Source organism: Micromonospora sp. CPCC 206061 (assembly GCF_036906915.1).
Lineage (GTDB): Bacteria > Actinomycetota > Actinomycetes > Mycobacteriales > Micromonosporaceae > Phytohabitans.
On the sequence record NZ_JBAKHX010000003.1, the window covers coordinates 57,672 to 114,199 of the forward strand.

The 56,528-nt window shown below is 70.9% G+C and carries 53 protein-coding genes (1 of these 53 only partly in view); 26 read left to right on the forward strand and 27 right to left on the reverse strand.

Features of this window, described 5'->3' with window-relative positions; genetic code table 11:
• Positions 1-120: 120 nt before the first annotated feature.
• Both V6V89_RS03555 and V6V89_RS03560 read left to right on the forward strand, forming a co-directional pair.
• Positions 121-2,976 carry a M36 family metallopeptidase gene (locus V6V89_RS03555; RefSeq protein ID WP_334617460.1) on the forward strand — a complete coding sequence of 952 codons (2,856 nt, stop codon included), beginning with the start codon at positions 121-123 and terminating at the stop codon, positions 2,974-2,976.
• A 229-nt stretch (positions 2,977-3,205) separates the two neighbouring features.
• The gene (locus tag V6V89_RS03560) at positions 3,206-3,445 is read left to right on the forward strand and encodes a hypothetical protein (RefSeq protein WP_334617461.1); all 240 of its coding nucleotides are present in this window, start codon (positions 3,206-3,208) and stop codon (positions 3,443-3,445) included.
• A 17-nt stretch (positions 3,446-3,462) separates the two neighbouring features.
• Here the strand turns inward: V6V89_RS03560 and V6V89_RS03565 are convergent, their stop codons facing one another.
• A complete protein-coding gene (locus V6V89_RS03565) occupies positions 3,463-4,227 on the reverse strand; it encodes a polyprenol monophosphomannose synthase (protein WP_334617603.1) in 765 nt (254 codons plus the stop codon).
• 98 nt (positions 4,228-4,325) lie between these two features.
• Here V6V89_RS03565 and V6V89_RS03570 point away from each other — a divergent pair, with 98 nt between their 5' ends.
• The gene (locus V6V89_RS03570) at positions 4,326-5,156 is read left to right on the forward strand and encodes a phosphoribosylaminoimidazolesuccinocarboxamide synthase (RefSeq protein WP_334617462.1); all 831 of its coding nucleotides are present in this window, start codon (positions 4,326-4,328) and stop codon (positions 5,154-5,156) included.
• A 25-nt stretch (positions 5,157-5,181) separates the two neighbouring features.
• Positions 5,182-6,120, forward strand: a complete 939-nt coding sequence (locus V6V89_RS03575; RefSeq protein WP_334617463.1) for a ribose-phosphate diphosphokinase — start codon at positions 5,182-5,184, stop codon at positions 6,118-6,120.
• Here the strand turns inward: V6V89_RS03575 and V6V89_RS03580 are convergent.
• Positions 6,097-6,510: an ATP-binding protein gene (locus V6V89_RS03580; RefSeq protein WP_334617464.1), complete on the reverse strand. Its 414-nt coding sequence runs from the start codon at positions 6,508-6,510 to the stop codon at positions 6,097-6,099. The genes V6V89_RS03575 and V6V89_RS03580 overlap by 24 nt on opposite strands.
• 74 nt (positions 6,511-6,584) lie before the next feature.
• On the opposite strand from V6V89_RS03580, the gene macS reads away from it, so the two are divergent.
• The gene (gene macS, locus V6V89_RS03585; protein WP_334617465.1) at positions 6,585-7,835 is read left to right on the forward strand and encodes a MacS family sensor histidine kinase; all 1,251 of its coding nucleotides are present in this window, start codon (positions 6,585-6,587) and stop codon (positions 7,833-7,835) included.
• A gap of 52 nt (positions 7,836-7,887) precedes the next feature.
• Entirely contained in the window at positions 7,888-8,538 is a 651-nt protein-coding gene (locus tag V6V89_RS03590) for a response regulator transcription factor (RefSeq protein WP_334617466.1), read from the forward strand.
• Here the strand turns inward: V6V89_RS03590 and V6V89_RS03595 are convergent, their stop codons facing one another.
• Positions 8,539-9,087 carry a DUF5709 domain-containing protein gene (locus V6V89_RS03595; protein WP_334617467.1) on the reverse strand — a complete coding sequence of 183 codons (549 nt, stop codon included), beginning with the start codon at positions 9,085-9,087 and terminating at the stop codon, positions 8,539-8,541. It abuts the gene before it with no gap.
• 118 nt (positions 9,088-9,205) lie between these two features.
• Here V6V89_RS03595 and V6V89_RS03600 point away from each other — a divergent pair, with 118 nt between their 5' ends.
• On the forward strand, positions 9,206-10,336 hold the full coding sequence (locus V6V89_RS03600) for a SigB/SigF/SigG family RNA polymerase sigma factor (protein ID WP_334617468.1): 1,131 nt from the start codon (positions 9,206-9,208) through the stop codon (positions 10,334-10,336).
• Here the strand turns inward: V6V89_RS03600 and V6V89_RS03605 are convergent.
• A complete protein-coding gene (locus tag V6V89_RS03605) occupies positions 10,325-11,101 on the reverse strand; it encodes an ATP-binding protein (RefSeq protein WP_334617469.1) in 777 nt (258 codons plus the stop codon). The genes V6V89_RS03600 and V6V89_RS03605 overlap by 12 nt on opposite strands.
• A 39-nt stretch (positions 11,102-11,140) precedes the next feature.
• Positions 11,141-12,133 (reverse strand): SDR family oxidoreductase, encoded by a 993-nt coding sequence (locus V6V89_RS03610; RefSeq protein ID WP_334617470.1) that lies wholly within the window; start codon positions 12,131-12,133, stop codon positions 11,141-11,143.
• Between the two features lie 245 nt (positions 12,134-12,378).
• Here V6V89_RS03610 and V6V89_RS03615 point away from each other — a divergent pair, with 245 nt between their 5' ends.
• Positions 12,379-13,554: a glycosyltransferase gene (locus V6V89_RS03615; protein ID WP_334617471.1), complete on the forward strand. Its 1,176-nt coding sequence runs from the start codon at positions 12,379-12,381 to the stop codon at positions 13,552-13,554.
• Between the two features lie 320 nt (positions 13,555-13,874).
• Here the strand turns inward: V6V89_RS03615 and V6V89_RS03620 are convergent, their stop codons facing one another.
• From V6V89_RS03620 to aroA, 4 genes are read right to left on the reverse strand one after another with little or no spacing between them, the layout of a single operon-like run.
• On the reverse strand, positions 13,875-14,738 hold the full coding sequence (locus tag V6V89_RS03620) for a hypothetical protein (protein ID WP_334617472.1): 864 nt from the start codon (positions 14,736-14,738) through the stop codon (positions 13,875-13,877).
• Between the two features lie 60 nt (positions 14,739-14,798).
• Entirely contained in the window at positions 14,799-15,611 is an 813-nt protein-coding gene (gene hisN / locus V6V89_RS03625) for a histidinol-phosphatase (protein ID WP_334617473.1), read from the reverse strand.
• Between the two features lie 22 nt (positions 15,612-15,633).
• Complete coding sequence (gene rsgA / locus V6V89_RS03630) at positions 15,634-16,605, reverse strand: ribosome small subunit-dependent GTPase A (protein WP_334617474.1); 972 nt, start codon at positions 16,603-16,605, stop codon at positions 15,634-15,636.
• A gap of 52 nt (positions 16,606-16,657) precedes the next feature.
• Positions 16,658-17,956 (reverse strand): 3-phosphoshikimate 1-carboxyvinyltransferase, encoded by a 1,299-nt coding sequence (gene aroA / locus V6V89_RS03635; protein ID WP_334617475.1) that lies wholly within the window; start codon positions 17,954-17,956, stop codon positions 16,658-16,660.
• Positions 17,957-18,046: 90 nt separating this feature from the next.
• On the opposite strand from aroA, the gene V6V89_RS03640 reads away from it, so the two are divergent.
• The 5 genes from V6V89_RS03640 (at position 18,047) to rsrA (ending at position 21,138) form a co-directional block, all read left to right on the forward strand.
• The gene (locus V6V89_RS03640) at positions 18,047-18,763 is read left to right on the forward strand and encodes an SOS response-associated peptidase (protein WP_334617476.1); all 717 of its coding nucleotides are present in this window, start codon (positions 18,047-18,049) and stop codon (positions 18,761-18,763) included.
• A 211-nt stretch (positions 18,764-18,974) separates the two neighbouring features.
• Complete coding sequence (locus V6V89_RS03645) at positions 18,975-19,373, forward strand: WhiB family transcriptional regulator (RefSeq protein ID WP_334617477.1); 399 nt, start codon at positions 18,975-18,977, stop codon at positions 19,371-19,373.
• Positions 19,374-19,400: 27 nt separating this feature from the next.
• Positions 19,401-20,024, forward strand: a complete 624-nt coding sequence (locus tag V6V89_RS03650; protein WP_334617478.1) for an alpha/beta hydrolase family protein — start codon at positions 19,401-19,403, stop codon at positions 20,022-20,024.
• A gap of 49 nt (positions 20,025-20,073) precedes the next feature.
• Positions 20,074-20,847, forward strand: coding sequence for a sigma-70 family RNA polymerase sigma factor (locus V6V89_RS03655; protein WP_334617479.1), 774 nt, complete (start codon positions 20,074-20,076; stop codon positions 20,845-20,847).
• 6 nt (positions 20,848-20,853) lie between these two features.
• Complete coding sequence (gene rsrA / locus V6V89_RS03660) at positions 20,854-21,138, forward strand: mycothiol system anti-sigma-R factor (protein WP_334617480.1); 285 nt, start codon at positions 20,854-20,856, stop codon at positions 21,136-21,138.
• A 1,408-nt stretch (positions 21,139-22,546) separates the two neighbouring features.
• Here the strand turns inward: rsrA and V6V89_RS41590 are convergent.
• Positions 22,547-22,621: a 50S ribosomal protein bL37 gene (locus V6V89_RS41590; protein WP_369814844.1), complete on the reverse strand. Its 75-nt coding sequence runs from the start codon at positions 22,619-22,621 to the stop codon at positions 22,547-22,549.
• A gap of 102 nt (positions 22,622-22,723) precedes the next feature.
• Between V6V89_RS41590 and V6V89_RS03670 the strand changes: the two genes are divergently transcribed.
• Together V6V89_RS03670 and V6V89_RS03675 are read left to right on the forward strand one after the other, a co-directional pair.
• Positions 22,724-22,939: a biotin/lipoyl-binding carrier protein gene (locus V6V89_RS03670; protein ID WP_334617482.1), complete on the forward strand. Its 216-nt coding sequence runs from the start codon at positions 22,724-22,726 to the stop codon at positions 22,937-22,939.
• A 302-nt stretch (positions 22,940-23,241) separates the two neighbouring features.
• Positions 23,242-23,745, forward strand: coding sequence for a GNAT family N-acetyltransferase (locus tag V6V89_RS03675; protein ID WP_334617483.1), 504 nt, complete (start codon positions 23,242-23,244; stop codon positions 23,743-23,745).
• On the opposite strand, the gene V6V89_RS03680 is transcribed toward V6V89_RS03675, so the two are convergent.
• Positions 23,683-24,267, reverse strand: a complete 585-nt coding sequence (locus tag V6V89_RS03680; protein ID WP_334617484.1) for a TetR/AcrR family transcriptional regulator — start codon at positions 24,265-24,267, stop codon at positions 23,683-23,685. The two genes, V6V89_RS03675 and V6V89_RS03680, sit on opposite strands and share 63 nt — an antisense overlap.
• 86 nt (positions 24,268-24,353) lie before the next feature.
• Here V6V89_RS03680 and V6V89_RS03685 point away from each other — a divergent pair, with 86 nt between their 5' ends.
• Entirely contained in the window at positions 24,354-25,955 is a 1,602-nt protein-coding gene (locus V6V89_RS03685) for an MDR family MFS transporter (protein WP_334617485.1), read from the forward strand.
• On the opposite strand, the gene V6V89_RS03690 is transcribed toward V6V89_RS03685, so the two are convergent.
• On the reverse strand, positions 25,952-27,772 hold the full coding sequence (locus V6V89_RS03690) for a tetratricopeptide repeat protein (RefSeq protein ID WP_334617604.1): 1,821 nt from the start codon (positions 27,770-27,772) through the stop codon (positions 25,952-25,954). The two genes, V6V89_RS03685 and V6V89_RS03690, sit on opposite strands and share 4 nt — an antisense overlap.
• Before the next feature lie 132 nt (positions 27,773-27,904).
• On the opposite strand from V6V89_RS03690, the gene V6V89_RS03695 reads away from it, so the two are divergent.
• Entirely contained in the window at positions 27,905-28,906 is a 1,002-nt protein-coding gene (locus V6V89_RS03695) for an SIS domain-containing protein (RefSeq protein ID WP_334617605.1), read from the forward strand.
• A gap of 59 nt (positions 28,907-28,965) precedes the next feature.
• Here V6V89_RS03695 and V6V89_RS03700 read toward each other — a convergent pair whose 3' ends face one another.
• Both V6V89_RS03700 and V6V89_RS03705 read right to left on the reverse strand, forming a co-directional pair.
• Positions 28,966-30,471, reverse strand: a complete 1,506-nt coding sequence (locus V6V89_RS03700; RefSeq protein ID WP_334617486.1) for a histidine kinase N-terminal domain-containing protein — start codon at positions 30,469-30,471, stop codon at positions 28,966-28,968.
• A 54-nt stretch (positions 30,472-30,525) separates the two neighbouring features.
• Positions 30,526-31,941, reverse strand: coding sequence for a glycosyltransferase family 39 protein (locus V6V89_RS03705; RefSeq protein WP_334617487.1), 1,416 nt, complete (start codon positions 31,939-31,941; stop codon positions 30,526-30,528).
• Positions 31,942-32,261: 320 nt separating this feature from the next.
• On the opposite strand from V6V89_RS03705, the gene V6V89_RS03710 reads away from it, so the two are divergent.
• The 3 genes from V6V89_RS03710 to V6V89_RS03720 all read left to right on the forward strand — a co-directional run bounded on the left by V6V89_RS03710 (position 32,262) and on the right by V6V89_RS03720 (position 35,910).
• A complete protein-coding gene (locus V6V89_RS03710) occupies positions 32,262-33,953 on the forward strand; it encodes a nitrite/sulfite reductase (protein ID WP_334617488.1) in 1,692 nt (563 codons plus the stop codon).
• 219 nt (positions 33,954-34,172) lie between these two features.
• Complete coding sequence (locus tag V6V89_RS03715) at positions 34,173-34,916, forward strand: phosphoadenylyl-sulfate reductase (RefSeq protein ID WP_334617489.1); 744 nt, start codon at positions 34,173-34,175, stop codon at positions 34,914-34,916.
• A 241-nt stretch (positions 34,917-35,157) separates the two neighbouring features.
• Complete coding sequence (locus V6V89_RS03720) at positions 35,158-35,910, forward strand: sirohydrochlorin chelatase (RefSeq protein ID WP_334617490.1); 753 nt, start codon at positions 35,158-35,160, stop codon at positions 35,908-35,910.
• 88 nt (positions 35,911-35,998) lie between these two features.
• Here V6V89_RS03720 and V6V89_RS03725 read toward each other — a convergent pair whose 3' ends face one another.
• Together V6V89_RS03725 and V6V89_RS03730 are read right to left on the reverse strand one after the other, a co-directional pair.
• On the reverse strand, positions 35,999-36,253 hold the full coding sequence (locus V6V89_RS03725) for a WhiB family transcriptional regulator (RefSeq protein WP_265250665.1): 255 nt from the start codon (positions 36,251-36,253) through the stop codon (positions 35,999-36,001).
• 418 nt (positions 36,254-36,671) lie between these two features.
• Positions 36,672-37,595 carry a diacylglycerol/lipid kinase family protein gene (locus tag V6V89_RS03730; protein WP_334617491.1) on the reverse strand — a complete coding sequence of 308 codons (924 nt, stop codon included), beginning with the start codon at positions 37,593-37,595 and terminating at the stop codon, positions 36,672-36,674.
• A 105-nt stretch (positions 37,596-37,700) separates the two neighbouring features.
• Here V6V89_RS03730 and V6V89_RS03735 point away from each other — a divergent pair, with 105 nt between their 5' ends.
• Positions 37,701-38,090: a hypothetical protein gene (locus V6V89_RS03735; protein ID WP_442935057.1), complete on the forward strand. Its 390-nt coding sequence runs from the start codon at positions 37,701-37,703 to the stop codon at positions 38,088-38,090.
• 56 nt (positions 38,091-38,146) lie between these two features.
• Positions 38,147-38,845 carry a FadR/GntR family transcriptional regulator gene (locus V6V89_RS03740; RefSeq protein ID WP_334617493.1) on the forward strand — a complete coding sequence of 233 codons (699 nt, stop codon included), beginning with the start codon at positions 38,147-38,149 and terminating at the stop codon, positions 38,843-38,845.
• Between the two features lie 63 nt (positions 38,846-38,908).
• On the opposite strand, the gene V6V89_RS03745 is transcribed toward V6V89_RS03740, so the two are convergent.
• From V6V89_RS03745 to sodN, 3 genes are all read right to left on the reverse strand, one after another.
• Positions 38,909-39,319 (reverse strand): ATP-binding protein, encoded by a 411-nt coding sequence (locus tag V6V89_RS03745; protein WP_334617494.1) that lies wholly within the window; start codon positions 39,317-39,319, stop codon positions 38,909-38,911.
• Between the two features lie 72 nt (positions 39,320-39,391).
• Positions 39,392-39,880: a GNAT family N-acetyltransferase gene (locus tag V6V89_RS03750; RefSeq protein WP_334617495.1), complete on the reverse strand. Its 489-nt coding sequence runs from the start codon at positions 39,878-39,880 to the stop codon at positions 39,392-39,394.
• Positions 39,877-40,281: a superoxide dismutase, Ni gene (sodN, locus tag V6V89_RS03755; RefSeq protein ID WP_334617496.1), complete on the reverse strand. Its 405-nt coding sequence runs from the start codon at positions 40,279-40,281 to the stop codon at positions 39,877-39,879. The genes V6V89_RS03750 and sodN overlap by 4 nt, the downstream gene beginning before the upstream one ends.
• A gap of 66 nt (positions 40,282-40,347) precedes the next feature.
• Here sodN and V6V89_RS03760 point away from each other — a divergent pair, with 66 nt between their 5' ends.
• The 3 genes from V6V89_RS03760 (at position 40,348) to V6V89_RS03770 (ending at position 43,000) form a co-directional block, all read left to right on the forward strand.
• Positions 40,348-40,680, forward strand: coding sequence for a S26 family signal peptidase (locus V6V89_RS03760; RefSeq protein WP_334617497.1), 333 nt, complete (start codon positions 40,348-40,350; stop codon positions 40,678-40,680).
• Positions 40,681-40,906: 226 nt separating this feature from the next.
• Positions 40,907-42,016, forward strand: coding sequence for an NAD(P)-dependent malic enzyme (locus tag V6V89_RS03765; protein WP_334617606.1), 1,110 nt, complete (start codon positions 40,907-40,909; stop codon positions 42,014-42,016).
• Between the two features lie 30 nt (positions 42,017-42,046).
• On the forward strand, positions 42,047-43,000 hold the full coding sequence (locus V6V89_RS03770; protein WP_334617498.1) for a zinc-binding dehydrogenase: 954 nt from the start codon (positions 42,047-42,049) through the stop codon (positions 42,998-43,000).
• Between the two features lie 51 nt (positions 43,001-43,051).
• On the opposite strand, the gene V6V89_RS03775 is transcribed toward V6V89_RS03770, so the two are convergent.
• From V6V89_RS03775 to V6V89_RS03785, 3 genes are all read right to left on the reverse strand, one after another.
• Positions 43,052-45,214 carry a choice-of-anchor J domain-containing protein gene (locus V6V89_RS03775; protein WP_334617499.1) on the reverse strand — a complete coding sequence of 721 codons (2,163 nt, stop codon included), beginning with the start codon at positions 45,212-45,214 and terminating at the stop codon, positions 43,052-43,054.
• Positions 45,215-45,387: 173 nt separating this feature from the next.
• Complete coding sequence (locus tag V6V89_RS03780) at positions 45,388-45,657, reverse strand: LuxR C-terminal-related transcriptional regulator (protein WP_334617500.1); 270 nt, start codon at positions 45,655-45,657, stop codon at positions 45,388-45,390.
• Between the two features lie 402 nt (positions 45,658-46,059).
• Positions 46,060-48,258, reverse strand: a complete 2,199-nt coding sequence (locus V6V89_RS03785; protein WP_334617501.1) for an MMPL family transporter — start codon at positions 48,256-48,258, stop codon at positions 46,060-46,062.
• A 116-nt stretch (positions 48,259-48,374) separates the two neighbouring features.
• Between V6V89_RS03785 and V6V89_RS03790 the strand changes: the two genes are divergently transcribed.
• Positions 48,375-48,539, forward strand: coding sequence for a hypothetical protein (locus V6V89_RS03790; RefSeq protein ID WP_334617502.1), 165 nt, complete (start codon positions 48,375-48,377; stop codon positions 48,537-48,539).
• Here V6V89_RS03790 and V6V89_RS03795 read toward each other — a convergent pair.
• The 5 genes in view from V6V89_RS03795 to V6V89_RS03815 are tightly spaced (at most 59 nt apart) and all read right to left on the reverse strand, a layout consistent with a single transcriptional unit that may run on beyond the window.
• Entirely contained in the window at positions 48,525-49,625 is a 1,101-nt protein-coding gene (locus tag V6V89_RS03795; protein ID WP_334617503.1) for an acetate/propionate family kinase, read from the reverse strand. The genes V6V89_RS03790 and V6V89_RS03795 overlap by 15 nt on opposite strands.
• A complete protein-coding gene (gene pta / locus V6V89_RS03800; RefSeq protein ID WP_334617504.1) occupies positions 49,622-51,685 on the reverse strand; it encodes a phosphate acetyltransferase in 2,064 nt (687 codons plus the stop codon). Before pta ends, V6V89_RS03795 begins: the two co-directional genes overlap by 4 nt.
• Positions 51,686-51,694: 9 nt before the next feature.
• Positions 51,695-53,923, reverse strand: coding sequence for a fibronectin type III domain-containing protein (locus V6V89_RS03805; RefSeq protein ID WP_334617505.1), 2,229 nt, complete (start codon positions 53,921-53,923; stop codon positions 51,695-51,697).
• Between the two features lie 59 nt (positions 53,924-53,982).
• A complete protein-coding gene (locus tag V6V89_RS03810; RefSeq protein WP_334617506.1) occupies positions 53,983-54,159 on the reverse strand; it encodes a DUF6104 family protein in 177 nt (58 codons plus the stop codon).
• 9 nt (positions 54,160-54,168) lie between these two features.
• Positions 54,169-56,528: the 3' portion of a multifunctional oxoglutarate decarboxylase/oxoglutarate dehydrogenase thiamine pyrophosphate-binding subunit/dihydrolipoyllysine-residue succinyltransferase subunit gene (locus V6V89_RS03815; RefSeq protein WP_334617507.1), read on the reverse strand. The gene runs 1,315 nt beyond the window's last position; only the last 2,360 of its 3,675 coding nucleotides appear in the window; its start codon lies beyond the right edge, outside the window — the gene reads right to left on this strand; its stop codon occupies positions 54,169-54,171.

Below are 56,528 nucleotides of genomic sequence, written 5' to 3' on the forward strand. Positions count from 1 at the left end.
TACCGATTTCGCCATAGCACGTCGCTGACCCGTAACGATGCGGCAGGCGTCGCGAATGACCCTTGCACCGGTTGGCTGCGCAGAGTATCCACGCATGCAAAGGCGTGTATTGGGGGACTCATGCGAAGCGTGCTCGCCGTTGCCGTCGTCGTCGCAGGATTGATCATCCCGGGGAGCGCAGCGAGCGCCGCGCCATCCACTCCGGCGTCCCCGGCGGGCCTCGCCGCCGAGACCCACGAATCCAAGGACAAGGACAATCGCGCTGGTCGGGTCGCACCCACCGTCCAGCAGCGAGGCCTCGCCAGCGGCGCGCGCTTCAACGCCCTGGGTACGCCCAGCGCCCTCGGCCCGGCACGCCAGCCGCTCGCGACCGGACTGCCCGCCGACCCGGTGGCCGCCGCTCGCGAATACCTCGTGCGAAACCAGAGCCTCTTCGGGCTCGACGAGTCGGCCGTCGCCGGCCTCGACGTGCTGCTCGTCCAGAAGATCGGACCGGGCGCCGTGGTCACGCTGAGGCAGCGCTTCGGTGACCTGCCCGCCGGGTACGACGGTCTGGCGTCGATCCTGGTGAACGGTGGCACCGTGGTGCGAGTGACCTCGTCGCTGTCCCGCGACACCGGAGCCCCTGAGCCGCCGACGCTCGACGCGGCCGACGCCCTCCAGGTTGCCCGCGACGACGTGGGGCTCGCCGCGGAGCAGGTGGCGTCGAGTGCGGTGCGGCTCGTGGCGGTGCCGACGCCGCTCGACGGACCACGCGCGGCGTACGCCGTCACGCTCAACGGCCGCGCTGCCGCCGACCCGACCGCCGTCGCCACATACGTGGACGCCCGCACCGGCAAGGTCCTGGTGCGCGAAGACCTCGTCGACTTCGACTCCGACAATCCAATGTGGGCGGTGTTCCCGAGCACCCCACCGAGTACCATCCCGCCGAACCGCGACCCGCGCGTGCTGTGGTGCCTCGCCCCGGCGCCCCGCTGCGCGCGTACCGCCAGCGACCCGGCCACCGGCCAGGCGTGGGACGTCCTTTCCGGCGCGCCGACCTTCACCTCGCGGGGCAACTCGGCGGACACCGTGCTCTTCCTCGGCGGCAGCACGACCGCGGTGCCCGCCACGCCCAGCGCCACCCGCGACTACATCTACCCGTTCACCGACCAGTGGCGGCAGGCGCGCTGCAACCCGTCCGTGTACACATCGGCCCGGCGCAACGACGCCGATGCCGCCGTCACGAACCTCTTCGCCATGCACAACCGGATGCACGACTGGGCGTTCCACCTGGGCTTCACCGAGTCGGCGTGGAACCTCCAGACGGTCAACGTGACCGGCGAGGGCCTGGGCGGCGACGCCGAGCTGGGCAGGGCGCAGGCCAACGCGCTGGGCGGCAGCCGCAACAACGCCAACCAGAACACGCCGCGCGACGGCCTCATCCCGGTGACGAACATGTTCCTGTGGCAGCCCGTCGCCGGCGGCGTCTACCCGCCATGTGTCGATGGCGACTACGACATGACCGTGATCGCGCACGAGTACGGCCACGCGATCTCCAACCGCATGATCGCCGGGCCGGACGCCGGCATCGGCTCGGCGCAGGGCGGCGCGATGGGCGAGTCGTGGAGCGACCTGCTCGCCGCCGAGTACCTGTACGAGTACGGGTACCGGGCGGCCGGCGACAGCCCGTTCGTGATCGGCGCCTACGTCACCGGCAACAACGCCAACGGCATCCGCAACTACGACTCCAGCAAGAGCCCGCTCAACTACTCGGACGTCGGGTACGACCTGGTCGGGCAGCAGGTGCACGCCGACGGCGAGATCTGGAGCGCGACGAACATCCGGCTCCGCGCGGCTTTCCTCGCCCGGTACGGCAACGGCACGCTGTCGCTGCAGGCCCGGTGCGCCGACGGCCTGGTGCAGGCCGACGCGTGCCCCGGCAACCGGCGCTGGGCGCAGCTGCTCTTCGACTCGTTCCTGCTCCAGGGCGGCAGCCAGTTCAGCATGCTGGACATGCGCGACAACATGCTGGCCGCCGACCTGGTCCGCTTCGGCGGGGAGAACCAGCAGCTCATGTGGGACGTGTTCGCCGAGTCCGGGATGGGCCAGGACGCCACGAGCGGCCCGAACGACGCCGACCCGGTGCCCAGCTTCGCATCCCCGTACGCCCGGAACGCCACCGTCACGCTGCGCGCGGTCGGCGACTCCGAGGGCGCCCCGATCAAGCTGTACGTGGGTGGGTACGAGGCCCGCGTCACGCCGGTCGCCGACACCGACCCGGAGACCGACCTGCCGGACACGTTCGAGATCGTGCCCGGCAAGCAGTTCCAGCTCGTGGCGGCCGGTCCCGGCTTCGGGCACCGCAAGTTCACGACGCTCTTCCTGCCCGGTCGCGCCCAGGAGCTCAAGCTCAACCTGCCGCGCAACCTCGCCTCCGGCACATCCGGCGCTTCCGCGTCGGGACCGGGGCTCAACGTGGACAAACTGATCGACGACACCGAGGGCACCAACTGGGCGTCCCGCGACGGTGTCGCCGGCCGCAGCCTGACCGTCGACCTGGCCGGCGAGGGCCGCCATCTGATCAACACGGTCAACGTCAGCGCTCTGCTGCGTCCCGCGATCGAAGGCGACGTCGACGACGGCCCGCAGAACAGGTACACCGCGCTGCGCTCGTTCGCGGTATGGGCCTGCGACGCCACCGTTGCCGACTGCGCCGCCGACACGAGCTGGCGCCGCGCGTACCGCAGCGAGTCGAACGCGTTCCCGGCCGGCGCCTTCCGGCCCACCGCACCCACGCTGAGCCTGCGCACGTTCCGGTTCGCGCCGACCAAGGCCACGCACCTGCGGCTGGAGGTGCTGGCAAGCCAGTGCACCGGCGGTCCGCTGTACGCCGGGGAGCAGGACGACGACCCGGCGGCCGCGACCGACTGCGCGACGGCCAGCGCGTTCGCGCCGCAGGTCCGCATCTCAGAGTTCCAGGCATTCACCCGATAGGGGGACGCTCACCCAATCGCCCTGCCCGGTGTGGTGTTAGCCACACCGGGCAGCAGCCCAAACCGGAATCCGGGTCGTTCGCCGTCGTTGGTCGCCACGGCTCCTAGCGGGATCCGAAAGGTGACCCGGGACGGGAATCCGGGTCGTTCGCCGTCGTTGGTCGCCACGGCTCCTAGCGGGATCCGAAGGTGACCCGGACCTGGTTGCGGGGACCGGGCACCATGGGGGTATGTCGTCATTGAATCGCTGGTGGGCGCGGCTGGCTGCGGCGCTGACCGCCGCCGTGGCCGCTGTGCTGGTGCCGGCGGCGGCCTGGGCCGCCACCAACGAGACCGTACTGGAAGCGGCGCGCCGACGTCCGCGTAGCGGCGGCTTTGGGCTATTCGCGGGCCTGTGCTGCCTGATCGTGGTGGCGATCGTGGTCATCGGCCTGTTGGTGGTGGTACGCGGCCGCAACCGTCGCCGCTGACGCTCGCTGAGCCGCGGTCAGGACAGGCCGCGGTGCTTCCAGCGCAAACGGAACGGCATGACCGCGCTCTCGATCTTCGTGCGCGTGGTCATCTTGGACGCGCCGACCGTGCGCTCCTCGAAGCGGATCGGCACCTCGATGATCGTGTGGCCGAGCCGGGTGGCCAGGTAGTGCATCTCGACCTGGAAGCTGTAGCCGTTTGACTGAACCCGGTCGAGGCCGATAGCGCGCAGCGTGTCGGCCCGCCACACCTTGAAGCCAGCCGTCAGGTCGCGGATGCGCACGTTGAGCAGCGTGTGGACATAGAAGTTGGCCCAGCCGCTCAACGCCCGCCGGTACAGCGGCCAGTTTTCGTCGAGCTGGCCGCCGGGCACATACCGGGAGCCGATCACGGCACCTGCCCGGGTGGACAGGAGCGTGCCGAGCAGGCCGGGCAGCGCCTCGGGCGGATGGGACAGGTCGGCGTCCATCTGCGCGACGAACTCGGCGCCGCCGTCGAGCGCCCGGGTCATCCCGTCGACGTACGCCCGGCCGAGGCCCTCCTTGCCGGCCCGATGCACCGCGATCACCCGATCGGGGTGGCGGGCGGCCAGCTTGTCTGCGACCTCGCCGGTGCCGTCGGGGGAGTTGTCGTCGGCGATGAGGATTCGCAGCCCGGGCAGCGGCAGCGCGAGAAGCCGCTCGACCAGTCGTGGCACGTTGCCGACCTCGTTGTAGGTCGGCACGACGACGGTCAGGGCGGAGTCGCGCCAAGGGGCGGGCAGCTCGACGGGCTGTGCCAGCGGTTGGGGACCTGTCACCGCGCTAGGGTATCGCTGCCGGCCGTCAGCCGTCTGTAACGCTGGGCCACAGGCGCCTCTAGCAGCGCATAAGGAGTGACGTGGAGCTGTTGCACTCGGGCAAGGTCCGTGATGTGTACACCGACGGTGACGACCTGATCCTGGTCGCCTCCGACCGGGTGTCGGTGTACGACATGGTGCTGCCGACGCCGATCCCCGACAAGGGCAAGGTGCTGACGAGGCTGTCGCTCTGGTGGTTCGACCAGCTCGCCGACCTGGTGCCGCACCACGTGATCTCGGCGACCGACGTGCCCGACGAGTTCGCGGGGCGGGCGATCCGGTGCCGGCGGCTGCGGATGGTGCCAGTGGAGTGCATCGCCAGGGGCTACCTGACCGGCCTGGGGCTGAAGGAGTACGAGAAGTCCGGGTCGGTGTCCGGTATCCGGTTGCCTGACGGCCTGGTGGAGGCCGACCGGCTGCCCGAGCCGGTCTTCACCCCGACGACGAAGGCGCCGGTGGGCGAGCACGACGAGTTCATCACGTACGACGACGTGGTGGCCGAGGTCGGTGCCGACACGGCCGCTGAGCTGCGACGGATCACCCTGGAGGTGTACCGCCGAGGTGCCCGGATCGCGGCCGAGCGCGGGATCGTGATCGCGGACACGAAAATCGAGCTGGGGTGGGCGCCGGACGGCACTCTGGTCCTGGCCGACGAGGTGCTCACGCCGGACTCGTCACGCTTCTGGCCCGCGGACTCGTGGGTGCCCGGCCGGGTGCAGTTCTCGTTCGACAAGCAGTACCTGCGGGACTGGGCGACGGGCAAGGGCTGGGACAAGCAGCCGCCCGCTCCGGAGCTCCCGGACGAGGTGGTGGCGGTGACCCGCGCCCGGTACATCGAGGTCTTCGAGCGGCTGACCGGCGAAACCTGGTAGCACCCCGAACCCGTACGATTTGGGCGTGCGTGACATCGCGGTGTTCAGCGGAAGTGCCCACCCTGACCTGGCGGAAGAGATCTGCGCCCACCTCGGCGTGCCGCTGCACCCGGTACGGGTGTCCCGGTTCGCGAACGACTGCCTGGAAGTACAGCTCGAAGCGAACTGCCGAGAGCGTGACGTCTACCTGATCCAGCCGCTCGTGCCACCGGTACAGGAGCACCTGGTCGAGCTGCTGCTCATGCTGGACGCCGCACGGGGCGCCTCAGCGGGCCGGATCACGGTGGTCATGCCCCACTACTCGTATGCCCGGTCGGACAAGAAGGACGCGCCGCGCATCTCGATCGGTGGCCGGCTGGTCGCCGACCTGCTGAAGACCGCCGGCGCCGACCGGGTGCTGGCGTTGACCCTGCATTCGCCACAGGTGCACGGGTTCTTCAGCATGCCGGTCGACAACCTGCACGCGCTGCGCGAGTTGGCGGCGTACTTCCGGCAGTACGACCTGAGTGAGACCGTCGTGGTCTCACCCGACCTGGGCAACGCCAAGGAGGCGGCGGCGTTCGCCCGGATGCTCGGCACGCCGGTCGCGGCGGGTGCCAAGCAGCGGTTCAGCGACGACCGGGTGCAGATCAGCGCGGTGATCGGTGACGTGGCCGACCGCGACGTGATCGTGCTCGACGACGAGATCGCCAAGGGCAGCACGGTGATCGAGCTGATGGACCACCTGCGCGACCTGAAGGCGCGTTCGATCCGGCTGGCCTGTACACACGGGCTCTTCGCCGCCGGGGCGCTGGGCCGGCTCAGCGAGCCCGACGACGTACTGGAGATCGTCTGCACCAACACGGTGCCGATCCCGGCCGAGAAGCGGGTGTCGAAGCTGCGGGTCCTCTCCGTGGCGCCGGCGCTGGCCGAGGCGATGCGCCGCATCCACAACGGCGAGTCAGTGAGCGCCCTCTTCGGCTAGCGCCGCGCTGATCCGCACCGTCGTGCCGCCCGGACCCGTGCGTACCTCCATGCGGTCGCTGAGCTGGCGGGCCAGCCACAGCCCCCAGCCGCCAGCGGTGTCGAGGCGGGGGCGGTCGTGGTTGCCGAGCCGGGCGTCGTCGATGCCGGCGCCCTCGTCGGAGATCTCGCAGACGACGTCGCGGTTGGCGCGCCACAGCCGGATGCGGCCCCTACCGCCACCGTGCCGGACCGCGTTGGTGATCAGCTCGTTGACCGCGAGGACGAAGTCTTCGAGGCGCTGACCAGCCAGTCCGGCGGCACTTGCGCAGGACGTGACGGCATGGCGCAGCCGGGTGACCTGGCTGCGATCGAAGGTCTGAGCGAGCAGCGCGGCAGTCTCGATGAACAACACCGTACGCGGTCGGGGGTTGCAGAGCACGCCGTGGGCACCAGGTGGGGGTTGCAGGGGCTTATCGTCTAGGCGTGCCGGATGCCCTTCAGGTGCCGCTGTGGCGAGCCATCGCGGTGTTCCGGTTTGCGTCGATGGCGTTCGTGCTGGTCTCGATCATCCGCAACGTCCGCGACTACACGCACCCGGTCGCGGCGGTGCCCGCGGTGGCGATACTCGTGCTCTGGAGCGCCGCGGCGGCGTACCTCTACGCGAGGCCGGCGTGGCGGCGCTGGCCGTTGCTGCTCGCGGATCTGCTGGTCGCGCTGGCTCTGCTGCTTGCCACGCCGTGGGTCGTCGGGCGCGCGGCGCTCGACGCCGGCGCGCCCACACTGGCTGTGGCCTGGCAGGCCGGCCCGGTGCTGACCTGGGCGGTCTCCGGCGGCCGGCGGCGCGGCGCGGTGGCCGCGCTGATCCTGGGCGCGGCCGACCTGATCGTCCGCGACAAGCTCACCCAGTCGTCGATCACCGGCCTGATGCTGATGCTGCTCGCCGGCGTGGCGGTGGGGCATGTGGCGCGGCTCACGGTGGAGTCCGAGCAGCGGCTGCAGCGCGCGGCCGAGCTGGAGGCGGCTGGCCGGGAACGCGAACGGCTGGCTCGCGGCATCCACGACTCGGTGCTTCAGGTTCTCGCTATGGTGCAGCGGCGTGGCGCGCATCTGGACGGGGAGGCCGGCGAGCTGGCCCGGCTCGCCGGGGAGCAGGAGGCCGCGCTGCGCGCCCTGATCGCGACATCCATTCCGCCGGCCCCCGGGCCGGCGGCGCCCGGACCGCCCGCCCACCTGCCCGACCACGGCCCGACGAAGTCGGTGCGCGGCGCGAGGGAAGGCGGCGCCTTCTGGGCCCGGAGGCCAGCGAAGCGAGCGCCGACCAGCTCGGCGCTGGCCGGTCCGGACGTCGACCTGCGTACGGTGCTCGACCGGTACGCCTCGCCGGAGGTGTCGATCGCCGCGCCGGCCACGCCGGTGCTGCTGCCGGACCGGGTGGCGACCGAAATCGGCGCGGCCGTTGGGGCGGCGCTCGACAACGTCGTCCGGCACTGCGCCGGCGGGGCACGCGCCTGGGTGCTGCTGGAAGACGAGCCCAGCGGGGTGGTCGTCTCTGTGCGTGACGACGGCCCGGGCATCGCCGAGGGGCGGCTCGCCGAGGCGGCGGGCCAGGGGCGGCTCGGCGTGGCGCAGTCGATCCGCGGCCGGATCGCCGACCTCGGCGGCACGGTGGAGATCGTCTCCGCCCCCGGCCAGGGCACCGAAGTCGAGCTGAGGGTGCCTAGAGTGGCCGCATGACTGTGCTGGTTGGCGCTCGCCTGCGCTTGGTGGCGGCTGCGGGAGGCGGCGCATGACCAGGGTCATGGTGGTCGACGATCATCCGATGTGGCGGGAGGGCGTCGCGCGCGACCTGACCGAGGCCGGCTTCGATGTGGTGGCTACCACCGGTGAGGGCCGGCAGGCGGTGCGCATCGCCGGCGCTGCCCGTCCCGACGTGGTGGTGCTCGACCTCCAACTGCCCGACATCTCCGGCGTCGAGGTGATCAGCGGGCTGCTCGTGGCCGTGCCGGGTGTACGGGTGCTCATGCTGTCGGCGAGCGGTGAGCAGCAGACCGTGCTCGACGCGGTCAAGGCGGGCGCCACCGGTTACCTGGTCAAGTCGGCCAGTTCGCAGGAGTTCCTGGAGGCGGTGCGGCGCACAGCGGCTGGCGACGCGGTCTTCACGCCGGGCCTCGCGGGCCTCGTGCTGGGTGAGTACCGCCGGCTGGCCACGGCTCCGGACCAGCCAGACGATGACGGCGCGCCCAAGCTGACCGACCGCGAGACCGAGGTGTTGCGTCTCGTCGCCAAGGGCCTGTCGTACAGGCAGATCGCGGAGCGGCTCGGCCTGTCGCACCGCACCGTGCAGAACCACGTGCAGAACACGCTGGGCAAGCTGCAACTGCACAACCGCGTGGAGCTGACCCGGTACGCGATCGAGCGCGGTCTCGACGACGCCTGATCACGGAGCCCGGGTCTCGTGGATGGCCCGCTCCTCGGCGCTCGCACCCCCGGCGTCCGCGCCCACGTCGTGCGCCACCGACTCAGGCTCCTCGTCGGTGTGCGCGCCTTCGTCGTCTGCGACCAGTCGGCCAACCGGCTCGCGTTCCGGGATGTCGTACATGGAGACTGCGGAACCGGTATTCGGGTCGATCGGCGCCTCGGCGAAGATTTCCGCGTCCCGTGAAGCCTGCCGGGCGGCCTCCTCGCCCACCGCCTCGTCGGCGATCAGCGGGTCGGCGGGCGCGGCCAGCGGGTCGTCGGCCGGCGGCTCCAGCGCCTCCCTGGCGAGCTTGGCATCGAGCGACTCGCCCTGCCGCTGCTCCTCGGCCGTGGTTCCGAAACGGTCGATGGCCAGCGGTTGGTCGGAGGGCAGCGAGGCCGGATCGGGGCCGTCCGCCGCGCGTACCGACTCCAGGCTCTCACTCGCCGAGGAGTCGTCGTCAGCTGTCTCAGGGAGCCCTTCGCTCTCCGGATCGGACACCGGCGTCGGGAAGTCGTCGTCACGCATGCCCGCGTTGTACCCCGCGCGCCAAGCGCCAACCCGGTTTCCATGAATCAACCGCCGCGCTCGGGGCGCCGACGTATGGTCGCCGGAAGGGGACCGTCAGCGAGCGCCGAGGAGCGCTATGACGAGGGCATCAACGCGGCCGAGCGAAGACCTTGCCCGGATCGACACCGTCGCGGTGGCGTATGCGGACCGGGTCGCCGGCCTGGAGAAAACCGACGCCGTCCGGCGTGCCGAGCGTGACCGTCTGGTCACTGCGGCCATGCCGTTCGCGGGGCGGCTCGCGCGCCGCTACCGCGGGCGGGGTGAGCCGCTCGAAGACCTGGAACAGGTCGCGCGGCTCGGCTTGCTGAAGGCGGTGAACGGGTATGACCCCGCGCGCGGGTCGTTCACCGGATACGCGGCGATCACGATCACCGGCGAACTGCGCCGGCACTTCCGTGACCGCACGTGGGGGGTACACGTGCCACGGCGGATGCAAGAGATGAGCCTGGAGGTGAGCCGGACGGTCGGCGAGCTGACCCGGGAGCTGTCCCGGTCGCCGACGATCGCCGAGATCGCCCACCGCACGGGCGTCGGCGAAGACCAGGTGCTGATCGCGCTGGAGACGGCGACCGCGTACGCGCCGGTGTCGCTGCAGGCGCCGACGCCGGGCGACTCGGGCACGCCGCTGGTCGACCTGATCGGCGGGCCCGACGGTGACCTCAGCGCTGTCGACGACCGGGTGACGGTCAGCTCACTGCTGTGCCGGCTGCCGGCCCGCGAGCGCCAGCTCCTGGCGATGCGCTTCTACGGCAACCGCACGCAGAGCGAGATCGCGGCCGAGCTGGGCATCTCCCAGATGCACGTCTCCCGCCTGCTGTCCCGTGCGCTCACCTGGCTGCGCGAGGCGATGCTGAGTGACGCGCCGCACGAGTGGCAGGCCAGCGCCGTCCCGTCCGACCGGCACGAACTGGCCATCCGGGCGGTGCCGCGGGGCGCGGTCGTGGTCGTGGAGGTGGCGGGCGAGGTCGACCGCGACACGGCGCCACGCCTGCGCGACGCGCTGCTGTCGGCTATGCAAGGGCGGCCGGACGAGGTACGCGTGGACCTCGGTGGGGTGGCGTTCGTCGACGCGGCGGGCATCGGGGCGTTGCTCTGCGGGCTGGATGCGGCCCGTGGCGCCGGTATCCGGCTGACGGTGGGGGGCACCAGGCAGTACGTCAGGCAGGCCCTGCGGGTGGCTGGCCTGGGCGCGTTCCTAGCGCCGTGACAGCGTGTCGTGTGGCTCCAAGGCGCTGGACTCGAGCGGCTCGTCCTCGGTGGTGAGCACCGCCCAGACCGCCTTGCCGTCGGCCAGCTGCGCGCTGCCCCAGCGGCTGGCCACCCTGTCGATCAGCAGCAGGCCACGCCCACCGTACGAGGTCGGCGGCACCATCCCGGCGAATTGGGGCTCCGCCCGCGAGTAGTCGCGCACCGAGATCAGCATGTCGCTGCCGCGATGCGCGACGCTGACCGTCATCGGCGTCCGGGCGTGCGCCACCACGTTGTTGACCATCTCGGTGACCACGATGCAGGCCGAGCCAGCCAGCTCCGGTCGTTCCCACCGGGCACAGGCCTCGGTAACCAACTCGCGGGCCCGCCGCGCCGCGCCCACCGCCGGCTCCATTTCGGCGACCAGCCGGTTGTCGGGCTCCGGTGCTCCCAGGCGCGCCAGCGCGTCCTGCCGGGTCGGCGCGATCGCCACGCCCGAGCCGCGCCAGGTCGCCACGTCGCGGGGCGGCGGCTCGCAGAAGATCAGCCGTGCCACCGGCCACCCGGCTGCCTGCTCGGCCACCACGGTGAAGATCGACAGCGCTGCGGGATCGGCCACCGTGAGGCGGGAGACGTCGACCACGACAGCCTCGGGCTGGTCGGCGAGACACCCCAGGAGCGCGTCGCGGGCCGCCGGCATGGAGTGGCCGTCGAGCGTCCCGACCAGGCACGCAACCGGGTACGGCTCCCGGCTCACCACCTGGCAACGGACGTCGGTCGGCATGATCGCTCCATTGTGCATGTCTGCCCCTCGCCGCGCACGCTACCGGCGTACGCGCCGAGCCACCGCGGCTACCGTGCCGGCTGCCGTGCCTGCGGCCAGGCCCAGCGCCGCGGTGGCCCGCACGGCGCGGCGTCGGCGGCCGTGCCATCCGCCGTCCTGCCGCGCATCCGCCGTTCCGCCGGCGAAGAGACCGCCGGCCGTAGGAGCGGCGGGAGAAGGGCCGAACTGGAACCGGGCCGCGTATGCGCGCAGCACCCGTTCCATCAGCGCAGGTGCCATCCGCCACTGGAACTCGAGCGCTCGTGCGGCGCCGCCCGCGTACGCCTCGCGCCTTGGCCGCTGGATCACCCGGACGATCGTGCGGGCGGCAACTTCGGGCGGATATACCGGCGGAGGCGGGCGCAGTTCCCGGCCAGTGTGGTTGGCCGAGTGCCGGAAGAAAGGGGTGTCGATACTCGCCGGCAACACCGTGCACACCGAGATCGTGTGGTCGCCCGCGGCGTGCAGCTCCTGGCGAACGGTGTTCGAAAGCCCGCGTACGCCATGCTTTGCCGTGTCGTACGCCGAGATGTACGGCATGGTCACCGCCGCGAGCACCGACGCGTTGTTGACCAGGACGCCGCCGCCCGCGGCCCGTAGATAGGGGAGCGCGGCACGCACGCCGTAGACGGTGCCCATCAGGGTCACGTCGATCACCCGGCGCCACTGGTCCACGGGTACCTCGTCGATTCGCCCATAGGCGGACACCCCGGCGTTGTTCACCCAGGCGTCGATACGGCCGAACACGGCCGCCGCCCGGGCCGCCAGCCTTTCGACCGCTGCCAGGTCCGTGACGTCTGTCGGTACCGGGACAGCCCGGCCGCCCAGCGTGTGGCATTCGTCGGCCACCGTCTCCAGGGCGTCCGCGCTGCGCGCCGCGAGCACCACGGAGGCGCCCCGGCGTGCCAACTCGTGTGCCGTGGCGGCGCCGATGCCGCTGGACGCCCCGGTGATCACCACGACCGACTCGTCGAGACTGCGCATCAGTGGCATAGACAGCCGATACCCACTCCATCCCGGCTCATGCGCCCCGGGCGCTCCGCACCTCCCCACCCGACCTCCCCACGCGCCTCCTTCTCGCCCTCCTTCTCGTCGATCAAGGGCGAATGCACGTGGTTTGATCTCTCTTCCATGTGCGTCTTCCCTTGATCAATGTGATGTTCCTTGATCGGCGCTCTCTAACGAGGTCGGCGTATCCGCATGTTTCGCCCCACCGTCAGCCGGAAACCTGTTTCCTCATGCGCGTCGGTCTTGTCAGCTCCGAAAAGCCCACCGGTCCCAGTCAACAGCTCGCCCGGATCGCTGCCGAACTGAGCGCTCGGGGGCACGAGGTACGGGTCTACGAACGCCGTGACGGCGCCGGCCCACCCGCGGTGGCGAACATGCCGGCCGGGTACCGCGTCGAACGGCTACCCGCGGCGCCGTCCGCGCAGGCGCCCGCGTACGTGCCCGAGTTCAGCCGGCGGCTGGCCGAGAGCTGGGCCGACGGCTGGGCCCCGGAGGTGGTGCACGGACACTTCTGGATCGGCGGTCTCGCGGCGGCGAGCGCGGCCGGCAGCAGCGGCATCCCGGTAGCGCAGACGTTCTACTCCCTCGGCACAGCGCAGCGGCGCCAGCTCGGCCACGACGCGGGCGGCGTCGGTCAGCGGATCGCGCTGGAAAGGGCCCTCAGCAGGGCCGTCGACCTCGCGGTAGCGCAGTCCGAGGAGGAGGTCGACGAGCTGACCCGGATGGGCGTGCGCCGCGCCGACGTCGCCCTCGTACCCGCCGGCGTGGACACCGAACGGTTCACACCGCACGGCGAGTCGGAACGCCGCGCCGGGCGCCGGCCGCGCATCCTCTCGGTGGGTGGGCTTGCGCCGTGGCACGGCCAGGACGACGTGATCCGGGCGATGCGGCTGGTCGGCGACGCCGAACTGGTGATCGTGGGCGGTCCGCCGCGTGCCGGGCTGGCCACCCACGCCGAGGCGCGCAGGCTCCGCGACCTGGCAAAACGCACCGGCGTCGGCGGTCAGGTGCACATGGTGGGCGCCGTACCGAACGACCGCATGCCTCGCTGGTACCGCTCGGCGGACCTGGTGGCGTGCGTGCCCCGATACGCGCCGGTGGGCCAGGTGCCGCTGGAGGCGATGGCGTGCGGCGTGCCGGTGATCGGGTACGCGGTCGGTGGTATCGCGGACACGGTCGTCGACCAGGTGACTGGGCGACTCGTGCCGCCGGGCGACGTTCAGGGGTTGGGCACGGCGCTGCGCCGGCTGTTGCGCGACGACGCGGGACGGTTCGCGTTCCGCCACGCGGCCGTGGACCGGGTCCGCTGCCGGTACACCTGGGACCGCACGGCGGCCGCCCTGGAGCGCCTGTACGAACGCCTCCTCGTCCGCCGCGGCCGCCGCACAGCTCCCGCCCCAGCCTGAGGGCCTTCACGCCCGGCCCGCGCCCTCGTCCCGCCCAGCGCGCTCCACGCGCCCCGCCCGGCCCCGCCCGCCCCCGCCCGGCCCGCCCGGGCCAGGCGCGCTCCGCGCGCCCCGATCCCGCCGATCAAGGGCAAACGCACGTGCTTCGATCTCATTTCCACGTGCATTTGCCCTTGATCGATGAGGAAGGCCTTGATCGACGCAAAGGGGCCGCGAGGGCAGCGGGCGGGCGAGGGCAGCGGGCGGGCGAGGGCAGCGGGCGGGCGAGGGCGGCGAGAGGCCGTGCGGGTGCGTGGCGCGCTCTGGGGCGGGCGCGGGCCCTAGCGGCGGGTGGCGGTTGCGGGGTGGCGGAGGCGGAGAGGCGGGCGAGTCTGGGCGATCTCGTGGTGGTGCTGTGGCTCGGCGTATCTCGTGAGGCCGATCACCGCGCCGAGCGTGACCAGGAACCCGAGTGCGGCCAGCCACTCACGCCCCGGCCAGATGCGGTCGCCGAGCAGGAGCAGGCCGATGATCGCCGCGGGCACGGCGCCGGCGGCGTCCATGGCGGCGACTGCCGCGGTCGTGGAACCGCGCTGCATCGCGAGCCCGAGCAGCAGCTGGCCGACGAGCGAGTGGGCGATCAGCAGGTACAGCAGCGGGTCGCGCACGAACTGGTCGAAGGAGTGCGCGGCGGCGAGCGGGCGGGCCGCCACCGCGGCGGCCGAGAACGCGAGGCCGGCGAGCGCGCCGAGCGCCACCGATCCGGGGGCGCCGTGCAGACGTACCGTGATCACGCCAAGCCCACCGATCACGGCGAGGGCGACCGCGAGGGCGACCAGGCCGGCGGGCCCGATCTGCCGGGACGGCGCTGGCTGGGCGGACAGGACCAGGGCGCTGATGCCGCCGAAGAGCAGCACGATCAGTGCGACCTCTGCCGCGGGCAGTCGCCACTTGAGGACGACCACGCCGAGGACGGCGGTGACGCCGAGGCCGGCCGCCACGCTGGCTTGTACCAGGAATAGGGGCAGGTCGCGGCGGGCCAGGAACGCGAGCACGAATCCGAGCGTCTGGCAGCCCAGGCCGACCAGGTACGTGCGGTGGCTGGCGAGGCGCAGGAGCAGACCCGGGTCGAAGGTGTGGTGCACGGTAGTGCGGGTGGCGGCGACGGACTGTAGGAGATTGGCTACGCCATACGCGACGATCATCGCCGCGAGAAAACACCAACCACCAGTGGACGCCACTCGGCGAGGATAGTCGGAGCGAACCTAAATTGGTCCAATCCCCGGCGACGAAAGCCGTTCGAGCAGGTCATCGTGGAGTTTCCCGTTGGTGGCCACCGCACTTCCGCCGCCTGGACCGGCGTGTCCCGAGAGGTCCGTGAAAGTCCCGCCCGCTTCCGTCACGATGGGTATCAGTGCGGCTACGTCCCACAGTGAAAGCTCGGGCTCGACCATCGCGTCCACGGCACCCTCGGCTACCAGCATGTATCCGTAAAAGTCGCCGTATGCCCGGTTTCGCCATGTGTTGCGAATGATGTTCAGCACCGCACCGAGCCGGCCGTTCTCCTCCCAGCCGCCAAGATCGGAGTAGCAGAAGGAGGCGTCGGCCATCCGCGATACGCCGGACACCTTTATCGGGCTGGCCGCGGCGGTGTGGCGTCCCGCGTAGGCGCCGTGCCCGACGGCTGCCCACCAGCGACGGCCGAGCGCGGGCGCGGAGACGAGCCCGACGACCGGCTGGTCGCCCTCCATGAGCGCGATCAGCGTGGCCCAGATCGGCACGCCGCGGATGTAGTTCTTGGTGCCGTCGATGGGGTCGATCACCCACTGCCGGGTACCCGGGCCGGCTGCCGCCTCGGTGACCCCGTACTCCTCGCCGAGCACCGCGTCGCGCGGCCGGGTGCGCGCGAGCGTGGCACGCAGCGCCCGCTCCACGGCCGTGTCGGCGTCGGAGACCGGCGTCAGGTCGGGTTTTGACGTGACGTGCAGGTCGAGCGCACGGAACCGCGCCATCGACACCGAGTCGGCGGTGTCCGCGAGCACGTGAGCGAGCGACAGGTCGTCGGCATACCGGGCCATGGCCGGAAAGGTATCAACCTCGTCATTCGATCTCACCAGCGCGGGAGGCGAGGAGCCGGCGGTACGAGGCGAGCCGGCGCTGGTCAGCGTGCCCGGCCGCCACCCAGGCGTCCAGCGCGCACTGCTGCTCGCCAGCGGTGTGCTCGCAGTTGGGCGGGCACTCCATCGTGCCCTCGACCAGGTCTGAGAAGCCGTGCAGGAGGCTTACGGCGGAGACGTGGGCCAGCCCGAAGCTGCGTATCCCGGGCGTGTCGATGATCCAGCTCGGCCGCTTGTCGGCCAGCCGCAGGGCGACCGCGCTGGTCGAGGTGTGCCGGCCTTTGCCGATCGCGCTGACCACGCCCACGGCCCGGTCGGCGTCGGGGACCAGGCGGTTGACCAGCGTGGACTTGCCGACGCCGGAGTGGCCGACGAGCACCGACACCTGGCCGCTGAGCGTCTCGCGCACCTCGTCCAGCGGGCCGTCGGGCCGGCACAGCACGTACGGCAGGTCGAGTTCGGCGTAGTAGTCGAGCACCTGGTCGGGCTTGGCGAGATCGGCCTTGGTGAGGCACAGCAGGGGCTTGATGTCGGCGTCGTACGCGGCCACGAGGCACCGGTCGATGAACCCGGTGCGTGGCGGTGGCTCGGCCAGCGAGTTGACGATCACGAGCTGGTCGGCGTTGGCCACGACCACCCGTTCGAGGCGGCCCTCGGGGGTGGTGTCGTCGTCGTCAGCGGTGCGCCGCAGCACTGACGCGCGCTCGGCGATCCGCACGATCCGCGCGAGGGCGCCGGACGCGCCGGACACGTCACCGACCAGTGACACGCGGTCGCCGACCACCACCGACTTGCGCCCCAGCTCGCGGGCCCGCATGGCCGTGATGGCGACATCGTCGACCATCGCGGTGTAGCGGCCCCTGTCGACGGCGACCACGAATCCGTCGACCGCGTCGTCGTGGCGGGGCCGCGTGCGGGTACGCGGGCGCGAGGAACGCGACGGGCGGACCCGCACGTCGTCCTCGTCGTACTCCCGCCGTTTCCCCGTCAGACCCGCCTCCTACTGCCTACTGCCCGGCCACCATTGCCGACCATAGTGCCGGGAACTCGGGCATTGTCTTGGATGTACACGCCACATCGTCGAGCTCGATGCCTGGAACCGCGAGGCCGATCACCGCCGCGGCGTGCGCGAGCCGGTGGTCGTCGTACGTCTTGAACACCGTGCCCCGCAGCGGGCGCGGCCGGATCTCCAGCCCGTCGTGGCTCTCGACGACGTCGGCGCCTATGCCGGTGAGCTCCTGGGACAGCGCGGAGAGCCGGTCGGTCTCGTGGCCCCGGATGTGGGCCACCCCGCGCAGCCGGGACGGGGAGTCGGCGAGCGCGGCCAGCGCGGTCAGCACCGGGGTCAGCTCGCTCACGTCGGAGAGGTCCGCGTCGAGCCCGTGCACCGAGCCGGTGCCGCGCACGGTCAGCCCGTCGGTGCCGAGCGTCACCTCGCCGCCCATCTCGTGCAGGAGCTGCCGCAGCCGGTCGACCGGCTGGGCGCTGCTGCGCGGCCAGCCCAGCAGCGTGACCTCGCCGCCGGTGACGAGTGCGGCCGCGAAGAACGGCGCGGCGCCCGACAGGTCGGGCTCGATGCCCCACTCCCGGCCGGAGAGCCGGCCGGGCTGTACCACCCAGACGTTGGGCGTGGCGTCGTCGACCGCGCCGCCGGCCGCGCGCAGCATCTGGGTGGTCATCCGCAGGTGCGGCGCGGACGGCACGGGCGGGCCGACGTGCCGGACCACGATGCCCTTCTGGAAGGCGGCGCTGGCGAGCAGCAGGCCGGAGACGAGCTGGCTGGAGGCGGACGCGTCGATGACCACCTCGCCGCCGGCGACCTGGCCCGTGCCGTGGACGGTGAGCGGCAGGCCGCCGGTGTCGGAGGCGTCGATCTGGACGCCGATCGAGCGGAGTGCCTGGACCAGCGGCCCGAGCGGGCGCAGCCGGGCCTGCGGGTCGCCGTCGAACGTCACCGGGCCGGAGGCGAGGCCGGCGACCGGGGGCACGAACCGCATCACCGTGCCGGCGAGGCCGACGTCGACATGCGCGGGACCGCGCAGGGGGCGTGACCGGACAACCCACCGGTTGTCGTCCACAGTGGAGATGTGAGCGCCCATGCCGCGTAGCCCGGCCGCCATCAGCTCCGTGTCGCGGGCGCGCAGCGGGCCGCGCAGCGTGGAAGGCCCGTCGGCGATGGCGCTGAGCACCAGAGCGCGGGCGGTCATCGACTTGGAGCCGGGCAGGCGCAGGGTCGTAGAGACCGGATCGGTCGCGGTCGGGGCGATCCAGGGCACGGGCGGTCGCGTCGCGGTCATGTTGGCCACGGGTACAGTCTGCCGCCCACCCCCGACGGTACGTATTCGCCGATCAGCCTTCTCCCGAGGGCCGGGATAGATCCCGTAGCGTGTTGCACTATGTGCGGCCGGTATGCCACGACGCGCAGCGCGGCGGATCTCAGCGCGCTGTTCGAGTCGTTCGACGACTCGGGTGGGGCCCTGGTGCCCGACTACAACGTGGCACCCACCGATCCGGTGCCGATCGTGCGCATGTCGCAGCGGCTCAGCGGGCGGGCGCTCTCCGCCGCTCGGTGGGGGCTGGTGCCGCCGTGGTCCAAGGACGCCAAGGGCGCTGCCCGGATGATCAACGCGCGGGCCGAGACGGTGGCGGGTTCGAAGGCGTACGCCCCGTCGTTCGCGCGCCGCCGGTGCCTGGTGCCGGCGGACGGCTGGTACGAGTGGCTGCGCCTGCCGGACGGCCGCAAGCAGGCGTACTTCATGACGCCAGCGCACGGCGGCGTGCTGGCGCTGGCGGGGCTGTGGGCGCCGTGGGGCGACATGCTGACGTTCTCGGTCGTGACGACCGCCGCGATCGGCGATTTGGCGCTGGTGCACGACCGGATGCCGCTGCTGCTGCCGTGGCAGCGCTGGGCCGGCTGGCTGGCCGGCGGCGGTGAGCCCGACGAGCTGCTCGCGGCGCCGAGCGACGAGTTCCTCGCCGAGCTGGAGATCCGCCCCGTCGGGCCCGCGGTGGGTGACGTCCGCAACGACGGACCGGAGCTCGTGGCCCGGGTGCCGGGCGGGCTGCGGCCGGGTGCACCGCCCGAGGAACCGATCGAATTGACCTTGTTCTGACCCTGAACGCTTTGGAGCGCTCCCATCACGGTCGGTGTTGTTTGCCGGGCTCGTGGTGAATCGTCTCTTGGCCTTTCGGCCAGGATCGATGCAACCCCTTGTATTGAGCACTCCATGTGCGATAGAACACAGCGCCGGCAGTGGTTTCGATTCGCATCAGGGCAATCGACAGACGCCAATGTTTCGCCGGTCCCACGGGGGAGGTGGGTAAATGACTCGGGCGCGGATGCCACGCCCGCATGAGGTCGCTGCCGCACGTCGAGACCCGCGCTTGCTGCGGGCTCTGACCGAGCGGCAGTTCGACGACGCCTGGCGCACCCGAGGCGTGTGCCAGAGCGTCGATCCGGAGACGTTCTTCCCGGCGCCTAGCGAGCCGGCAGACGCCGCGGTGGCTCTGTGCCGCACATGTGACGTCCAAGGGCCGTGCCTGGCGTGGGCGCTGGAGGTCGGTGACTGCCACGGGGTGTGGGGTGCCACGACACCGCGCGAGCGCCGCGCGATGCTGGTGGCCTGGCGGGCTCAGGTGCAGCGCGACGACGACGCCGTCGACGGGGCCGGGCCGCCGGTGCGCGACCAACTGCTGACTTTGGAGTCGGTAAACACGCGATAAGCGGCCTACCTGGGCGACGATGAGTTCGTGCCAGACAAGCGTCGTGAGATCGCAACTCCGCGCGGGCCGGCGTGGGCGGACGTAACCGCCGCGTCGGGTCGCGTGGCGAGCCTGCTCGTGCTCGGCCACGGTGCCGGCGGTAGCGTCGACGCGCCCGACCTGGTGGCGCTGCGTGACGCCGCGCGCGCGGCGGGCGTCACCGTGGCGAGGGTCACCCAGCCGTACAGGGTGGCCGGTCGCCGCGCGCCCGCGGCCGCCGGCCAACTCGACGAGGCCTGGATCGCGGTCGTAGAGGCGCTGCGGGGTGACTTCGGCCGGATGCCCGTCGTCGTGGGCGGGCGGTCCAGCGGTGCCCGGGTGGCCTGCCGCACCGCCACCGCTGTCGGCGCGGTGGGGATCGTGGCGCTCGCGTTTCCCCTGCACCCGCCGGGCAAGCCCGAGCGGTCCCGGCAGGACGAGCTCGACACCGGCCTTCCCACGCTGGTGCTCAGCGGCGATCGCGACCCGTTCGGGGTGCCGGCCGCCAGGCGGGAGGTGCAGGTGCGGGAGCTCCCGGGCGAACGCCACGATCTGCGAAAGGACCCCGCCGGCACCGCCCGGATCGCGGTCGAGTGGCTACGCACACAGGGCTGGGCCAGGAATTCCGCCTGACACGTCGGTGTTGCACACACCGAAGGCGTGATCAGAAGGAGTTGATCCAGTGCATTCGGGCGCGCACGGTCTGGTACGCGACGACCGGGAGGCGAAACGGGTACGGCAACTGCTCGACGGACCCCCTTGGCCCGTCGACGCGGCACCTTCCCCCGTCACAGCTCCGGGGTTCCGCGTATCCTCGGCGGGACAGCCAAGGGGGGTTCGGTTGACCCGACCGGAGAGGACCGACGAGCGGCGGGCTCGCTTCGAACGCGACGCGCTGCCCTTCGTCGACCAGTTGTACGCCGCCGGTCTGCGAATGACCCGGAATCCGGCCGACGCCGAGGATCTCGTCCAGGAGACGTTCCTCAAGGCGTTCGCGGCCTTCCACCAGTTCGAAGAGGGCACCAACCTCAAGGCCTGGTTGTACCGGATTCTGACGAACACCTACATCAACTCGTATCGGCGCCGCCAGCGCCAGCCGGTGCAGGCTCCCACCGAGGAGATCACCGACTGGCAGCTCGCCGAGGCCGAATCGCACACCTCCAGTGGGTTGAAGTCGGCCGAGACCGAGGCGCTGGAACGGCTGCCGGACAGCGACGTCAAAGAGGCACTCCAGCAGCTGCCGGAGGAGTTCCGGCTAGCCGTCTACCTGGCCGACGTCGAGGGGTTCTCCTATAAGGAGATCGCCGACATCATGGGCACGCCGATAGGCACCGTGATGTCCCGTTTGCACCGTGGTCGGCGTAACCTGCGCAACCTTCTTGAGCGGTACGCTGCCGATCGAGGCTTCAATCGCAGTCCGTCGACCGACACCGCAACAGCTCGCCAGGAGGTGTGACAGACCGTGAGTTGCGGTGAACCACACGAGACCGACTGTCGCGACGTACTCGCCCAGGTCTACCTCTACCTCGATCTGGAGTGTGCCGACGACCGCCGCGATCTGATCCGCCAGCACCTCGACGAATGCTCGCCCTGTCTGCGCGAGTATGGCATCGAGCAGGAGGTCAAGGCGCTGGTCGCACGCTGCTGCGGCGACGAGCGAGCCCCCAGCGAGCTGCGTGACCGCCTCCGGGTGCGCCTGAGCGAGCTGGTCTTCGAGGCCGACTCGCGCGAATACCTCCCCGACTGACGGGCCACCGTCACCTTTACGGCATCCCGAGTTCGTCCAGGACACGTACCATGCCAGCGTGAAGCGTGCCGGGGTGCTGCTGGGTGGCCTCCTGCTCGCCTTTCTCGCCGCCCGCCTCGTCATCTGCGTCCGGGGCACGGTATTCACCTCGTTCGACACCGTCTCGTACCGGGGCGACCTGGCCGTCGACCGTGGATCGCTGGTATCGCTGACCGGTCACGCACCCCGTTTGTGGGGCGTGCCGGCCTTCTACGCGCTCTTTCCCGGCGACCACAGTCGCGCGGTCGCCCAATGGGCCGTCGGCACGGTCGCGTGGGCTCTGCTGGCGTGGGCGCTCTGGTCGTGGCTGCGCAGCCTCGCCGTCAAGATGGCCGGCGCGGCCGGGGTGCTCCTGCTGGCCGTGCTCCCGCCGGTGGCGAACTGGGACTTCGCGATCCTGTCCGAGTCGCTGTCGATCTCGCTGGGAGTGGCCACCCTCGCGCTGGCGCTGCTCTGGGGGCGTACCGGCTCGACGCCGGCCTTGGCCGCCGCGCTGGTCGTCGCCTCCTGGTGGACCTTCACCCGCCCCGACATCAGGGTCTTCACGCTCTTCCTCATCGTGGCGTTCGCGGCGGTGGCGTGGCGCCGCCCGGCGCTGCGCCGCGGCGCGCTCACCGGCGCGGGCGTGCTCGCCGCCATGGTCGTGTGGTGCACCGCGCTCACACCGGTCGTCGACCGCACCTACCAGGGCTGGAGCGCCACGCCGGCGGTGCGTTACGAGGAAGGGCTGCTGGTCTTCCGGCTGCGCCAGCACGTGCTTCCGGACCCGCAGGTGCGCGCGCTCTTCGTGAGCGAGTTCGGGATGCCGTCCTGCCCGGCCATGGAGGAGATCGCCGCCGACGGGCCGTGGCAGACCACGCGGTTCGCGGAAGCGTACGCGGGGTGTCCCGAGATGAAGGCGTGGGGCGAGCGGAACGCGACAGACGTCTGGAGGCGGTACGCGACCACGGCGCCCGGCCTCTTCGCGCGGCGCAGCGCCGAGGTGGTGAAGCTGTCGCTGGCCGGCGCCGACTACGCCAAGACAGCGCGGGTCGCCCCGCTGGCGGTACAGGATGTGATTTTCCCGCCGCGGCGGTGGGTGCTGCCGGTGCTGGCCGGCGGGCTGCTCGTCGCGGGCGCCGCGCTGGTCGCGAGCGGTGCGTGGCGGTCGCGGCCCGGCGTGAGCTCCGCCGCGGGCGTGCTCGTCGCCGCTTCGGCGGCGAGCGTCGCGGCCGGCATCTGGTACGGCGCGGGGGAGTACTGGCGCTTCGGTATCCAGGAGGCGATCGGCCTGCGCCTGGCGGTGCTCGTCATGGCGGTCACCGCGGTCGACGCGTTCGTGACCCGGAAGAGCGCTCGCCCTTCCGGATCACCACGCCTGCCCCAAGGGTCAGGAGTTGGGGCGCTTGCCGTGGTTGGCGGCGCTCTTCTTACGAGCCTTCTTCTTGCGGGACTTCTTGGCCATGGTGCCCTCCCAGTGACGGACGGTTGACCGGGACGATCCTAGTGGCCGGGCCATGGTTGGATACGTGCGCAGGCACACCCCCGTCTCAAGGAGGGCCGCAGGATGGCTGAGGAGATTCGCGCCGAGATGGTGGCGAACGTCTGGAAGGTCGTCGCATCCGCCGGTGACACCGTCGCCGAGGGCGACACCCTCGTCATCCTGGAGTCCATGAAGATGGAGATCCCGGTGATCGCCGAGTCCGACGGCACCCTGCGTGAGCTCGCGGTCAACGAGGGCGACGTCGTCCAGGAGGGCGACCTGATCGCGGTCATCGAGTGAGCGAGCGAGTTGGCGCGGCGGCGTCTGGACTGAGGAGCGTAGCGACGAGGGAAGGCGTCGTCTTTGGGCGCCGCACGAGCGAGCGAACCGGAGACACGTGAGCGAGCGAGTTGGCGCGGCGGCGTCTGGACTGAGGAGCGTAGCGACGAGGGAAGGCGTCGTCTTTGGGCGCCGCACGAGCGAGCGAACCGGAGACACGTGAGCGAGCGAGTTGGCGCGGCGGCGTCTGGACTGAGGAGCGTAGCGACGAGGGAAGGCGTCGTCTTTGGGCGCCGCACGAGCGAGCGAACCGGAGACACAGCATGAAGGTGAGGCTTGCTGGGCCTGGCGACTTTGAGGCGGTCGCGCGGGTCAGTGTGGCGGCGTACGAGGCGGACGGCCAGCTCAAGGGCGAGCACGGATACGCGGACGTGCTCGCCGACGTGGAGTCCCGATCGGGTGCCGGTGAGATCCTGGTGGCCGTCGACGACGGCGGCGAGGTGCTGGGCGCCGTGCTGTTCGTGCTGCCCGGCTCGGCGTACGCGGAGCTGTCCGGTCCCGGCGAGGCGGAGTTCCGCATGCTGGCGGTCGACCCCGCTGGGCAGGGCCGAGGTGTCGGCGAGGCGCTGGTGCGGGCGTGCGTCGCCCGGGCCCGCGAGATGGGCTGCCACGCCATGGTCATCTGTGTGCGGAGCGGCTTCGCGGCGTCCGCACACCGGCTCTACGCACGGCTCGGGTTTGTGCGCACCCCCGAGCACGACTGGTCACCTGTGAGCGGCGTCGACCTTCTCGCTCTCCGCCTCGACCTCGGCGATCCGGTCCAGTAGCTCGAAGGCGACCTTCAGCGCCACGGCGTGCCGTTCGTGGGCAGGCACCTCCGGGCGCATCGCGAAGAAGGTGCTGTGCACCGCGAAGATCGCCAGTGCGGCCCGCACCTCGTTTTCGGCTGACTGGCCGGGACCGGCCAGCAGGTGGGCGAAGCGGATCAGGCGTTCGCGCATCTGAAGCCCGGCGGACAGGCTCTTGAGCACGGTCTGGTTCTGCTCGAAGAACCGCATCACCGGGAACCTGTTTCGGCCGAACAGGTCTTCGGCATACCGGCTGAGCAACACGCGTCGCGTCTCTACACCCGGTGGCTGGGTCTCGGCCCAGCGGATCAGCTCGTCCATCACCTGGATGCGGTCTTCGACGATGCTGGCGACGATCTCTTCTTTGCTCTTGAAGTGGTAGTAGAGGGCGGCCTTGGTCACGCCGAGGCGCTCGGCGACTTCCCGGAGCGAGGTCTTCTCGTACCCGTGCTCGGTGAACAGCTCGAGCGCCACCTCCTGGATGCGCGTCCGGGTGTCCATGCTCACACTCCACCTGCTTACTTGACGACCGGTCAGTGGCCGACTTACCGTACGGCAAGTAAGTACTTTACCAGGGGGCTGTGATCATGACAGAGACGGCTCAGACCGAAGCGAAGCCGAAGATCCACGTCGTGCTCGCCGGTCTGATGATCGCCATGATGCTGGCGATGCTCGACAACATGATCGTCAGTACGGCGCTGCCGCTCATCGTCCGCGAGTTCAACGGACTCGACCACTTCACGTGGGTCGTCACCGCGTACATCCTCGGCACGACCGTCTCCACGCCCATCTGGGGAAAGCTCGGTGACCTCTACGGGCGCAAGACGGTCTTCCTCACCTCGATCGGGATCTTCCTGCTCGGATCCGCGCTCTCCGGCATGGCTGGCTCCGCCATGCTCGGCGGGCCGCAGGACGGCATGGTGCAGCTCATCGCCTTCCGGGCGCTCCAGGGCCTCGGCGCCGGCGGCCTGATGGTCGGCGTCATGGCGATCATCGGTGACCTCGTGCCGCCCCGCGAGCGCGGCCGGTACCAGGGCATGATGGCCGGGATCATGGCGATCGCGATGGTGGCCGGCCCGCTGGTCGGCGGGTTCATCGCCGACAACCTGTCGTGGCGCTGGGCGTTCTACATCAACCTGCCGCTCGGCGGGGTCGCGCTCCTCGTCCTGATCACCCAGATGCACCTGCCCAAGTACCGCACCGAGCACCGCATCGACTGGCTCGGCGCCGCGCTGCTGTCGGTGGGCATCACCGGGCTCGTGCTCATCACCACGTGGGGCGGCAACGAGTACGACTGGGTGTCGCCGCAGATCCTCGGGCTCGCGGGGCTGGCCGTGGTGAGCCTGGTGGCGTTCGCGCTCGTGGAGCGCAGGGTGCCCGAGCCGATCCTGCCGCTCGACCTCTTCAAGATCCGCAACTTCGCGCTCATCTCGGGAGTCGGCTTCCTGCTGGGCTTCGCGATGTTCGGGGCGATGAACTTCCTGCCGATGTTCCAGCAGTACGTGCAGGGCGCCTCGGCCACGGGCAGTGGCCTGCTGCTCCTGCCGCTCATGTTCGGAATGCTGATCGTGTCGATCGGCGTCGGGCGGGCGATCACGAAGACCGGCCGGTACCGGATCTTTCCGATCATCGGCGGCGTGGTCATGACGATCGGCATGGTGCTGCTCACCAGGCTCGACGTGCACACGTCCCGTTTCGAGATGGGTGCCTACCTGGTGGTTCTCGGCGTCGGCATGGGCTTCCTCATGCAGACCTCGATGCTCATCGCGCAGAACAGCGTCGAGCAGCGCGACCTCGGTGCGGCCAGCGGCGCGGCGACGTTCTTCCGGTCCATCGGTGGCTCGTTCGGCGTGTCCCTGTTCGGGGCGATCTTCTCGGCGCGGCTGCACGACCAGATCGTGGTGCGCATGGGCGCGCAGGCGGCCGAGCAGTTCGGCAGCGGAAGCGGTGCGGCGGGCGGCTTCGACCCAGCGGTGCTCGCGACGCTGCCGGCCGCGGCCCGCGACGGGCTGCTGACCAGCCTCGCGAACTCGATCTCCGGCATCTTCTGGTGGGCGATCGTGTTCGCGGCGGCGGTGCCGGTGCTGGCGTGGTTCATCAAGGAGATCCCGCTACGCGGCACCCCATCCGAAGCACCACCGGACGCCCCCGCGGAGGCGGCACCCGCCGCGGTGGCTCCGGGACGCTAGGCGCCGCGGCGGCGCAGGAAGCGGCGCCACCAGCGCTGCCGCCTCGGCGACGGCTTGGCGTCGGTCTCCTCGGACGCGACGATCTCGCGCGCCAGGTCCATCGCGCTCTGAGCGAGGTCCGGGGTGGCCAGCGCCAGCTTCGCCACCGACCAGGCGATCGAGACCGGCCGGTCGTGCGACACCGCCGCCACGTCCGTCAGCCGTTCGGCGACCACGCCGGCCACGTCGGCGCGCGCCGACGGGTCCACCCACGCGGCGGTCACCAACGCGAACAGGGCCGCCTCGGTGATCCAGTCTTCGACTCCCCACACCAGCTCGACCAGTACGCGCCGCCGGGTCGACTCGGCCCACGGCTCCTCGGTGCGGTGGTGCAGCAGGCCCAGGCACGCCCAGACCTGCACGCACCGTACCCACAGCGCGGGGTCGTGCTCGGCGATCGTCCGGCCCAGCTCGGTTTCCGGCGCGGCCGGCGGGTGGACGAGCAGGCTCAACAGGTCGTCGGGCTCGACCGTGGCGAACGCCACCGCGGCGTCGTACGCGGCCGGCGGGTGTGCCCATGCGGGGTACGCGAGCTGCCGGACCCGCTCGGCGGCGATCGGCGACGGTGGCGGCAGGGCGGGCAGTGCGTGCGTCTCGTCGTACCGCCACAGCACCCGGCCACCGGGCCGCCGCGGCTCCCGGATGTCGGGGGCCAGAATGCGCTCGACGGTCACCGCCAGCCCGGGGATGGCCGCGCTGACCGCGCGCATGGCGCTGGGCGGTTCGAGGCCGCTGAGCCAGATACGCCCGCCCTCTGGGGACGAGTCGGTGGCGAGCATCTGCCGCAGCACGTTGACGACGGCCTCGCCCGCTGAGGGCAGCCGCCCCAACCAGGGCTTCTCGTGGCAGCACTCGACGAGATCGGTGTGCTCGTGCGAGTTGTCCGGGTGGTCGCGCTGGAAGTCGGCGAGCGCCACGAGATGGCGCACCTGCCCATCTCGCCGATGCCGCAAGCGGTGACCGGTGTGCACCGCGCAGTCGAAGGTCGGATCCTTGGCGAGCGCCCGGTCGATCCACACGAGGGCGTCGTCGAGGCGCCCGTGGTCCGCCAGGGTGCCCGCGATGTCCGCGTACACGGAGAGGTCTTCGGGGTCGTGCGCGGCCGCGCGGCGCAGCGCCGCGACCGCCTCCGCCGGCCGTCCGGCGCTGCGGTACGCGTATCCGAGCCACACCTCGGTGAGCTTCGTCGGATGGGCCTCGACGCCGCGGGTCGCCCACTCCACAGCGCGCGCCGGCTCGCCTATCCGGCGGGCGAGCGCGGACGCCGCGCCCAGCAGCATGCCGTGGCGCGGGTGCGCGGTCACGGCGTGGCCGGCCAGTTTCAGGTACGGCCGGAGCGGCTCGCGGTCGGCCTCGGGTACCGGGTCGGGCACCGCCGCGCACACCTGCATGAGTACTCGTGCGAGGTGATCCGGTTCGACGCGGACGGCCAGGTGCGGCTCGGTGACCCAGGGCACGCCCGCCCAGTCGGCGGTGGGCACGTGGCCGGTCGCGGCGGCGAGCAGGTCGAGCCCTTCGGCCTGCCGCCCGGCTGCGGCGAGCAGGTGTGCGCGGGCCACCACGGTGCCGATGAAGACGTTGTCGCCGAGGGTGAACAGGTCGACCGCGCCACTGGTGCGGGTAGCGAGCTGTGCCAGTACCTCGTGGACCTCGGGCATGGTCGGCGCGTGCGCGATGGCGCCGGCGACGTGCTCGGCCGCGTGGTGGAGGTCGCCTTCGTCGAGAGCCATTCGCGCCAGCGCGAGCTCGCCCTCGGCGGACAGTCGCGGGTCGTCCATTCCCTCAGGCACTCGTCGCTCCTTGATCGTTCCCCGTGCGGCAGCGTAGAGCATCGTGAGGCCGTGCTCATTTGGTTGCGTTTCTCGGCTGTACGGTGCAAAAATGAGCATGTGACGAGACCTGGTGCGGGCATGGCGGCCGACATCGCCGAGCAGCCCGAGGTGTACGCCCGCCTACTCCAGCCGGCCCACGCCACCGCGATCGCCGAGGTGGCCGCCGTCATCGCCGAGCGCCGGCCACGACACGTGGTGTTCACCGCCCGCGGCACCTCCGACCACGCCGCGCTCTACGCGGCGTACCTCGCAGAGATCCGCCTCGGGCTGCCCGCCGGCCTCGCGTCGCCCAGCGCGATCACCGTCTTCGGTGCCCGGCCCGACCTGTCCCACGCCCTCGTCGTGGGCGTCAGCCAGAGCGGCGGCTCACCCGACCTCGCCGAGGTGCTGCGGGTCGCCCGCGAGTCAGGCGCGCTCACGCTCGCCGTCACCAACAACCCGGAGTCGCGGCTCGCCGAGGTCGCCGAGCTGTCCATCGACGTCGCCGCCGGGCACGAGCGCGCGGTGGCGGCCACGAAGACGTACACGGCGGAGCTGCTCGCCCTGCTGATGCTGGTGGAGGCGGTACGCGCGGGCGGTTCCGTCCCGGACGAGTTGGCGGGGCTGCCCGACCTCGCCGCGCGGGTGCTGGAAAACGACGCCGTGACCGGCATGGCGGCGCGTTACCGGTTCGCGGCGCGGATGGTCACCACCGGTCGGGGATACGCCTACGCCACCGCGCGCGAGGCGGCCCTCAAGCTGATGGAAACGTCGTACCTGCCGGCGCTGGCCTTCTCCGGCGCCGACCTGCTGCACGGCCCGCTGGCGATGACCGACCCCGACGTTCCGGTGCTTGCCGTTGTCGGGTCCGGGCCGGGCGGCGCTGCGATGCGCGACGTGCTCGTGCGCCTCGGTGAGCGTCGCGCCGACGTCCTCACGGTCGGCGCGGCCGGCGAGATCGCCGTTCCGGACGTAGACGAGCGCCTGGCGCCGCTGCTGGACATCCTCCCGCTCCAGCGCCTGGCCCTAGCTCTGGCCCTGGCCCGAGGCGAAGACCCGGACGCCCCGCGGGGCCTGAAGAAGGTCACCGCCACCCTCTAGCGAGCGCTCACTGAGCTCACCCGTAGGGGCCCTTGCCCTGCTTGGGCTGGCCCGGTCGCTCAGCGTTTGGTCAGCGGGACGACGATCTCGGCGTGGGTGCCGCGCTCCTCGCCGGCCCGCAGGTCGATCGTGCCCCGCAGTTCGCCGGTCACCAGCGCCCGCACGATCTGGAGTCCCAGCTTGCCGCCCCGCTCGGGGTCGAAGTCGGCGGGCAGCCCCTGGCCGTCGTCGACAACGGTGACGTGCAGCTCCTTGCGGTGGCGGCTCGCGGACACCACGACCTCGCCGACGCCGCCCTCACCGTCGATCTCCGGGAACCCGTGCTCGACGGCGTTGGTGAGCAGCTCGTTGAGCACCATCACGAGCGAGGTGGCGATCTCGGCGGGCAGCACTCCGAACGTGCCGACACGACGCATCGCCACGCTCGCCGCGGTCGTGCCCACCTCGGCGGCAGCCGACGCCACCCGGTCGACGATGCCGTCGAACTCGACCGCCTCGTCGCTCGACATCGACAGGGTCTCGTGCACGAGCGCGATAGAAGCGACGCGGCGCACCGACTCCTCCAGCGCGGTCTTCGCGGCGGGCACCTCCACGCGGCGGGCCTGGAGTCGCAGCAGCGCCGCGACCGTCTGGAGGTTGTTCTTCACCCGGTGGTGGATCTCGCGAATCGTGGCGTCCTTGGTGACCAGCGCCCGGTCTCGCAGCCGCACCTCGGTGACGTCGCGCACCAGCACCAGCGCGCCGATCGGTACGCCGGCCGGCATCAGCGGGAGGGCCCGGGTCAGCACGGTCGCGCCGCGCGCCTCGATCTCCTTTCGGGTCGGCGCCTCCCCGCCGAGCGAGGCGAGTATCCGGGACGAGGCATCGGTGCCTTCGAGCGGGTCGTCGGCCAGCCGTGCGGCGAGCGCCGCCAGGTCTTCGCCCACCAGGTGGGAGGCGAAGCCCAACCGACGGAACGCCGACTGGGCGTTCGGGCTGGCGTACGTGACCTTGCCGCTCGCGTCCAGACGGATCAGCCCGTCGCCGACGCGCGGCGCCGAAGTGGTCTCGCCGCGGTGCCGCGCTGGCGGAAACGTGCCGTCGGCCACCATCTGCGCGAGGTCGTCGGCGGTGGTGAGGTAGTTCAGCTCCAGCTGGCTGGGCGTGCGGGCGGTGGAGAGGTTGGTGTCGCGCCCTATCACGCCGATCACCTCGCCGGGCTCGCCCTCCTCGTCGCGCAGCCGCACCGGAATCGCCTCGTGCCGGGCCGGCACGTCGCCGTACCAGACCGGGTCGCCCTCACGCCAGATGCGCCCCTGCTGGTACGCGATCGTCAGGTGCGCGATCTCCGGCCCGCTGACCGAGCGCCCGACCTGGTCGTCCTGGTACGCCGTGGGCGCGGTCGTGGGACGCACCTGCGCGACGCACAGAAACGTGTCGGGCCCGCTCGTGGGCACCCACAACAGCAGGTCCGCGAAGGACAGGTCGGACAGCAACTGCCAGTCGCCCGCGAGCCTGTGCAGATGGTCGATATCGGCCGGCTGGAGGCTGGTGTGCTCCTCGACCAGGTCGCGCAGCGTTGACACACGGCCACTCTAGAGCGCCGCGGTCTCCCTGCGGCAGCGTCCGCCGCCCAGCTCTCACCGCGAACCGGTGTAGAGGGCGACGGTCAGGCCGGGGACTGTCCAGGACTCGGCCAGGGTGTAGGTGGCGCGGATGGCATCGGCTTTGGGGCGTTCCATCGGGCGGAGCGGGTCGCGTTGGTCGCCTACCGCCAGCACCCAGACGCGGTCCACGTCGTTCAGGCAGTCGGCTGGGCGGTCGCAGTCGCTGGCCCAGAAACTGCCGAGGGCGGCCCGGTTCTGTTTGAGCAGTACGTCGTCGGGGCGGTCGTCGCGCAGGTGGTAGTCCATCGCCGTATCCAGGAAGCGCCAACCGCCGCGTGGCGCGTACGCGATGCCGTCGCCCAGGCGCTGGTGCTCGCGGATGATCGCCGCGGCCGCCTGGTAGTCCAGCGGCTGGGTGTCATGTGAGCGGCGGATGACGCGTTGATCGGGCGCGCTGATCAGCAGAAACGTGGCGACGACCGCCAGCGCGCCGCGCAGCCGCACCTCGGCGAGCGCGGCTCCGGCGAGCAGGCAGAGGAACGGCACGGTGAAGGTCAGGTACCGGGGCACCCATACCTGGGTCACCTGCCCGGCCGTCCACAGAAGCACCGCCGGTCCGACGGCGCACAGAGCCAGCGGCGCGCCCCACCGCGCGTGCATCGCCCAGCCGAGCGCTGCCAGCCCGATGGTGATCCCGGCCAGCATGCCGGAGCGGAAGACGTACCCGGACACCGTCAGCAGGTCGCCGGCGCTCGGTGTCGGCACCCAGCCGAGCTGGGTGTTCTGCTGGCCCTTGCCGAGGATGACAAGCGGCAGCAGAGCCACCGTGCTGGCGCCGGTCGCCGCGCCCCACCGGAGCGCGACGTGGCGCCCGGCGAGCACAGCGGCGACCGCGTGGCCGGCGACGACGGTCACAGCGATCAGGTGGCTCAGCCCGGTCGCGGTGACGGCCGCGCCGTAGGCCGCCCAGCGGCCCCACGAAGGGAGGTCCAACGCCCGGATCAACAGCAGCGTGGCGAGCAACGCGAAGAAGGTCGCGAACGCGTACGAGCGGGCCTCCTGTGCGTACCGGGACGTGCTGGGCACGACGGCGAAGAGCAGCCCGGCGAGCACCCCCGCCGGGGCGCCGAAGAGGTGCTTGCCGATGACCGTGACGAGTGCGGCGACTCCGGCCATGCACAGGATGCTCGGCGCGCGCAGCGCCAGCACCGAGTCGCCGAAGATCGCGATCCAGTAGTGCATGAAGAGGTAGTACGGGCCGGAAACAGCATCGATATTCTTCACCATGTGCACAAGGTCGCCCGGGGAGCGGGTGGCGGCGCTCCAGGTGGCCATCTCGTCCCGCCACAGCTGTGGCGCGGTCGCGCCGGCCCCGGTCAGGAGCAGCGTGACCAGCGCGGGCCACACGGCCAGGGGTACGCTGCGACGGCTGGTTGCGGTGAGGAGCACGGCATAGACACCCTGGGGATGTGACCCGGGTTGCACTTGCCCGTCATATGGGATGTCACCTGGTCGGACCCTGGTCGATGTGGCAGCATGAAGCCCGTGACCGTTGCCGAACGCCGTTCCGTGTCGCTGGGGCTTACCTCCCGGCGTCACGTTGACTACGGTCGCGTTCGCAGCGCCATGTGTCCGGCCCACTGAGATAGCCGCCCTCATTCTGCATTCCAGAGCTCGGGGTGGTGCATCGCGCCGGATCCCTGTGACGACGCCGTCCTCCGCGCGTGCCCACCAGACGCACACACCAGTACAGACGGAGGAAGCGCCCGATGGCGTTGACAAGCTCGTCAGGCCGGCCGGCCGCTCGCCCGCGCAAGGCGCGGGGTGAGGGTCAGTGGGCGCTCGGCCACCGTGAGCCGCTCAACCCGAACGAGCGCACGAAGAAGGACGACAACCCGCTCAACGTCCGGGCCCGGATCGAAAACATCTACGCGCACCACGGCTTCGACTCGATCGACCCGCAGGACCTGCGCGGCCGGTTCCGCTGGTGGGGCCTCTACACCCAGCGCAAGCCCGGCATCGACGGCGGTCGCACCGCCGTGCTCGAGCCGCACGAGCTCGACGACAAGTACTTCATGCTGCGCGTCCGGGTCGACGGCGGCCAGCTCGACCTCGATCAGCTGCGCACGATCGCCGATATCTCCCGGCGGTACGCGCGGGACACCGCTGACATCACCGACCGGCAGAACATCCAGCTCCACTGGATCCGCGTCGAGGACATGCCCGCGATCTGGCGGCAGCTCGAAGCGGTCGGGCTCTCTACTACCGAGGCGTGCGGCGACTGCCCGCGCGTGGTGCTGGGCAGTCCGGTCGCCGGCATCGCCGCCGACGAGAAGATCGACGCCACGCCCGCGATCCGAGCGATCGTCGACAAGTACGTGGGTGCGCCCGAGTTCTCGAACCTGCCTCGCAAGTTCAAGTCGTCCATCTCGTGGCTGGCCGACATGCCGTACGAGGTCAACGACATCTCGTTCCTCGGCGTCGACCACCCCGAGTACGGTCCCGGCTTCGACCTGTGGGTCGGCGGTGGCCTGTCGACCAACCCGATGCTCGCCCAGCGCCTCGGCGTCTGGGTGCCGCTCGACGAGGTGCCCGAGGTGTGGGCCGGCGTGGTCAGCATCTTCCGCGACTACGGGTACCGCCGGCTGCGGCACCGGGCGCGGTTGAAGTTCCTGGTCGCCGACTGGGGCGTGGAAAAGTTCCGCGAGGTGCTGGAGAAGGAGTACCTCGGCCGCGGTCTCATCGACGGCCCGCCGCCGGCGCTGCCGGAAAAGCCGATCGACCACATCGGCGTGCACGCGCAGCGCGACGGGCGGTTCTACATCGGCGCCGCTCCCGTCGTGGGCCGGGTCTCCGGCAGCCAGCTGCTGCAGCTCGCCGACGTCGTGGCCGCGCACGGCAGCGCCCGGGTGAGTCTCACGGCGTACCAGAAGCTGCTCGTGCTCGACGTGCCGCAAGAATCGGTCGACTCGCTGGTGGCGGCGATGCGCCGGATCGGTCTGGAAGCCCAGCCGTCGACGTGGCGTCGCGGCACGATGGCCTGCACCGGCATCGAGTTCTGCAAGCTGGCGATCGTCGAGACCAAGAAGCGCGGCGAGGAGCTGGTCGCCCGGCTCGAAGACCGCCTGCGCGACATGGACGCGGACATCACCATCCACATCAACGGCTGCCCCAACGCCTGCGCCCGCACCCAGACCGCTGACATCGGCCTCAAAGGTCAGATCGTCATGGGCCCGGACGGCACGCAGGTCGAGGGGTTCCAGGTGCACCTCGGCGGCGGGCTGGGCATGGCCCAGGGCCAGACCGCCGGGTTCGGACGCAAACTGCGCGGTCTCAAGACCACCGCGGACGAGCTTCCCGAGTACGTCGAGCGCCTGGCCCGCCGGTACCTGGACAGTCGCACCCAGGGCGAGCAGTTCGCCCAATGGGTCATGAGGGTCGAGGAGGAGGCACTCCGATGAGCGAGCGAATCATTGGGGACAGTGCGCTTGGAGCCCCATGGCCGCCCGGAGCGAAGCGAGGACGGCCATGAGCGAACGCGCCGCACCTCTGTACTGCCCCTACTGCGGTGAAGAGGACCTGCGCCCCTCCGAGGAGGGGCACGGGGCCTGGGAGTGTCACTCCTGTGCGCGCGTCTTCTCGGTCAAGTTCATCGGATTGGTGCGAAAGGCGGTGGCGCGATGAGCGCCGTGAGCGCGGTGGGTCTGGGCCTCGTCGCTGGCCCGTCCCTGACACCGCGGGCGAAGCAGCTGCGCGCCCTCGCTGAGGACGCCGCTGAGGCGCTCGAGGGCGCCCCGGCGGAGGAGATCGCCCGCTGGGCGGCCGAGACGTTCGGCGACCGGTTCTGCGTGACCAGCTCGATGGCCGACGCGGTGCTCGCGCACCTGGTGTCGCGGGTCGCCCCGGGCGTCGACGTGATCTTCCTGGACACCGGGCTGCACTTCCCCGAAACCCTCAAGGTGCGCGACATCGTGGCCCGGACGCTGCCGGTCAACGTGCGCTCCATCCGCCCCCGGCTTACCGTGGGGCAGCAGGACGGGCAGTACGGGCCGCGGCTGTTCAACAAGAACCCCGACGAGTGCTGCTTCCTGCGCAAGGTCGAGCCGCTGGAGCGTGCGCTCGCCGACTACGACGCGTGGGCCGCTGGGCTGCGGCGCGACGAGTCGCCGACGCGAGCCAACACGCCGGTGGTGGCGTTCGACGCCAAGCGCGGCAAGATCAAGGTCAACCCGATCGCCGCCTGGTCCCAGGCCGACGTCGACGCGTACATCTCCCGGTGGAACGTGCCGGTCAACGAGCTCTTCAAGCGCGGGTACGGTTCGATCGGCTGCTGGCCGTGCACCGGGCGCACCAAGGCCGGTGAAGACCCGCGGGCCGGCAGGTGGGCGATGTTCGAAAAGACCGAGTGTGGCCTGCACACGTGACCGAGCTAGCTGGCGCTCGCCTCCGCTCGCGCGGGTCATGCGCCCAAGAGCCGCCCTGTAGCCGACCCTGCGCTCGGTCGCTGCGATCCTGGCCCGCGCTCCGCGCGGGCGGCTCGGGCGCTGGAATCCGCCCTGTAGCCGCCAGTCGCTTCGGTCGCTGCGCTCCCTTCGCTTGGTGGCGGCCGCGGGCGGCGCGCCCTCACAGCTCCCTGGACTCCGGGCCGGCTGCGGGCGGCGGCGCATGACGCCCATCGTTCTCGTCGCGCACGGCAGCCGCGATCCGCGTGCTGCCCGCGCGACGCGGGCGCTGGTCCGGGCGGTCGCCGCGGCGCGCCCCGGTGTCGACGTGCGCGCCTCGTACCTGGACCACACGCTGCCCCGGCCGGGGCAGGTGCTCAGCGCCCTGGAGGCCGCCGGCCACGACCGGGTGACGATGGTGCCGTTGCTGCTGACGGCGGCGTACCACGGGCGGGTCGACGTGCCCGATGTGGTGCGTGCCGCGCGGGCATCCGGGCTCCGGATTCCGGTGGCGGTGACCGACGTGCTGGGCCCGGCCGGCGGCGAGGTGCCGGAGTGGCTGCTCGTCGGGTTGACCCGGCGGCTGGCCGAGGCTGGTTCGGGGTTCGACGCGGTGGTGGTGGCCGCCGCGGGCACCCGCGACGCGGCTGCGCGCGAGACGGTCGTGCGGGCGGCCGATGCGCTGGGCGCGAGGCTCGGTGTGCCGGCGGCGGTGGCGTACGCCTCGGCCGCGGCGCCCACGGGGGCCGAGGCGGTGGCCGAACTACGCGCCCGGGGTGCCCGCCGGATCGGCGTGGCGGGGTACTTCCTGGCGCCGGGCCTGCTCTACGACACGGTGACCGGCTCGGCCCGGGCGGCGGGTGCGGCCGCGGTGGCGGAGCCGTTGGAAGACGCCTGGGAGCTGGCCCACCTGGTCCTGTCTCGCGTAGACGCGGCGCTGTCCGTGCCCGGCCTGACGACTGCCCGCGCCGCCTGAGCGCTCGCTGGTCCAAAACCGGCTGGAGACAGCAAGACGCCCCGGCGAACGGGGCCGGGGCGTGGATGCTGTGGGGTTTGTGCTGTGGTCAGGCCGAGTGAGCGCGGACCCGCAGGCCACCGCGACGCTTGACAGCGCGCCGCTCTTCTTCGCTCATCCCGCCCCAGACGCCGGCGTCCTGACCGGAGTCGAGCGCCCACTGCAGACACTCGTCGGTCGCGGAGCACCGCCGGCAGACGGCCTTGGCCTGCTCGACCTGCAGGAGCGCAGGGCCGGACGTCCCGATGGGGAAGAACAGCTCCGGGTCCTCGTCGCGGCAGGCAGCATGGTGGCGCCAGTCCATGGCGGAAACACTCCTCATTCTGGATCGATGACGGTAAATGCGGTTGATCTTCTTTATATGCGTACGCGAGCGCCGGTCGTGACGATGCGCATCCATCCGATCAGCGACGCGTTAGCAGGCGACGAAGCCATGGGACCTGCTCAAACTCGCCCGCGCAAAAGGCGTGTCCAGGCAATGTCCCGGTAACTCGGTTCGCTTGTGAATACTTTCACGAACTACCGCGATGTCAAGGGGAACGCTCGGAAAAAATCCGAGCGGGTGAGCAAGCCCACAACCCCTTTGTCCGGGTTTCGGCCCCTGCGCCGACCCCCAACATCCGACAGCCCTAATCAATGTAGTACAGTCCAAGCCCCAATGCCGACATTTCCGGCGTGTTTCGCCCGTATGCTCCGTCACGTAGGCAGGACGTACCCGTTCGTCAGCAGATTACGCGCAACGCCTCGCGAACACTGGTGAAACGAACTTTCTCCCTCTCACCGAGGTAGTCCCCGTCGAGCTGGAAGGGCTGCGGCCGGGTCGCCAGCAACGTGAACTCGTCGACGTCATGCAGTCGCACGACCTGCCGGCCGCGCGGGTCGGGCTGGCGGGAGAAGATCTGCGTCACCGTCCGGGCGGTACTGGGCAGGTGCAGCTGGCGCAGGGCCATCACGTCGAGGCCGAGGTCGAACGAGGCCTCCGGGTTCGGATTGATCGCCCGGTCGCCCAGGTAGGTCCACGGTGCCGTGTTCTGGATGATGACGGTCGCCAGCGAGCCCTCGGCCGGCTCGCCGGGGCGCTCCAGCGTAATCGCCGGGTCACGCCGGTTGACCCCGAGGAAGTACTGGTTGACGGCCGAGCGCAGGTACAGGCCGGGTGTGGAGGTGCGGCCACGCAATCGGGCCTGCTCCACCCGGCGCACCACCGACGCGTCCAACCCGAGCCCCGCGCAGAACGTGAAGTAGCGGTCGTCGGCCCGTCCCAGGCCGATCGTGCGGTGCCGCCCGGCGTGCAGCGCCTCCAGGATGACGCTCGTGCCCTCGGCCCAGCCCTTCGGCAGCCCAAGCGCGCGGGCGAAGACGTTCGTCGAGCCGCCCGGCACCACGGCCAGCGCGGGTCGCTCCGCCAGCGACGGCGCGGCCATCAGGCCATTGACGACCTCGTTGACCGTGCCGTCGCCACCCAGCGTCACCACGACGTCGACACCCGTCTCGGCCGCCTCACGGGACAGCGCGGTGCCGTGCCCGCGGCGCCGGGTGTGCTGCACGGTCAGGTCGAACTCGGTCCGCAGCGCCCGCACCAGGACATCCCGACCGCGTTCGCTGGTCGTGGTGGCCTTGGGGTTGACGACCAATAACGCGCGCATGGCCGGCACTGTACTCGCCGGCCGTCCCGGGATAACGAGACAGCGCCCGCATGGCGGGCACTGTGCTCGCCAGTCGCTTCCGAGCGGACAGGTATGGTTTCCCGCGTGACGACGGACTCCCCATCGCTGCCCAGAGCGCTGCGGTGGGCGGTGTGGCTGCTGACCGGCGAAGCGGCCGTCCTTGCCCTGATCACGGCCTATCTCGTGTACGAGGATCTGACCGCCACGGCCACCAGCCTCGCGGGTGCGCTGATAGTGACCGGGTTCGCGGCTACCGGCGCGCTCCTGGTCTTCCTCCTCGCCCGGGCACTCGCCGCGCGCAGGTCGGGCGCTCGCGGTCCGGCCATCGTGGTGCAGCTCATGTTCCTGCCGGTCGGGTACTTCATGATCCAGGGCGGGCTCGCCTGGCTGGGCGTACCCGTCCTCGCGCTTGCCCTACTGGTCGGTGGGCTACTCGTCAGTCCGTCCACCACAAAAGCGCTGGGTCTTGGCTAAGTAAGACCGACCGGTTGTCCGCTACCCCCGCTGACCTGCGCCTAGAGTGTGTGGCCGTGAACGTTGAGGGTGCGGTGCGGCCGCCGGCATATCAGACGCTGGCGGAGGAACTGCGTGCGCAGATCACTTCGGGACGGCTGCGGCCGGGTGAGCGCCTGCCCACCGAGCCGCAACTGTGCCTCCGGTCCGGCGTGAGCCGGAGCACGGTACGGGAGGCCCTGCGCCTGCTGGCCAGCCAGCACCTGATCGTGACCACGCGAGGGGTCACCGGTGGCTCATTCGTGGCGCACCCGAGCCCGGAGCAGCTCTCCGACAGCCTTTCGACCGGGGTCAGCCTGCTGCTTACCACCGCGACAGCCGATATGGCGGACCTGCTGGAGGCGCGCGAGACGCTGGAGGTGCCAGCGGCGGCGCGGGCGGCCGGACGGCGTACCGACGAGCATCTCGCCGACCTGCGGGCGGCGCTCTTCGATCCGGCGACTGACGGCCTGCCGACGATGCTGGCCGCGCACAGGGCGTTTCACACGGCGCTGGTGGCCGCCACCGGCAACCCGCTGCTGGTGCTGCTCAGCCGCCCGCTGTACCAGGTGTCGAACGAGCGCGAGCTGGCCGAGGCGGCACCGGAGGGGTTCTGGGCGCGGATCGACGCGGAGCACCGCGAGATCCTGCACTTCGTGACCGCCCGCGACGCCGTGGGAGCCTCCAACGCGGCGCGTGCCCACCTGGACTTCCTGCGCGACTGTTACGTGCGGTAGGCACAGCTGAGTGAAGATGCCCTCGCTTCGCTCGGGTCGCCCGCGCACCGGGGCGCGCGCTCGCTAACCGCTGACGCGGCGAGTGAGTAGCGTGATGGTCGCGCGGTCGCCGGTGGCCGTCGCGGCGGCGGACGTGGTCAGCGCGGTCAATACCTTCCACGCGAAGGACGACTCGGAGGGCAGCCGAGCGCCCGGCACCGTGCTGACGGTGACCTCGACGGTGAGCGCGTCGTCGGTGACCGAGAAGCGGCACTCTAGCTCGGCGCCTCGGGTGGCGATGGCGAGAAGCATCGCGCACGCCTCGTCGACCGCGATGCGGAGGTCTTCGATCTCGTCGAGGGCGAAGTGAAGGCGGGCCGCGAGGCCGGCCGTTGCGGTGCGCAGTACGCCGAGATAGCCGACATCGGCTGGCACGGTGAGCAGCACGACGTCGTCTTCGATCACCGGCTCCACATGCGCTGTCAGTTCACTCACTCCGCCCGAGACTGCAGGGCCCCTCCGCCCGCGAAGGCCTCCGCCCGCGACTTGAGGCCCCGAAGCAGCACCCTACCGGGCGAGGCGGCGCAGCGGGGTGCCGGTAAGGCGGTACGGCAGCCACTCGTCCTGGGCGGTGAAGCCGAGCGCGGTGTAGAGGTCGCGTGCGGGGTTCCAGTTCAGTACCTGAAGGTCGAGGCGGGCGTAGCCCCGATCGACGCAGATCCGGGCGAGCTCAGCGATGAGCCGCTTGCCGGCACCGGTGCCGCGAGCCTCCGGGCGCACGTACACGTCTTCGAGGTAGAGGCCGTGCACGCCTTCCCAGGTGGAGAAGTTCAGGAACCACAGCGCGTACCCGACGAGCCGGTCGTCGCAGACGGCGACGTGACCGAAGAGTGCGGGCGTCGCGTCGAAGAGAGCGGCGTGTAGCTGAGGCTCGGTGAGGTGGCACTGCTCGGGTGCCTTTTCGAAGGCCGCGAGCTCGTGCACCATCGCAACGATGGCCGGCACGTCCTCGGGACGTGCCGGCCGGATCGTGGCTGTGCCAGGCGCGACGGTCACGCCTGCTTGGTCTCCCAGAAGATCTTGGAGATCTCTTCGATCTTGCCGAGCAGCTCGTCGGCCTTGGCCGGGTCGGTCGACCCCTTGGCCCCGGCCGCGCCAGCCAGCTTGGTGGCCTCGTTGAAGAGCTGGTGGAGCTGCGGGTACTTCTCGAAGTGGGGCGCCTTGAAGTAGTCGGTCCAGAGCACCCAAAGGTGGTGCTTGACCAGCTCGGCGCGCTGCTCCTTGATGATCAATGCCCGAGTGCGGAACTCGGGGTCGGTGTTCGCCTGGTACTTCTCGGCAATCGCCTTGATCGACTCGGCCTCGATCCGTGCCTGCGCCGGGTCGTAGACGCCACAGGGCAGATCGCAGTGGGCGCTCACGATTGTGCGCGGAGCAAGAATGCGTGGAAGTCGCATAAGGACCCCTCCATGGACGTTTGCGATGATCCAAGAAAGACCCTACTCCTGCGGGAGTTGGGCGACATGAGAGAGGTGAAACACACCATCGTGTACGCGGTACTCGTGCGAGGTCCGTCGATGGCTCCGACACTGCGAAACGGCGATGCTCTGCTGGTGCGGCGGGGTGGCCGGGGCGTCCGGCCCGGCGACGTGGTGGTCGCGCGGTTTCGTTCGCGGCCAGACCTGCTCGTGGTCAAGCGGGCGGTCCGCGCGCAGGACGGCGGCTGGTGGGTACGCGGAGACAACGACCTGGTCACAGACGACTCGCGCGCGTATGGGGTTGCGGACGTCGTCGGGCGGGTATTGCTTCGCTACTGGCCCCGCCCTGGGTTTATGCTCAGAAATCGGACCGGGTGACCCCCGCACCGCACCGCCGCTTATCGCTCACCGACGCGCGCCGAGCCGGCGGGACTGCACCGCTCGCCGCCGGGCGCGAGCGAGGAAGCCGCACGCTGGGAGTCACCGCATGTCATCGTCCTCATTGGAAAACAAACCGGAACTCTGGTCGAGCGCCGTCGTGCGCGGTCACGGCTCCGACCTCGATGCAAATGAACCCGTGTTCGAATTGCACCGCGGCGGCAAGATGGCCGTCGCCTCGACCGTCCCGCTGACCAGCCGGGAAGACCTCTCTCTCGCGTACACCCCGGGTGTGGCCCGGGTGTGCGAAGCGATCGCCGCTGAGCCGGCGCTGGCCGCCGACTACACCTGGGTCGGGCACACCGTCGCGGTGGTCACCGACGGGTCGGCGGTGCTGGGTCTCGGCAACATCGGCGCCCGCGCCGCGATGCCCGTGATGGAGGGCAAGGCGGTGCTCTTCAAGCAGTTCGGCGGCGTCGACGCGGTGCCGATCTGCCTCGACACCCAGGACGTCGACGAGATCGTTTCGGTGGTGACGGCGCTGGCCCCGTCGTTCGGCGGGATCAACCTGGAAGACATCTCCGCGCCGCGCTGCTTCGAGATCGAGCGCCGCCTCGACGAAGCGCTGCCGATCCCGGTCTTCCACGACGACCAGCACGGCACCGCGATCGTGGTCTTGGCCGCGCTGCGCAACGCCGCCACCCTGCTCGACCGCAAGCTCGCTGACCTGCGCGTGGTCGTGAGCGGTGCCGGCGCCGCTGGCGTGGCCGTCACGAAGATGCTGATCGCGGGCGGAGTCGACGGCGCCGAGGTGGTGGTCGTCGACTCGCGCGGAATCATCCACGAGGGGCGTGGCGATCTGACACCGGTCAAGGCCGAGCTGGCCGCCACGACCAACGCCGCCGGTCGCACCGGCGGCATCGCCGAGGCGCTGGCCGGCGCCGACGTCCTGGTCGGCGTGTCCGGCGGACAGATAGCCGAGGAGGCGGTGGCCGGCATGGCGCCCGGCGGCATCGTCTTCGCCCTCGCCAACCCCACGCCCGAGGTGCACCCCGACGTCGCGGCCCGGCACGCCGCGCTGGTCGCCACCGGTCGCAGCGACTTCCCGAACCAGATCAACAACGTGCTCGCGTTTCCGGGCATCTTCAGGGGCGCCCTGGAGGCCCGCGCCTCCCGCATCACCGATGCGATGAAGGTCGCGGCGGCCGACGCGATCGCGGGCGTAGTGGCCGACGCACTGCACCCGGACGCTTTCGTGCCGTCCGCGCTCGACCCGCGCGTGGCGCCCGCCGTGGCCGCCGCGGTCGCCGCCGCGGCCCAGGCTGATCACGCCTGACCAGGCCGGGCGGTGTTAGCGTGCTTGACCATGCGCGCTGCCTATGCCTCCTCGTTCGACGACGGGAACCCGCTCGCCGCCCTCACGGTCGGCGAGCGGCCGGCACCTGAAACCCCGGACGAGAGCTGGACGGTCGTCGACGTCCGCGCCAGCTCGCTCAACCGCCACGACCTGTGGTCGCTGCGCGGTGTCGGGCTCACCGAGCAGCAGCTGCCGATGATCCTGGGCTGCGACGCGGCGGGCGTCGACTCCGGCGGCGCCGAGGTGGTCGTATACCCGGTGATCCCTGACCCGGGTGACCCCCGCGGCTACTCGCTGCTATCCGAGAACCATCCCGGCACGCTCGCCGACCAGGTGGCCGTGCCGCGCGCCAACCTCGTGCCGAAACCCGCCGGGCTCAGCTTCGTCGACGCGGCGTGCCTGCCGACGGCATGGCTGACCGCGTACCGGATGCTCACCACGCGCGGCAGGGTCACCGAGGGAGAGGCCGTGCTGGTGCAGGGCGCCGGTGGGGGTGTCGCCACCGCCGCGGTCGTGCTCGCCGTCGCGCTCGGCAAGAGGGTGTATGCCACCAGCCGGGACGCCGGAAAGCGAGAGCGCATCGCCGATCTGGGCGCCACCGCAGTGGAGCCGGGTGCCCGGCTGTCGGAACGCGTCGACGTGGTGATCGAGACGGTGGGCGCCGCGACGTTCGAGCACTCGTTGAAGTGCGCCGCGCCCGGGGCGCGCATCGTCGTGTCGGGCGCGACCGCCGGGTACGAGGCGAAGGTCAACCTGCGCCGGGTGTTCGCGATGCAGCTGGACATCCTCGGCTCCTCGATGGGCACCCCGGAGGAGCTGGCCGGCCTGCTCATGCTGTGCGAGGAGCAGGGGATCCGGCCGGTCGTCGACAGCGTGTACGGGTTCTCCGAGGCCGCCGGGGCGTTCGAGCGGCTGGACTCCGGCGACGTCTTCGGCAAGGTCGTGCTGGACCACACGAAGTAGGAGGGGCGCCGCCACCTTTCGGTGACGGCGCCCCTCCTCGCTGGACGTGGGTCAGGCGGCTGGCGCCCCACCCGGCTGCACGGCGCCGTTCACCGTCAGGGTGTACGGCGCGTACTGGTTGACCTGCTCGGTCGGCTCGTCGTACGCGACGATCGCGACCACCGTCGGGAACCCGGCGAACTGAGCGAGCTGCGCCCGGTCGAGCTGCACATTGCGCTTGTGGTTGTACTGCGCCTGCAGCGCGATCTGGTTCTTCGCGTCGATGCCGACCAGGCGCACGCTCCAGTCGTGCACCTCGACCGGGTTGATCTCGGTCGGCGAGTCGAACGCCGCCAGGCTGGAGCCGTCGCTGATCGTCGTGCCGCCCAGCGTCACGTCGTCGATCAGCAGGCCACCCTCGTTGACGCCACCGTCGCTGACGTACCGGATGCCCAGCAGCACCGTCTGGCCGGCGTACGCGGAGAGGTCGAATGTGTGCGGCTCGAACCCTTCGGTGGTGCCGTTGAGCGACGGCCCGAACGGGCCCGCCACCGTCTTGTCACCGGCGATGGCGGTGTACGTCTCCCCGCCGTCGGTGGAGACCATGACGTACCCGTAGTCGTAACCGGCCTCGGCGCCGTACTTCGCGAGGAAGCTCAGCGTCGCGTTGGTGGCCGGCACGGCGACCTGGGTGACCGCGGCGTTGTCGAGGTTGTTGCCGTTGCCGGAGAACAGCACCGGGTTGCCCGGCCGGTCCGGGTCGTTGTCGACGACGGTCCACGCCAGCGGCAACGACGGCAGCACCTTCGCGCCCTGGAACGACAGCGACCGCAGCTCGCGGCCCTTGAGGAAGGTGCCGCCCGCGTTGCGCAGTGCCACATAGTCAGCGCCGTTGGGTGCGGCGCCGGGCTCGTCGTACGCGTCCGGGTTGGCCAGGTTGACCGTGGAGCGGACGCTGGCCGAGGTGACCTTCTTCTTCGGGATGCCGAGCATGACGCCCCGGCGGGACTCGCCAACGATCTTGTCGACGAGAACCGAGGTCTGGTAGTCGTGGATCACCTTGTACGGGTTGCTCTGGCCCTCGGCCTCCAGGGCGGCGTCGAGGCTCGCCAGGCCCTGGAACTCGCCGTCCCGGTGCAGCTTGGAGAGGATCTCCGGGCCGAACTGGTCGTGCAGGTACAGCATGAACTGGTAGGCGTTGCCGTAGTCGGCGAGCACCTCGTTCGGCTGGCCCTCACCCCAGAGCGTCAGCGAGTTTTCCGGACCGCCACAGTCGCGCGGGTTCGGGTTGTACGGCGTCTGCACCGGCCCGAAACCCTGGAAGCAGTACAGGTGGCTGTCGGCGCCCCGGTCGAACACGGTGGCCGTGGTGTCGGAGTATCCGGTCAGCAACTGGGCGTAGTCCGAGAGGCCCTCGTTGATCCAGTTTCCCTCGAACGGGTCGGTGTAGTAGTGCAGCAGGTGCTGCCACTCGTGCGCGAACGTGCTCTCGTACGCGGTCGGCCTGGCGGGCCGGCTGGTGCACAGGTCGCTGGTCGGCTCGTCCGGCGGGTTGGCGCCGGTGCGGTGCGCCCAGTCGAACGCGTCGACGGTCATCACGTTGCGGTCGAGCAGCTCGTTGATCTGCGCCGAGAAGAAGCCCGCGATGTAGGTCGGCGCTTCCGGGAACGTGTAGTAGTTGTCGTCCCGGACATTGTCGATGAGTGCCACCGTGCGGTTGCCCGCGCCGCTGTAGTCGCCGCCGTTACCGTTGGCGTCCGGCGGCACGACCGCGTTGGTGCCGTCGCGGTCCGGCGGCGTGCTGAAGGCCGCGGTCTCCTTCGGGTACATGTTGGTGTCGAACTCTTCGACGAAGTATTCGACCTGCTCGTCGGTGATCTGCGTCGAGTTCGGGATCTGTGCGCGGCAGTCACCGGCCGGGAACGAGGTGTCGTTGGCGACCCAGACCTCGATGTGGTCGCCGACGCCACGCAGTGTGTAGTCCTTGCGGTACAGGCTGCCCTCGACGTCGTCGAGGCCCAGCCACTGCCGGACGGTGCCCACCGGCGGCGTGTCGGCCTGAGCCTGGATCCGCTGGCGGGTCGATGCCTTCGGCTGGTACCGCTGCGGTACGTCGACCTTCTTGCCGTCGAGCTTGAAATCGGTTCGAGTCAGCTCTCGGAAGTCGCTCGGCTGGTTCGCATCGCGTACCGGTGCGGGGGCGGCTGCCGCCGACGATGCCGGGACGATGGTCACCAGGGGAAGGACGAGAGCGGTGGCTGCGGCCCCAACAATGCGGCTGCGTGCCATGTATCCCCCTTGTGAATGGACGCTGGTACACACCGATGCCTACCGGTACGCCCGTACGAGCGCAAGTGACCTTCCCGGATTATCCGATGTGGACGTCCGGAATGTCGGGAACGATGCGTTCAGGCTGCGCCTGAACCCGGACGCCGCTGGCGGATCCGCACCAGCCCTAGCTGTCCGAGCATCACGCCCAAGGTGAAACGGTTGGGCGCGCCGAAGCGGCGCATGAGATCGCTGACCCGGCGCCGCACCGTGCGGTCGCTCGTGTCGAGATGGAAAGCGACCCGATGGTCGCTACGGCCAGTGAGCAACTCGGCGAGCAGCCGGTGCTCCTCTTCCGAGAGAGCGAGAGCCAACGGCACGTCGTCGGCCTCGTCGATGTCCAACTTCATGGAAGCCCTCCCCGTATGGGCATGCCCGCGGTTGACGGACCTCCTGATTGTGGACAGCGTGTGTGTCGTTGGCAACGGTGCGCTAATAGCGGATATCTAGCCCAACCCGGCTACTGGGGGCGTATGCGCTGGCCATCGGTGGTGGCCGGAAGCGGTCAAGTCCATTGTGGCCTCCCAAGGCATCGAATATGTTCCACGCGCCGATCGACTCCTTCGACGGCCTGGAGTCCGCATCGTGGAAGCTCATAAGAGAGGTGTCCGGGCGTTCAGGCCCAGCGGCAACCCGCGCAGCGTCGAGCTGACGTCGATCAAGGGCAATTGCATGGATCAAGGGCAAACGCACGTGGTCTAGAGATCGAACCACGTGCGTTTGCCCTTGATCGACGGAAGGCGCCGCGAGCGCTAGTGGTGCGAGGAGTGGGGGAGCCACCCGAGCCAGCGGGGGAGGTACCAGTTGCGGTCGCCCAGCATGGCCATTACCGACGGGAGGAGCACGGCGCGGACGATTGTCGCGTCGATCAGGACCGCTACCGCCAGGCCGAAGCCCATCTCCTTCATCGACGTCATCGAGCCCGTAGTGAAGAGGCCGAACACGGCCACCATCACGACCGCCGCGCTCGTGATGACGCCGGCCGTGCCGCGGATACCCCGCGACACCGCGAGCTTGGTCGGCCAGCCCCGGTCGTAGCCTTCTCGGATGCGACTGAGCACGAACACGTGGTAGTCCATCGACAGTCCAAAGAGGATCACGAAGAGGAACAGCGGGATCCAGCTCGTGATGGCACCACGGGCGTGGAAGTCCAGCAGGCTCTCGCCCATTCCCTTCTGGAAGACCAGCACCAGCGCGCCGTAGGCGGCGGCGACGGACAGTAGGTTGAGCACGATCGCGGTGGCCGCCACGACGACCGAGCGGAACGACACGAGCAGCAGCAGGAACGCCAGCCCGAGCACGAACGCGAACACCAGCGGCACGCTGCCGGTCAGCGCCTTGTTGAAGTCGACCGACTGGGCTGCCTCGCCGGTGACGGCCACCTCGGCACCGTCGACGCTCAGCACGGTAGCTGGGATGACCTTGTCGCGGAGTACGCGTACCGCTTCCTCCGAGGCGGCGTCGGTGCCGGAACCGGACAGGCCCAGGCTGATCCGCGCGACCGTCTTGTCCGGGCTTACCTGCACCGTGACCGGCTCGTGCAGCTTGCCGGTCGCGAGCGCGGTGGTCTTGAATGCTCCGATCGCCGCGGTCATCGACGCGCTGGTGACGTCCGCTGCCTTTACTACGACGACGCCCGGGTCGGCGCCGCCGGGGAAGGCGGCCGACACCTTGTCGTACGCGATCAGGGCCGGCTTGTCGTGCTTGAAACCGTCGGCACCGTCGGAGGCGGTGCGCATGCCGAGGGCGGGCGTCGCGAGCGCGATCAGAGCGGCCGCGGCGAAGGCCGCCGAGACGCCGGGCCGGCGCAGCACGACCTTGAGCACGACGCGCCAGAAGCGGCCGTTGGACTCACGCCGGTACAGGCCGGGGATGCGGCCGAGGTCGACCCGGTCGCCGAGCTTGGACAGCAGCGCGGGCAGCACGGTCAGCGAGCCGAGCGCGGCTGTCGCGACGACCAGGATCGTGCCGGTGGCGAGGCTGATGAACGCGGTGTCGTCGGTGAGGAACATGCCGGCCACCGCGATGATTACGGTGAACGCCGAGATGAGGATCGACCGGCCGGAGGTGGCCGCCGCGATGGCCAGCGCGGTCTCGGGGTCGGCGCCCTTGGCTCGCTCCTCGCGTTCCCGGCGGATGTAGAACAGGCAGTAGTCGACCCCGACGGCGAGGCCCATAAGCAGCATGAGGTGGGTGGTGGAGTCGGCGGTGGGGAAGAGGCGGCTCGCGGCGGCCAGCAGGCCGAGCGAGGCCATGAACGCGGTCAGGGCCAGGCCGAGCGGCAGCACCGCCGCCAGCAGCGCCCCGAACGCGACGATCAGGATGCCGAGCGTCACCGGGATTGACAGCGTCGACAGCAGCGTCAGGTCCTCCTCCAGGCCCTGCATGATCGCCTTGTCGATGCTGGCGGCACCGGTCTGCCCGATGTACAGGTCGGGGTGGCGTTCCTGTACCCCGGCAACCGCGTCGAGCACCGGCTGCACCCGGTCAGAGGCGGTGTCGGCGTCGCCGGTCATGTCGAATGTGACCAGCGCCGCGTGCCCGTCTTCGGAGAGGGCGTCGGTGCGTACGTTCTCCACCTGGCCCGTGGCCTCCACGGCGGAGACCGCGTCGCGCACCGCGCCCTGGAACGCTGGCGCGTCAGCGGTCAGCCCGCCGCTCTGCACGATCACCATCTCGCCGGCACGGTCGGGGAAGCCGGCCGCCTCGATCATTTTGTCGGCGCGCCGCGACTCACCGTTTCCGTAGTCGCTGTCCTTCGCCGCGATGGTCCCGATCGCGGCGGAGAGCACCGTGGCCGCTACCACGAAGAGCAACCACCCGAAGATCGCGGTGGCCCGGTGCCGCGCGCTGAAGCGGGCGACCGTGGCGGCCAGGTTGCGGGATCGCCGGTGCGTCGCCGGGGGCTCGCCCGGCCCGACGGCCGGTCGCTGCATGATGGATGTGGTCATGCCGAAGACGCTATGAGCAGCGCTGATTCGCATCGATCCAGCGCGCACCCCACTTTCCGGTGGGGAACACCGCGCCGTCGTGGTAGGGCCAGCCCTACCACGCTATGGTCGTGGCCATGTCTGACGAGTACATGGATCCGAGTGGCAACACCGAGGCGTTCCGTTCGTTCGCGACCGAGGCCGAGCCGGAGCAGGCCCCGTCGAAGCTGCCGCTGGTCATCGGCGTCGCGGTTCTCGCGGTCGTGCTGGTCGCGTTGACCCTGTTTCTAGCCTTTGGGTGATCCACCGACTACTGACCGGGTCTGTGTGGCGATCTCCAACTCTTCGTCGGTCGGCATGACACAGACGGTCACGGTGGCCCCTTCAGGGGAAATGATTCCTTCCCGGACGCTGTCGTTGCGCGCCGGGTCGATCTCGATGCCGAGCCGGTCGAGGCCGGCGAGTGACTCGGCCCTCACGGTCGCCGCGTTTTCACCCACACCCGCTGTGAACGCGATCGCGTCGAGCCGGCCGAGCACCGCGTAGTACGCCCCGACATAGGAGCGGATGCGCCGGCAGTACACGTCGATGGCCAGGGCCGCCGCGCGGTCGCCAGCGGCTCGCCGGCTCAGCACCTCGCGCATGTCGCCCGCGCCGGCCAGCCCCACCAGCCCGCTGCGGTGGTTGAGCAGGTCGTCGATCTCGTCGACCGACATGCCAGCCGTGCGGTGCAGGTGGAAGACGACCGCAGGGTCGAGGTCACCGCTGCGCGAGCCCATCACCAGCCCTTCCAGCGGCGACAGGCCCATCGAGGTGGCGACCGACCGGCCACCGGAGACCGCGCAGGCGCTCGCACCGTTGCCCAGGTGCAGCGTGATCGTGTTGACCTCGGCCAGCGGGCGGTCCAGCAGCGCGGCGGTGCGCCGCGACACGTACGCGTGCGAGGTGCCGTGAAAGCCGTACCGGTGGATGCCGTACCGGTCGGCCACGTCACGGTCGATCGCGTACGTCGCCGCCGCCTCGGGCAGCGTGCGGTGGAACGCCGTGTCGAAGACCGCCACCTGTGGCACGCCGGGCAGCAGCTTGCGGGCCACCCCGATGCCGGCCAGGTTGGCCGGGTTGTGCAGCGGCGCGAGCGGCACCAGCTCTTCGATGGCGGCGACCACCTCATCGGTGATCAGGGCCGGCTCGGTGAAGCGCAGCCCGCCATGCACCACGCGGTGCCCGACGGCGCCGAGATCGGCCAGGTCGACCGAGTCGGTCACCTCGCGCAGCGCCGCCTCGTAGTCCGTCACCCGCTCCAGGAGGCCCTTGCTCACGAGCCGGTCGCCGTCGTACAGCCGGTACTTCACCGACGACGAGCCGTTGTTGAGCACCAGGATCCTCACGCGGCGGCCGCCTGGATCGCGGTGATCGCCACGGTGTTGACGATGTCTTTTACGGTGGCGCCCCGGCTCAGGTCGTTGACCGGGCGCCGGAGCCCCTGCATGACCGGGCCGACCGCCACCGCCCCGGCGGAGCGCTGCACCGCCTTGTACGTGTTGTTGCCGGTGTTCAGGTCGGGGAAGACGAACACGGTCGCCCGGCCCGCCACCGCCGAGCCGGGCAGCTTCGTCTGCGCCACCGTCGGGTCGATCGCGGCGTCGTACTGGATCGGACCCTCGACGGGCAGGCTGGGCGCGCGTTCCCGGACCAGCGCGGTGGCCGCGGCGACCTTCGCCACGTCGGCACCGGTGCCGGACGTGCCGGTCGAGTACGACAGCATCGCCACCCGCGGCTCGATGCCGAACCGGGCGGCGGTCTGCGCCGACGAGAGCGCGATGTCGGCGAGCTGGTGCGCGTCCGGGTCAGGGTTGACGGCGCAGTCGCCGTACACCAGCACCCGGTCGGCGAGCAGCATGAAGAACACACTGGACGCCACCGACACGCCCGGCACGGTCTTGACGATCTCGAACGCGGGCCGGATGGTCGCCGCCGTCGTGTGCGTGGCGCCGGAAACCATGCCGTCGGCGCGGCCGGTGTGCACCATCATCGTGCCGAAGTAGCTGACGTCGCGGACCACGTCGCGCGCCAGATCCAGTGTCACGCCCTTGTGGCGGCGCAGCTGCGCGTACCGCTCGGTGAACTCGTCCAGCCACGGGCTCGTCGCCGGGTCGACGGTGCGCGCGTCGCCGATGTCGATGCCGAGGTCGCGCGCCTTGCGTACGATCTCGTCGGCGTTGCCCAGCAGGGTCAGATCGGCGACGCCGCGCCGCAGGAGGATCTCCGCCGCCCGCAGGATGCGCTCCTCGCCGCCCTCGGGCAGCACCAGGTGCCGCCGGTCGGCGCGCGCCCGATCGATCAGGTCGAACTCGAACATCAGCGGCGTCACCCGCGCCGACCGCGCCACGTCGAGTCTGGCGGCCAGTCCTTCGATGTCCACACTGGACTCGAACGCGCCGATCGCCGCCTCCACCTTGCGCGGGCTGGCCATCGTGGGGTGGCTCTCGATCCGGCTCGAAGCCTCGACCGTGGCGTAGCTGTCTTCGGGCACGGCCAGCACCGCCAGGCCCGCGTGCAGCCCTTCGACCAGCCGCATCGCCCGGGGGTCCGGCCGCTCGCCGAGGGTGAGCACGACGCCGGCAACCGCCGCGGTGCCGGCCACCCGCGCCGCCGCGGCCGCCACCAGCAGGTCGGCGCGGTCACCAGGCGTGATCACCAGGCAGCCGTCGGTCAGGTGGTCGGTCAGGATCGGCACGTGGGCAGCGCCCACGACGAAATCGAGCACGTCGCGGTCGAGCGCCGCCGCGTCGCCGGCCAGGCGGATGGCGCCCAACGCCTCCGCCACCTCGGCCACCGTCGGCGCCGAGACCGCCGGAACCTCCGGGATCGCGTACGCCGGCACCGGCAGATCGGGCAGCGACGTGTCAGGGGGCACCCGGTTGGCGATCGCCGCCAGCACGGTCGCGCCGTGGTCGGTGAGACCGTGGTAGGCGCTGGCCAGCTCGGCGGCGATCGAGGCGCTGTCCTGCCCGAAGCCGTCGACCACCGCGACCACCACACTGCCGAACTCGGTGGCCAGCCGGGCGTTGAACGCGACATCGGTGTCGCCGCTCTCGCCGATGTCGCTGCCCACCACGACCATCGCCGGGTGACGCCGCTCCAGTTCGCGGTACCGGCCGACGATCAGGGAAATCAGCTCTTCGCGCTTGCCGTCCGCGATGAGCGCGGTCGCCTCGGCGTGCGTGACGCCGTACATGTCGTCGTAGGGCGCGTCGATCTGATACCGCTCGCGCAGCAGAACCAGGATCGGGTCCGTGCCGGCTGTGCTGGTTGGCCCTGCGGGCGTGAGCGGCCGGAACGCGCCTATGCTCGCGACCTGCCGCGACAGCAGCTCGGCCAGGCCGAGGGCGATCGTCGACTTCCCACCGCCCGGGCCGAGGCCCGCGATGTACACGCTCCGCGCCACACGATCAACCTAGCTGGTCACCACGATCTTCACCGGTGTTGCGGGCGGCCCTTCACCGGTGTGGTTGGCCGCGCTCACCGTGACCTCGTATTCGTGCCCCGGAAGCAGGCCCGGCTGGAGGGCCGGCGGGTTGGCCGTCGGAAACTCCGCCTTGACGAACTCTTCCTGCTTGGCCGTGAGGTCGCGGTAGTGCACCCAGTAGTGGATACCCGGGGCGAGCGGCTTCCAGGTCAGCGTGAGGGTGCCGGGGGCGGTCACGGTGGCCTTCAGGTCCGTGGGAGCCGTGGGCAGCGGCAGCATCGGGGTGGCGCGGACGGTCTGGCTGGGCGGGCCCTCGGCGCCGTGCCGCACGGCGGCCACCCGGAACTCGTACTCGTGCCCGTTGACCAGCCCGCCCACGATGCCGGTCGGCTCGTCGACGTGGAACAGGCTGCGGGTGAAGGCCCGCTGCCCGGTCGTGAGATCCCGGTAGTACAGGCGGTAGGTGAGACCGGCGGACGGGGCGTTCCACGTCAGCGTGGCGCGAGAGTCGCCGGGCGCGGCGCGCAGGCCGGTCGGAGCCGGCGGCGGCGCATACCGCGCTGTCGCCCGGGTCACCGCGGAAGGCGCCGACTCGCCGCTCGGCCCGATCGCCGCGATCCGGAACTCGTACGCGTGGCCGTGCATCAGCGGCACGGTGGTGAACCCGCGGGCCTGGTCGATCGGGAAGTCGTGGCGGCGCCACTGCTCACCCTTGGTCGTGTCTCGCTGGTACAGCCAGTACCAGAGGTTGGCGCCGGGATTCGTCCAGGTCAAAGCGATCCGGCCGTCGGGGAGCGGCTTGGCGGTGAGGCCCTCCGGCACCGTGGGACGCGTGCGGACAGCGGTGACCGCGGCGGAGGGCGGCGACTCGGCGGCCGGCCCGTCGGCGCTGACCCAGAACTCGTACTCGTGGCCGTCTCTGAGCAGCCCGGCGTCGGTGGCGGTGCCGGTGACCGGGTGCGGCCGGCGGGCCGGATGCGTCTGGCCGGCGGTGACGTCGCGCTCGTACACCCAGTACCGCTCGGCGCCCGGGACGGCGCTCCAGCGCAGCGCCGGATGGACGTCGTTGACCGCCGCGCTCAGGCCGGTCGGTGCCTGGGCGCGGGCGGCGGGCTCGGCGAGCGGCCAGTCGACCTCGACGAACCGGGGCCGGTATACCCGCGCGTCGGCGTAGCTGGTGTCGGCGTCGAGGCTGTTGACGTTGTACGACACCAGCAGCTTTCCGGGGCGGGCAAGCTCGGGGTGCAGGCGCGCGTCGTACGACACCCGTGACGTGCCGGGCGTGGCTTCGGCGGGCGTGTGCAGCTGGAGCGGCCCCTCCCACGGCCCGGTGGGCGCCGGCGCCGTGTAGGCCACGATCGCCGGGTTGAACAGCAGGTTGCCCTCGGTCGTCACCATGACGTACCTGTCGGCGACCCGCTGCACCGAGTATCCGGTGCCCACCCCGCTGAGCAGGCGCGCCGACCGCTCCACGGCCGTCGACCAGCCGCTGCCGGTCCAGAACTCCCACGCCCCGCCCAGCTGGCCGGCCGGCACCCGGGCCACGTGCGCGAACCGCAGCGCGTCGTTGGTGCGCTCGGCGCCGTACACGTACGTGTGGCCACCGTCCTCCAGCACCGCCGAGCCCCACGCGATCCGGTCACCGAACGGCAGGTCGGTGACCTGCTTGGAAGCGAGCCCCGGCAGGTCGAACGTGGCCAGCACCGAACCGGTCAGCGTGAAGTCCCAGAGGCCGGAGCCGGTGCGGCGGTACCGGTTGTAGAACACCTGCAGGTGGTCGCCCTCGACGGTGCCGTCCTGCGCCCAGTAGTACTGGCCGGTGGCGGGCGGGGCGACGAGCGCGGCCGGCTTGTCAGGTGCGCCGCCGCGCAGGGTCAGCACCGGCTGGGCGCCCTCCTGCACGACGATCGTGTTGTTGATGAAGGCGGAGTCGCGGGGGCGCGTGTGATCGGCGTTTACCTTGCCGAGGAACGTGTCGGAGAACAGCCACGCGACCCGGCCGTCCGGGAGCGGCACCGAAGCCGTGTTGTCGCCGCCGGTCCACTGTCCACTGGTGTCTCCGTACCGGCTGAACATGCCCGTCAGGTCGGTCGCCGCCAGCCGCGGCGGCTTCGGCGGCTCAGGCGCCGCGCCACCGTCGTGATCCAGCAGAACAATCGCGAGCGCGCCCAGCACTAACAAGCCGGCCGCCCCCGCGAGCCAGCGCCCCGTATTCATGCTGTTCGACTTTACGCGGGCAACGCTATTCCGGTTGCCCGCGTCGTCCTAGGTCGCCTTCAGTCGTCTTCGTCGTCGAGGCGGGCCAGCCAGGTGGCGAGCCGCTCGACGGGCGTCTCGAACTCCGGGTTCAGGTCGAGAAAGTCACGCAGCCGCTCCGCGACCCACTCGATGGTCACGGTCTCGCCGCCACGCCGCTCGACCAGCTCCTCGATGCCACGATCGGTGAAGTACACGGCGCCCGCCTACGGCTTCGGGAGAGCGGCCTCGACCAGCGCGGCCTGCTCGGCGTCGTGCAGCTTCGCCGAACCGACCGCCGGCGCGGCCGCCGCCGGCCGGGAGATCCGGCGCAGGCGTACGCCTTCGAGGTGCTCCAGCAGGTTGAGCGCCACGAACGACCACGCACCCTGGTTGGCCGGCTCCTCCTGTACCCAGGCGAAGTCTTCCGCGTTCGGGTACTGGGCGAGCGCCGCCCGCAGCTCCTCCACGGGCAGCGGGTAGAGCTGCTCCATGCGCAGGATCGCGGTGTCGGTGACCTCTCGCTCGGCGCGTGCCTGGAAGAGGTCGTAGTACACCTTGCCGGTGCACAGCAGCACCCGCTTCACGGCCTCCGGCTTGAGTCCCCCGGGGTCGCCCATCACCGTCTGGAACGTGCCCTGGGTGAAGTCTTCGACCGCGGACACAGCCAGCTTGTGCCGCAGCAGCGACTTCGGCGTGAACACCACAAGCGGCTTGCGCTTCGGCGACAGAGCCTGGCGGCGCAGCAGGTGGAAGTAGTTCGCCGGCGTGGTCGGGATCGCGACCCGCATGTTGTCTTCGGCGCAGAGCTGTAGGTAACGCTCGGGGCGGCCGGACGTGTGGTCGGGGCCTTGGCCCTCGTGCCCGTGCGGCAGCAGCAGCACCAGCGACGACTGCTGGCCCCACTTCACCTCACCCGACGAGATGAACTCGTCGACCACCGACTGCGCGCCGTTGGCGAAGTCGCCGAACTGCGCCTCCCACGCCACCAGCGCCTCGGTGTTCTCCACCGAGTAGCCGTACTCGAAGCCCATCGCCGCGTACTCGGACAGCAGCGAGTCGTGGATGAACAGCCGGGCCCGGTCCTTGCGCATCGCGTACAGGGGCATGTAGTCCTGCCCGGTGCGGGCGTCGACCACCGACGCGTGCCGTTGCACGAACGTGCCCCGGCGCGAGTCCTGCCCGGCGAGGCGCACCGTGATGCCGTCGTTGAGCAGCGACCCGAACGCGATCAGCTCGCTGTAGCCCCAGTCGATGTTGCCCTCGACCGACATCTTGGCCCGCCGCTCCAGCAGCTGCTGGACGCGCTTGTGCGGGGTGAAGCCTTCGGGCAGGTTGACGTGGGCGTCTCCGATCGCCTTGACGACCGCCGCGTCGACCGCGGTGGTCACCGCCGGCTCCGGCTCCGGCTGCCGGGACCGCGCCGGACGGGTGCCCGTGAGCGCCGTGTCGCGGGTGGCCTTGAAGACCTGCTCAAGCTGGGACTGGTAGTCGCGCAGCAGCTCCTCGGCGTCGTCGACGGTGATGTCGCCGCGACCGATCAGCTCTTCGGTGTACAGCTTTCGGACCGAGCGCTTCTTGTCGATGATCGCGTACATCAGCGGGTTGGTCATGGCCGGGTCGTCGCCCTCGTTGTGGCCACGCCGCCGGTAGCAGACCAGGTCGATCACGACGTCCTTGTTGAACGCTTGGCGGTACTCGAACGCCAGCCGCGCGACCCGCACGACCGTCTCGGGGTCGTCGCCGTTCACGTGGAAGATCGGGGCCTGGATCATCCGGGCCACGTCGGTCGAGTACAGGGACGAGCGGCTGTATTCCGGGGCGGTGGTGAAGCCGACCTGGTTGTTGACCACCACGTGCACCGAACCACCGGTGCGGTATCCGCGAAGCTGGCTCAGGTTGAGGGTCTCGGCGACCACGCCCTGGCCGGCGAACGCGGCGTCACCGTGCACCGCGAGCGGCAGCACTGTGTAGCCCTCGAGCTTGAGGTCGATGCGGTCCTGCTTGGCCCGGACGATGCCCTCCATCACCGGGTCGACCGCTTCCAGGTGCGACGGGTTCGCCGTCACCGACACGGTGATCGCGTGCTCACCGTCCGGGGTGGTGAACTTGCCGACCTGGCCCAGGTGGTACTTGACGTCGCCAGAGCCGTGCGCCGACTTCGGGTCGATGTGCCCCTCGAACTCGGAGAAGATCTTCTCGTACGGCTTGCCGACGATGTTGGCCAGCACGTTGAGCCGGCCACGGTGGGCCATGCCGATGACGACCTCGTCGAGGTCGGCCTCGGCAGCGGCCTGGAGCACCTCGTCGAGCAGCGGGATCAGCGACTCGCCGCCCTCCAGCGAGAACCGCTTCTGCCCCACGTACTTGGTCTGCAGGAATGTCTCGAACGCCTCGGCCGCGTTGAGCCTGTTCAGGATGTGCTTCTGCTCGTCCCGATCCGGCTTCTGGTACTGGAGCTCGATCCGCTCCTGGATCCAGCGCCGCTCCTCCGGGTCCTGGATGTGCATGTACTCGACGCCGACGCGGCGGCAGTACGAGTTACGCAGCACACCGAGGATCTCCCGCAGCTTCATCCGCTGCTTGC

What these genes read in the sequence shown, in the direction of transcription:
- V6V89_RS03555 (WP_334617460.1), top strand. Translation starts at nt 121, where the DNA reads ATGCGAAGCGTGCTCGCCGTTGCCGTCGTCGTCGCAGGATTGATCATC.
- V6V89_RS03595 (WP_334617467.1), bottom strand. Translation starts at nt 9,087, where the DNA reads ATGCGTGACGACGACTTCCCGACGCCGGTGTCCGATCCGGAGAGCGAA.
- V6V89_RS03765 (WP_334617606.1), top strand. Translation starts at nt 40,907, where the DNA reads ATGGCCGTCGCCTCGACCGTCCCGCTGACCAGCCGGGAAGACCTCTCT.
- V6V89_RS03675 (WP_334617483.1), top strand. Translation starts at nt 23,242, where the DNA reads ATGAAGGTGAGGCTTGCTGGGCCTGGCGACTTTGAGGCGGTCGCGCGG.
- V6V89_RS03685 (WP_334617485.1), top strand. Translation starts at nt 24,354, where the DNA reads ATGACAGAGACGGCTCAGACCGAAGCGAAGCCGAAGATCCACGTCGTG.
- V6V89_RS03760 (WP_334617497.1), top strand. Translation starts at nt 40,348, where the DNA reads ATGAGAGAGGTGAAACACACCATCGTGTACGCGGTACTCGTGCGAGGT.
- V6V89_RS03780 (WP_334617500.1), bottom strand. Translation starts at nt 45,657, where the DNA reads ATGAAGTTGGACATCGACGAGGCCGACGACGTGCCGTTGGCTCTCGCT.
- V6V89_RS03720 (WP_334617490.1), top strand. Translation starts at nt 35,158, where the DNA reads ATGACGCCCATCGTTCTCGTCGCGCACGGCAGCCGCGATCCGCGTGCT.
- V6V89_RS03610 (WP_334617470.1), bottom strand. Translation starts at nt 12,133, where the DNA reads ATGCCACTGATGCGCAGTCTCGACGAGTCGGTCGTGGTGATCACCGGG.
- V6V89_RS03620 (WP_334617472.1), bottom strand. Translation starts at nt 14,738, where the DNA reads ATGATCGTCGCGTATGGCGTAGCCAATCTCCTACAGTCCGTCGCCGCC.
- V6V89_RS03670 (WP_334617482.1), top strand. Translation starts at nt 22,724, where the DNA reads ATGGCTGAGGAGATTCGCGCCGAGATGGTGGCGAACGTCTGGAAGGTC.
- V6V89_RS03690 (WP_334617604.1), bottom strand. Translation starts at nt 27,772, where the DNA reads ATGGACGACCCGCGACTGTCCGCCGAGGGCGAGCTCGCGCTGGCGCGA.
- V6V89_RS03715 (WP_334617489.1), top strand. Translation starts at nt 34,173, where the DNA reads ATGAGCGCCGTGAGCGCGGTGGGTCTGGGCCTCGTCGCTGGCCCGTCC.
- V6V89_RS03640 (WP_334617476.1), top strand. Translation starts at nt 18,047, where the DNA reads ATGTGCGGCCGGTATGCCACGACGCGCAGCGCGGCGGATCTCAGCGCG.
- V6V89_RS03600 (WP_334617468.1), top strand. Translation starts at nt 9,206, where the DNA reads ATGACGAGGGCATCAACGCGGCCGAGCGAAGACCTTGCCCGGATCGAC.
- V6V89_RS03590 (WP_334617466.1), top strand. Translation starts at nt 7,888, where the DNA reads ATGACCAGGGTCATGGTGGTCGACGATCATCCGATGTGGCGGGAGGGC.
- V6V89_RS03725 (WP_265250665.1), bottom strand. Translation starts at nt 36,253, where the DNA reads ATGGACTGGCGCCACCATGCTGCCTGCCGCGACGAGGACCCGGAGCTG.
- hisN (WP_334617473.1), bottom strand. Translation starts at nt 15,611, where the DNA reads ATGGCCCGGTATGCCGACGACCTGTCGCTCGCTCACGTGCTCGCGGAC.
- V6V89_RS03615 (WP_334617471.1), top strand. Translation starts at nt 12,379, where the DNA reads ATGCGCGTCGGTCTTGTCAGCTCCGAAAAGCCCACCGGTCCCAGTCAA.
- V6V89_RS03790 (WP_334617502.1), top strand. Translation starts at nt 48,375, where the DNA reads ATGTCTGACGAGTACATGGATCCGAGTGGCAACACCGAGGCGTTCCGT.
- V6V89_RS03730 (WP_334617491.1), bottom strand. Translation starts at nt 37,595, where the DNA reads ATGCGCGCGTTATTGGTCGTCAACCCCAAGGCCACCACGACCAGCGAA.
- V6V89_RS03680 (WP_334617484.1), bottom strand. Translation starts at nt 24,267, where the DNA reads ATGGACACCCGGACGCGCATCCAGGAGGTGGCGCTCGAGCTGTTCACC.
- V6V89_RS03770 (WP_334617498.1), top strand. Translation starts at nt 42,047, where the DNA reads ATGCGCGCTGCCTATGCCTCCTCGTTCGACGACGGGAACCCGCTCGCC.
- V6V89_RS03710 (WP_334617488.1), top strand. Translation starts at nt 32,262, where the DNA reads ATGGCGTTGACAAGCTCGTCAGGCCGGCCGGCCGCTCGCCCGCGCAAG.
- V6V89_RS03560 (WP_334617461.1), top strand. Translation starts at nt 3,206, where the DNA reads ATGTCGTCATTGAATCGCTGGTGGGCGCGGCTGGCTGCGGCGCTGACC.
- V6V89_RS03805 (WP_334617505.1), bottom strand. Translation starts at nt 53,923, where the DNA reads ATGAATACGGGGCGCTGGCTCGCGGGGGCGGCCGGCTTGTTAGTGCTG.
- V6V89_RS03695 (WP_334617605.1), top strand. Translation starts at nt 27,905, where the DNA reads ATGGCGGCCGACATCGCCGAGCAGCCCGAGGTGTACGCCCGCCTACTC.
- sodN (WP_334617496.1), bottom strand. Translation starts at nt 40,281, where the DNA reads ATGCGACTTCCACGCATTCTTGCTCCGCGCACAATCGTGAGCGCCCAC.
- V6V89_RS03605 (WP_334617469.1), bottom strand. Translation starts at nt 11,101, where the DNA reads ATGCCGACCGACGTCCGTTGCCAGGTGGTGAGCCGGGAGCCGTACCCG.
- V6V89_RS03785 (WP_334617501.1), bottom strand. Translation starts at nt 48,258, where the DNA reads ATGACCACATCCATCATGCAGCGACCGGCCGTCGGGCCGGGCGAGCCC.
- V6V89_RS03645 (WP_334617477.1), top strand. Translation starts at nt 18,975, where the DNA reads ATGACTCGGGCGCGGATGCCACGCCCGCATGAGGTCGCTGCCGCACGT.